58 protein-coding genes, 2 tRNA genes and 1 pseudogene (1 of these 61 running past the window's edge) are annotated in these 57,100 nt (G+C 58.0%); 20 read left to right on the top strand and 41 right to left on the bottom strand.

Features of this window, described 5'->3' with window-relative positions:
* The 13 genes from M7Q83_RS05790 to M7Q83_RS05730 all read right to left on the bottom strand — a co-directional run.
* Positions 1–220: the 5' portion of a dihydroneopterin aldolase gene (locus M7Q83_RS05790; RefSeq protein ID WP_298336304.1), read on the bottom strand. The gene continues 170 nt to the left of window position 1, outside the view; 220 of the gene's 390 nt are visible here — the first part of the coding sequence; the start codon lies at positions 218–220; the stop codon falls past the left edge of the window.
* Positions 213–1,037, bottom strand: coding sequence for a dihydropteroate synthase (gene folP / locus M7Q83_RS05785; protein WP_298336302.1), 825 nt, complete (start codon positions 1,035–1,037; stop codon positions 213–215). The genes M7Q83_RS05790 and folP overlap by 8 nt, the downstream gene beginning before the upstream one ends.
* A complete protein-coding gene (locus M7Q83_RS05780) occupies positions 1,034–1,567 on the bottom strand; it encodes a GTP cyclohydrolase I (protein ID WP_298336300.1) in 534 nt (177 codons plus the stop codon). Before M7Q83_RS05780 ends, folP begins: the two co-directional genes overlap by 4 nt.
* Positions 1,567–2,112 (bottom strand): hypoxanthine phosphoribosyltransferase, encoded by a 546-nt coding sequence (gene hpt, locus M7Q83_RS05775; RefSeq protein WP_298336297.1) that lies wholly within the window; start codon positions 2,110–2,112, stop codon positions 1,567–1,569. The genes M7Q83_RS05780 and hpt overlap by 1 nt, the downstream gene beginning before the upstream one ends.
* A gap of 297 nt (positions 2,113–2,409) precedes the next feature.
* Positions 2,410–3,342, bottom strand: a complete 933-nt coding sequence (gene tilS / locus M7Q83_RS05770; protein ID WP_298336295.1) for a tRNA lysidine(34) synthetase TilS — start codon at positions 3,340–3,342, stop codon at positions 2,410–2,412.
* Between the two features lie 40 nt (positions 3,343–3,382).
* The gene (locus tag M7Q83_RS05765) at positions 3,383–4,390 is read right to left on the bottom strand and encodes a zinc-dependent metalloprotease (protein WP_298336293.1); all 1,008 of its coding nucleotides are present in this window, start codon (positions 4,388–4,390) and stop codon (positions 3,383–3,385) included.
* A 250-nt stretch (positions 4,391–4,640) separates the two neighbouring features.
* The gene (gene rsrA / locus M7Q83_RS05760) at positions 4,641–4,931 is read right to left on the bottom strand and encodes a mycothiol system anti-sigma-R factor (RefSeq protein WP_298336291.1); all 291 of its coding nucleotides are present in this window, start codon (positions 4,929–4,931) and stop codon (positions 4,641–4,643) included.
* 14 nt (positions 4,932–4,945) lie between these two features.
* Positions 4,946–5,533, bottom strand: a complete 588-nt coding sequence (locus tag M7Q83_RS05755; protein ID WP_298336289.1) for a sigma-70 family RNA polymerase sigma factor — start codon at positions 5,531–5,533, stop codon at positions 4,946–4,948.
* Positions 5,534–5,636: 103 nt separating this feature from the next.
* Positions 5,637–5,712 (bottom strand) — tRNA-Thr (locus tag M7Q83_RS05750).
* 26 nt (positions 5,713–5,738) lie between these two features.
* Positions 5,739–6,617, bottom strand: a complete 879-nt coding sequence (locus M7Q83_RS05745; RefSeq protein ID WP_298336287.1) for a hypothetical protein — start codon at positions 6,615–6,617, stop codon at positions 5,739–5,741.
* Positions 6,614–7,210: a dTMP kinase gene (tmk, locus tag M7Q83_RS05740; protein WP_298336285.1), complete on the bottom strand. Its 597-nt coding sequence runs from the start codon at positions 7,208–7,210 to the stop codon at positions 6,614–6,616. Before tmk ends, M7Q83_RS05745 begins: the two co-directional genes overlap by 4 nt.
* A complete protein-coding gene (gene topA, locus M7Q83_RS05735) occupies positions 7,203–9,791 on the bottom strand; it encodes a type I DNA topoisomerase (protein ID WP_298336283.1) in 2,589 nt (862 codons plus the stop codon). Before topA ends, tmk begins: the two co-directional genes overlap by 8 nt.
* 32 nt (positions 9,792–9,823) lie before the next feature.
* On the bottom strand, positions 9,824–12,190 hold the full coding sequence (locus M7Q83_RS05730; protein ID WP_298336281.1) for an amino acid permease: 2,367 nt from the start codon (positions 12,188–12,190) through the stop codon (positions 9,824–9,826).
* A gap of 112 nt (positions 12,191–12,302) precedes the next feature.
* Here M7Q83_RS05730 and M7Q83_RS05725 point away from each other — a divergent pair, with 112 nt between their 5' ends.
* The 3 genes from M7Q83_RS05725 to M7Q83_RS05715 are packed head-to-tail and all read left to right on the top strand — an operon-like array spanning position 12,303 to position 14,458.
* Positions 12,303–12,968 carry a TrkA family potassium uptake protein gene (locus M7Q83_RS05725; RefSeq protein WP_298336278.1) on the top strand — a complete coding sequence of 222 codons (666 nt, stop codon included), beginning with the start codon at positions 12,303–12,305 and terminating at the stop codon, positions 12,966–12,968.
* Positions 12,965–13,648 (top strand): TrkA family potassium uptake protein, encoded by a 684-nt coding sequence (locus M7Q83_RS05720; RefSeq protein ID WP_298336276.1) that lies wholly within the window; start codon positions 12,965–12,967, stop codon positions 13,646–13,648. Before M7Q83_RS05725 ends, M7Q83_RS05720 begins: the two co-directional genes overlap by 4 nt.
* 12 nt (positions 13,649–13,660) lie before the next feature.
* Positions 13,661–14,458 carry an HAD-IB family hydrolase gene (locus M7Q83_RS05715; protein ID WP_298336274.1) on the top strand — a complete coding sequence of 266 codons (798 nt, stop codon included), beginning with the start codon at positions 13,661–13,663 and terminating at the stop codon, positions 14,456–14,458.
* A gap of 555 nt (positions 14,459–15,013) precedes the next feature.
* Here M7Q83_RS05715 and M7Q83_RS05710 read toward each other — a convergent pair.
* The 3 genes from M7Q83_RS05710 to M7Q83_RS05700 all read right to left on the bottom strand — a co-directional run bounded on the left by M7Q83_RS05710 (position 15,014) and on the right by M7Q83_RS05700 (position 18,233).
* The gene (locus tag M7Q83_RS05710) at positions 15,014–15,946 is read right to left on the bottom strand and encodes a sigma-70 family RNA polymerase sigma factor (protein WP_298336273.1); all 933 of its coding nucleotides are present in this window, start codon (positions 15,944–15,946) and stop codon (positions 15,014–15,016) included.
* 133 nt (positions 15,947–16,079) lie between these two features.
* Positions 16,080–16,502, bottom strand: coding sequence for a hypothetical protein (locus tag M7Q83_RS05705; protein ID WP_298336271.1), 423 nt, complete (start codon positions 16,500–16,502; stop codon positions 16,080–16,082).
* 3 nt (positions 16,503–16,505) lie between these two features.
* The gene (locus tag M7Q83_RS05700; RefSeq protein WP_298336269.1) at positions 16,506–18,233 is read right to left on the bottom strand and encodes an NAD+ synthase; all 1,728 of its coding nucleotides are present in this window, start codon (positions 18,231–18,233) and stop codon (positions 16,506–16,508) included.
* Positions 18,234–18,239: 6 nt separating this feature from the next.
* On the opposite strand from M7Q83_RS05700, the gene M7Q83_RS05695 reads away from it, so the two are divergent.
* From M7Q83_RS05695 to M7Q83_RS05680, 4 genes are all read left to right on the top strand, one after another.
* Positions 18,240–19,205 carry an ABC transporter ATP-binding protein gene (locus M7Q83_RS05695; RefSeq protein WP_298336267.1) on the top strand — a complete coding sequence of 322 codons (966 nt, stop codon included), beginning with the start codon at positions 18,240–18,242 and terminating at the stop codon, positions 19,203–19,205.
* Positions 19,205–20,020: an ABC transporter permease gene (locus tag M7Q83_RS05690; RefSeq protein WP_298336265.1), complete on the top strand. Its 816-nt coding sequence runs from the start codon at positions 19,205–19,207 to the stop codon at positions 20,018–20,020. Before M7Q83_RS05695 ends, M7Q83_RS05690 begins: the two co-directional genes overlap by 1 nt.
* A gap of 111 nt (positions 20,021–20,131) precedes the next feature.
* Positions 20,132–21,064: an ATP-binding cassette domain-containing protein gene (locus tag M7Q83_RS05685; protein ID WP_298336262.1), complete on the top strand. Its 933-nt coding sequence runs from the start codon at positions 20,132–20,134 to the stop codon at positions 21,062–21,064.
* On the top strand, positions 21,061–21,864 hold the full coding sequence (locus M7Q83_RS05680) for an ABC transporter permease (RefSeq protein WP_298336259.1): 804 nt from the start codon (positions 21,061–21,063) through the stop codon (positions 21,862–21,864). Before M7Q83_RS05685 ends, M7Q83_RS05680 begins: the two co-directional genes overlap by 4 nt.
* A 126-nt stretch (positions 21,865–21,990) precedes the next feature.
* Here M7Q83_RS05680 and M7Q83_RS05675 read toward each other — a convergent pair whose 3' ends face one another.
* Complete coding sequence (locus M7Q83_RS05675) at positions 21,991–22,836, bottom strand: hypothetical protein (RefSeq protein WP_298336257.1); 846 nt, start codon at positions 22,834–22,836, stop codon at positions 21,991–21,993.
* A 65-nt stretch (positions 22,837–22,901) separates the two neighbouring features.
* On the opposite strand from M7Q83_RS05675, the gene M7Q83_RS05670 reads away from it, so the two are divergent.
* The 3 genes from M7Q83_RS05670 (at position 22,902) to M7Q83_RS05660 (ending at position 25,623) form a co-directional block, all read left to right on the top strand.
* Positions 22,902–23,342 carry an NUDIX hydrolase gene (locus M7Q83_RS05670; RefSeq protein WP_298336255.1) on the top strand — a complete coding sequence of 147 codons (441 nt, stop codon included), beginning with the start codon at positions 22,902–22,904 and terminating at the stop codon, positions 23,340–23,342.
* Between the two features lie 268 nt (positions 23,343–23,610).
* Entirely contained in the window at positions 23,611–24,942 is a 1,332-nt protein-coding gene (locus M7Q83_RS05665; RefSeq protein WP_298336252.1) for a glutamine synthetase family protein, read from the top strand.
* On the top strand, positions 24,943–25,623 hold the full coding sequence (locus M7Q83_RS05660) for a response regulator transcription factor (RefSeq protein ID WP_298336250.1): 681 nt from the start codon (positions 24,943–24,945) through the stop codon (positions 25,621–25,623). It abuts the gene before it with no gap.
* A gap of 56 nt (positions 25,624–25,679) precedes the next feature.
* Here M7Q83_RS05660 and M7Q83_RS05655 read toward each other — a convergent pair whose 3' ends face one another.
* Positions 25,680–26,042, bottom strand: coding sequence for an iron-sulfur cluster assembly accessory protein (locus tag M7Q83_RS05655; protein WP_298336248.1), 363 nt, complete (start codon positions 26,040–26,042; stop codon positions 25,680–25,682).
* Between the two features lie 173 nt (positions 26,043–26,215).
* Here M7Q83_RS05655 and M7Q83_RS05650 point away from each other — a divergent pair, with 173 nt between their 5' ends.
* Positions 26,216–27,355, top strand: coding sequence for a P-loop NTPase (locus tag M7Q83_RS05650; RefSeq protein WP_298336246.1), 1,140 nt, complete (start codon positions 26,216–26,218; stop codon positions 27,353–27,355).
* A gap of 99 nt (positions 27,356–27,454) precedes the next feature.
* Here M7Q83_RS05650 and M7Q83_RS05645 read toward each other — a convergent pair whose 3' ends face one another.
* From M7Q83_RS05645 to M7Q83_RS05605, 9 genes are all read right to left on the bottom strand, one after another.
* Positions 27,455–28,627: an ABC transporter ATP-binding protein gene (locus tag M7Q83_RS05645; protein ID WP_298336244.1), complete on the bottom strand. Its 1,173-nt coding sequence runs from the start codon at positions 28,625–28,627 to the stop codon at positions 27,455–27,457.
* Between the two features lie 10 nt (positions 28,628–28,637).
* On the bottom strand, positions 28,638–30,422 hold the full coding sequence (locus M7Q83_RS05640) for an ABC transporter permease subunit (protein ID WP_298336242.1): 1,785 nt from the start codon (positions 30,420–30,422) through the stop codon (positions 28,638–28,640).
* A gap of 3 nt (positions 30,423–30,425) precedes the next feature.
* Positions 30,426–31,505: an extracellular solute-binding protein gene (locus M7Q83_RS05635; RefSeq protein ID WP_298336240.1), complete on the bottom strand. Its 1,080-nt coding sequence runs from the start codon at positions 31,503–31,505 to the stop codon at positions 30,426–30,428.
* Between the two features lie 141 nt (positions 31,506–31,646).
* Positions 31,647–33,290 (bottom strand): DUF2079 domain-containing protein, encoded by a 1,644-nt coding sequence (locus M7Q83_RS05630; RefSeq protein WP_298336238.1) that lies wholly within the window; start codon positions 33,288–33,290, stop codon positions 31,647–31,649.
* Positions 33,291–33,296: 6 nt separating this feature from the next.
* Entirely contained in the window at positions 33,297–34,136 is an 840-nt protein-coding gene (locus tag M7Q83_RS05625; protein ID WP_298336236.1) for a hypothetical protein, read from the bottom strand.
* A 1-nt stretch (position 34,137) separates the two neighbouring features.
* Positions 34,138–34,214: transfer RNA gene (locus M7Q83_RS05620), tRNA-Pro, on the bottom strand.
* Positions 34,205–34,657 carry a response regulator gene (locus M7Q83_RS05615; RefSeq protein WP_298336234.1) on the bottom strand — a complete coding sequence of 151 codons (453 nt, stop codon included), beginning with the start codon at positions 34,655–34,657 and terminating at the stop codon, positions 34,205–34,207. Before M7Q83_RS05615 ends, M7Q83_RS05620 begins: the two co-directional genes overlap by 10 nt.
* Positions 34,658–34,668: 11 nt before the next feature.
* Positions 34,669–35,742 (bottom strand): ArsA-related P-loop ATPase, encoded by a 1,074-nt coding sequence (locus tag M7Q83_RS05610; RefSeq protein WP_298336232.1) that lies wholly within the window; start codon positions 35,740–35,742, stop codon positions 34,669–34,671.
* Positions 35,739–36,599, bottom strand: coding sequence for an ArsA-related P-loop ATPase (locus M7Q83_RS05605; protein ID WP_298336230.1), 861 nt, complete (start codon positions 36,597–36,599; stop codon positions 35,739–35,741). Before M7Q83_RS05605 ends, M7Q83_RS05610 begins: the two co-directional genes overlap by 4 nt.
* A gap of 126 nt (positions 36,600–36,725) precedes the next feature.
* Here M7Q83_RS05605 and M7Q83_RS05600 point away from each other — a divergent pair, with 126 nt between their 5' ends.
* Both M7Q83_RS05600 and M7Q83_RS05595 read left to right on the top strand, forming a co-directional pair.
* Positions 36,726–36,998, top strand: a complete 273-nt coding sequence (locus M7Q83_RS05600; RefSeq protein WP_298336228.1) for a WhiB family transcriptional regulator — start codon at positions 36,726–36,728, stop codon at positions 36,996–36,998.
* A gap of 182 nt (positions 36,999–37,180) precedes the next feature.
* Positions 37,181–37,399, top strand: coding sequence for a hypothetical protein (locus M7Q83_RS05595; RefSeq protein WP_298336227.1), 219 nt, complete (start codon positions 37,181–37,183; stop codon positions 37,397–37,399).
* A gap of 235 nt (positions 37,400–37,634) precedes the next feature.
* Here M7Q83_RS05595 and M7Q83_RS05590 read toward each other — a convergent pair whose 3' ends face one another.
* The 11 genes from M7Q83_RS05590 to M7Q83_RS05540 form a co-directional block, all read right to left on the bottom strand.
* On the bottom strand, positions 37,635–37,868 hold the full coding sequence (locus M7Q83_RS05590) for a type II toxin-antitoxin system MqsA family antitoxin (RefSeq protein ID WP_298336225.1): 234 nt from the start codon (positions 37,866–37,868) through the stop codon (positions 37,635–37,637).
* The gene (locus M7Q83_RS05585) at positions 37,865–38,143 is read right to left on the bottom strand and encodes a DUF4258 domain-containing protein (protein ID WP_298336223.1); all 279 of its coding nucleotides are present in this window, start codon (positions 38,141–38,143) and stop codon (positions 37,865–37,867) included. The genes M7Q83_RS05590 and M7Q83_RS05585 overlap by 4 nt, the downstream gene beginning before the upstream one ends.
* Positions 38,144–38,613: 470 nt before the next feature.
* Positions 38,614–39,135, bottom strand: a complete 522-nt coding sequence (locus tag M7Q83_RS05580; protein WP_298336221.1) for a vitamin K epoxide reductase family protein — start codon at positions 39,133–39,135, stop codon at positions 38,614–38,616.
* Positions 39,093–39,935, bottom strand: a complete 843-nt coding sequence (locus M7Q83_RS05575; protein ID WP_298336218.1) for a DUF929 family protein — start codon at positions 39,933–39,935, stop codon at positions 39,093–39,095. The genes M7Q83_RS05580 and M7Q83_RS05575 overlap by 43 nt, the downstream gene beginning before the upstream one ends.
* 161 nt (positions 39,936–40,096) lie before the next feature.
* A complete protein-coding gene (gene hutI / locus M7Q83_RS05570) occupies positions 40,097–41,305 on the bottom strand; it encodes an imidazolonepropionase (protein ID WP_298336215.1) in 1,209 nt (402 codons plus the stop codon).
* Complete coding sequence (gene hutU / locus M7Q83_RS05565) at positions 41,306–42,973, bottom strand: urocanate hydratase (RefSeq protein ID WP_366526376.1); 1,668 nt, start codon at positions 42,971–42,973, stop codon at positions 41,306–41,308.
* Positions 42,970–44,283: a formimidoylglutamate deiminase gene (locus M7Q83_RS05560; protein WP_298336212.1), complete on the bottom strand. Its 1,314-nt coding sequence runs from the start codon at positions 44,281–44,283 to the stop codon at positions 42,970–42,972. Before M7Q83_RS05560 ends, hutU begins: the two co-directional genes overlap by 4 nt.
* Positions 44,280–45,482, bottom strand: a complete 1,203-nt coding sequence (locus tag M7Q83_RS05555) for an allantoate amidohydrolase (protein WP_298336210.1) — start codon at positions 45,480–45,482, stop codon at positions 44,280–44,282. The genes M7Q83_RS05560 and M7Q83_RS05555 overlap by 4 nt, the downstream gene beginning before the upstream one ends.
* 9 nt (positions 45,483–45,491) lie before the next feature.
* Complete coding sequence (locus tag M7Q83_RS05550; RefSeq protein WP_298336208.1) at positions 45,492–46,340, bottom strand: MurR/RpiR family transcriptional regulator; 849 nt, start codon at positions 46,338–46,340, stop codon at positions 45,492–45,494.
* Between the two features lie 8 nt (positions 46,341–46,348).
* On the bottom strand, positions 46,349–47,716 hold the full coding sequence (locus tag M7Q83_RS05545; RefSeq protein WP_298336206.1) for a cytosine permease: 1,368 nt from the start codon (positions 47,714–47,716) through the stop codon (positions 46,349–46,351).
* A gap of 312 nt (positions 47,717–48,028) precedes the next feature.
* Positions 48,029–49,267, bottom strand: a complete 1,239-nt coding sequence (locus M7Q83_RS05540; RefSeq protein WP_298336205.1) for an MFS transporter — start codon at positions 49,265–49,267, stop codon at positions 48,029–48,031.
* Positions 49,268–49,822: 555 nt separating this feature from the next.
* On the opposite strand from M7Q83_RS05540, the gene M7Q83_RS05535 reads away from it, so the two are divergent.
* From M7Q83_RS05535 to M7Q83_RS05520, 4 genes are read left to right on the top strand one after another with little or no spacing between them, the layout of a single operon-like run.
* On the top strand, positions 49,823–50,254 hold the full coding sequence (locus tag M7Q83_RS05535) for a GntR family transcriptional regulator (RefSeq protein WP_298336203.1): 432 nt from the start codon (positions 49,823–49,825) through the stop codon (positions 50,252–50,254).
* Entirely contained in the window at positions 50,244–51,140 is an 897-nt protein-coding gene (locus tag M7Q83_RS05530) for an ATP-binding cassette domain-containing protein (protein WP_298336200.1), read from the top strand. The genes M7Q83_RS05535 and M7Q83_RS05530 overlap by 11 nt, the downstream gene beginning before the upstream one ends.
* Positions 51,137–52,186: a hypothetical protein gene (locus tag M7Q83_RS05525; protein WP_298336198.1), complete on the top strand. Its 1,050-nt coding sequence runs from the start codon at positions 51,137–51,139 to the stop codon at positions 52,184–52,186. Before M7Q83_RS05530 ends, M7Q83_RS05525 begins: the two co-directional genes overlap by 4 nt.
* A 41-nt stretch (positions 52,187–52,227) precedes the next feature.
* Entirely contained in the window at positions 52,228–52,689 is a 462-nt protein-coding gene (locus M7Q83_RS05520; RefSeq protein ID WP_298336196.1) for a RidA family protein, read from the top strand.
* Here M7Q83_RS05520 and M7Q83_RS05515 read toward each other — a convergent pair.
* Positions 52,615–53,517: a DMT family transporter gene (locus M7Q83_RS05515; RefSeq protein WP_298336194.1), complete on the bottom strand. Its 903-nt coding sequence runs from the start codon at positions 53,515–53,517 to the stop codon at positions 52,615–52,617. The two genes, M7Q83_RS05520 and M7Q83_RS05515, sit on opposite strands and share 75 nt — an antisense overlap.
* 78 nt (positions 53,518–53,595) lie before the next feature.
* On the opposite strand from M7Q83_RS05515, the gene M7Q83_RS05510 reads away from it, so the two are divergent.
* Positions 53,596–54,210: a biotin transporter BioY gene (locus M7Q83_RS05510; protein WP_298336192.1), complete on the top strand. Its 615-nt coding sequence runs from the start codon at positions 53,596–53,598 to the stop codon at positions 54,208–54,210.
* Here the strand turns inward: M7Q83_RS05510 and M7Q83_RS05505 are convergent.
* Positions 54,188–54,844 carry a leucyl/phenylalanyl-tRNA--protein transferase gene (locus tag M7Q83_RS05505; protein WP_298336191.1) on the bottom strand — a complete coding sequence of 219 codons (657 nt, stop codon included), beginning with the start codon at positions 54,842–54,844 and terminating at the stop codon, positions 54,188–54,190. The genes M7Q83_RS05510 and M7Q83_RS05505 overlap by 23 nt on opposite strands.
* 47 nt (positions 54,845–54,891) lie before the next feature.
* Between M7Q83_RS05505 and M7Q83_RS05500 the strand changes: the two genes are divergently transcribed.
* Together M7Q83_RS05500 and M7Q83_RS05495 are read left to right on the top strand one after the other, a co-directional pair.
* Positions 54,892–56,451 carry an acyl-CoA carboxylase subunit beta gene (locus M7Q83_RS05500; RefSeq protein WP_298336190.1) on the top strand — a complete coding sequence of 520 codons (1,560 nt, stop codon included), beginning with the start codon at positions 54,892–54,894 and terminating at the stop codon, positions 56,449–56,451.
* On the top strand, positions 56,448–56,627 hold the full coding sequence (locus M7Q83_RS05495; protein ID WP_298336189.1) for a hypothetical protein: 180 nt from the start codon (positions 56,448–56,450) through the stop codon (positions 56,625–56,627). Before M7Q83_RS05500 ends, M7Q83_RS05495 begins: the two co-directional genes overlap by 4 nt.
* Before the next feature lie 184 nt (positions 56,628–56,811).
* Here the strand turns inward: M7Q83_RS05495 and M7Q83_RS05490 are convergent.
* Positions 56,812–57,100, bottom strand: a pseudogene (locus tag M7Q83_RS05490) (IS1634 family transposase); the annotation flags it as partial.

Raw genomic sequence — 57,100 nt, 5'->3', positions numbered from 1 at the left:
CCGTCTCGAGGAGCTTCGGGGCGGGCTCAAGCGCCGCTGGGATCACCTGATCCAACAACGAGTAATCGAAGGTGCCCATGAGATCGTCATGGAGACCACGATCCACCTTGAGGTGCAGGCGGACACCGATCCTGATTGGCTGAGGAGCGGCCCGTTCGGCCTCTGACAGACCCACATGGGCCATAAGCTCAATGTGGGGAATGTCGATGACATCACTCATTGTCTTGCCTCGCGAACTCCATTGCATCCATCAGCTTGAGATACTCCATCACCGGAGTGACCTCATGCACGCGCACCGCCGAGGCGCCGTGCGTCAGCGCCCATATATTTGCCGCCAGACTCTCCTCTTCGCGTTGTCCTGGATCTTCGATCCGGTTGAGCCTCGAAAGACCGGCCAAAAAGGACTTACGCGAGATCCCGACGAGCACGGGAGCACCAAGGTCGCCAAAGCGCACGAGATGCCGCAACAGCTCCAGGTTATGGTCTATCGATTTGCCAAAACCGATGCCCGGATCGAGATAGAGTTCGCGGACACCAAAGGTTTGCGCATCTTCACGACACGCCTCGAGGAAACGATACACCTCATCGACGACATCGGTGTAATGGGGAGCCCGTTGCATGGTCGTTGGATCACCCTGTGCGTGCATCGCAACCCAACCCGCCCCGAACTCTGCCGCCACCCGGCCAAGTGAAGCACTGACGTCATTGACGATGGTGGCTCCATGCGCAAGCGCCGACCGCGCAACTGCTTCCTTGCGGGTGTCAATCGAGACCACACCGACCTCGGCGAGCGCCTCAACTACCGGTAAGACTCGACGTTCTTCCTCATCATCAGGGACCGTTCGCGCTCCTGGGCGGGTTGACTCACCGCCAACATCGACGATCGCAGCCCCCTGGGCGAAGAGTTCCCTGCCGTGGTCAATGGCATCCTGAGTATCGACATACCTACCTCCATCGGAGAACGAGTCAGGTGTGACGTTGACGATCCCCATGACCGCCGGTCGTGGTCGATAAGACGGCGCTAGGGCCCCATTCATCGCGCACCATCCAACGTCGTGGCCGACACTACGAACTCAGTGCTCACCCGAACCCCTGGCTTGTTCACTCCACGCATCGACATGCATAGGTGTTCAGCTACCACGCTCACCTTGACCTCACGAGATCCGGTCACTTTCGCGATATCCTCGGCGATGTCCCGAGTCATGCGTTCTTGGAGTTGGAGGCGATGTGCATGCCGTTCGACGACATGAACCAGCGCCGAGATCCCGACGACCGCGTCTACGGGCAGATATTCAATGGTTACGTTTCCAAAGAACGGCAACAGGTGATGTTCACACAACGAGTAGAAGCTGACCTCATCCAAATGGACCGAACCACTGTCGTTGAGTTCAAAACGTACCGCCGAGGGCTCTGGCTCCCCCAACCCGTCAGTTGCGGACTCCAGAAAGGTGATCCAGCGATCCGGCGTATGGTCGTAGACCTCTCGATCGAACCGTACTCCGCTACGGCCACCAAGGTAAGCAAGAATCTCCCCAACGGCGGCGACCGCGTCATCGCGTGTGGTCACTAGAGCTTCTCACGATACTTCGCGATGTACGAGAGGTTTCGATACCTTTCCGCCACATCAAGACCATACCCGACGACGAACTCTCGTGGGATCGAGAAGCCGACGTAGTCAGGTGCGACTAATTCGCGCTGCTCACCCTCCTTGAGCAGTAGGGTGCACACCCTCAGTGACTGCGGATTTCTGGAACGTAAGTTGTGCAGCAGATACCGCAGCGTGAGTCCACTCTCAATAATATCCTCGACCAACAAGACATCGCGATCGACAAGATCGATGTCGAGATCCTTGATAATCCTTACGACACCAGAGGTCTTCGTTGCATCGCCATAGGACGAAACCGCCATGAAATCGACACTCACCGGGAGATCAATCGCTCTTGCTAGGTCAGTCATAAAGACAAAGGCACCCTTGAGAACGCCGATCAGGAGCGGAGAGCGACCCTGATAGTCCTGGGTGATCGTCGCGCCAAGCTCCTGCACCCGCTGTGCAATCTTTTCAGCACTAACCACCACCTCGCCGAGATGTTTGTCCTCATCACGCCAACCCATACCTTCAACCTCTCTCCGCGAGCCCAGCAACCCAATCCATCTTAGGACCGTGACATCGTCATCACTCTCAAGGGCGGCTCCTTGTCGACGTGACGCCCCAGCCCATCAGATGCCATCGAAGAAGCCGTCTTCACCGCAGCGACCACCGGTGTGTTCTCGACTGACGACGACCAGCGCGCGGTGGTCAGCGACATCTCCGATGCGAGGGACGCCGACCCACCGCCGTACGACCATGCAACAACTGCGCAGTAGCGGAACGACTGGACAATCGGCCCTGCGTAGCGCCTCAACACCTACTCATAGTGACAGCTGTAGAAGACAACTCCCATCATTGTCATAAAACATCAGTTCATCACCCTGCTTTCGAACAGTGATGGCACCAACGATCTGGTGTGCCCGTCGCTGGCCGATCACGACCTCACGGATCGATTCGAGGTGGGCACCATCGAGCCTGAGCCCTAAGCCTTTCGAGATCAACCCATTGAGTTGGTGGCGCGCCAGGACCGGAGGGAGCTCCCCCAAGCGCCGTGGCACCTCGTCCAAGAGCACCTCCAAACCCGCCGCGTACTCCTGCGAACGTAGGGCCGTGCGCGCGAGTATAGGAATCACATCACGCTGGACGATAGCCGATGCCAATGGTAGAAGTTCGCCCCGCACGCGATTGCGAACAAAGCGCGGATCCATGTTACTGGGATCATCAAAGGACCATACGCCAGCCGCCTCACAGAGAAGATGCAGCTCGGCACGGCGTAGGCGAAGGATAGGGTGTCTGCGTCCTGGCTGCATGCCGCCAACTCCTATCAGACCTGCTCCTCGAAGCAGATTGGCGAGCACCGTCTCCGCTTGATCATCCATGGTGTGGGCGGTCGCGGCATCTCCGAGTTTCATGAGTCGCGCCTGCCGTGCTCGATCCTCGAGGTTGCCGCCAGCCTCGAGGACGACACGGTACTCAAGAACTCCAATGCCATAGGGTCCCAAGGCGTCCGCAATCTTAGCTCCCTCGACGCTTGACTCGGTACGGAGTCCATGGTCGACGTGAATCCCAATGACCTGTTGATAGTTTGCCCACGCGAGGAGTGCAAGACCCATCGAGTCACGCCCACCAGAAATCCCAACCCGTACCGGTTCCTGCCCCCATCGATCGAGATCTGAACGCGCGATCAGTTCCCGAAGCGAGACACCACGACGACTGAGTTCTCCCGCTATGGTCTCTCGCCGCGCACTCGACATGGGAGTCAATTTATCCTGGATCGCCGCCGCTGGGTAGCGCCTAGGCCCCTCGGACGGATGGTGTCCTTTTTGCCATGCGACGAAGCCAACGAGCTGGATCCGTCAGCTCATCAGCGGTTGGAAGGCCATCTGGCGTAGCAAAGACGCGCTGAGGTGCGCGCTCATCCGCCTCGGCGATCGATTGGAAAAACTGCAACCCCACGGAGTACTGGCGGCGCTTCGACGCGATCCCGGAGAACTGGGCTATGATTTTTCCTAGACCGGCGGCCTGCCTTCGTTCGTCGATCACCTTCTCAAACGCATCCCGATGAGGGATTACTTCCGTTGACACCTGGCGCATCACCCACTCGGCATGTCCTTCGGCGACCGTCATCATGGTGGTCGCCTCCTTCGCCACTGACCGAAGTCGTTCCGGCAAAAAGAGGGTAGCGACGTCAATCGGCTCGCCCGAGCCAAGACCGCGCAACCTCGCCAAAACCTCACCGACCAGATCGATCGGAGAGATCGTCGAGGCCCTGAACAGCTGGCCCATCAATTCGAGAAGGCGTTCGCGGAACCAAGGAACTCCATGGAACTGCGCCCGATGGGTGAGTTCGTGCACGAGGACCCACAACGCCACCTCTTCGGCATCTAACTGCGCGTGCGCGGCAAAGCGGTTGATGTTCTCGTCAACCATCCACACGGCAGGTGAGCCAACAGCGAAGGCTGGATCATACTGTCCGAGCACCTTAGAAGCGAAGCCCCCCAACAAAGCACCGAGTGCCACCGCGTTGAGTTCAGCCATGCCGATAGAGCTCAAACGCGATGGTGGAGTTAACCGCTCGATCAGTCCGGCATAGGAGTTGATGTTACGTTCTGCCCAACCCTCACGGTCAACTCCCTCAATAGCGAGCGTGCCAAGATCAAGTTCGAGACCTGTCAGCTCATGGACGACGCGACTCGCCGTGGCTGCGAGCCTCTGATAATCACGATCAGTGGGCCCGGCTGACTGTTGAATGAGGAGTTTTGCCGTCGTAATTGCAATACGACGGGCGACGACTTCAGCCACACCACACCTCCTAGCGTTAGCCTAGGCGATCTTTTTGCGCCCACGTGTTCGTGGGACAACAAGAGGTTCGTGGAGGTAACAGTACTTACCCTTGTTGTAGATTGAGAGCGCGGTCCCGCACCCAGGTTCCTTGCACACTCGACCCTTATCAAAAGTCCGAGCGGGCCGACCTGTTCCAGATGTGTCTGGAACATTCACGATTTGATCCCCTCCGTAAGGCATACAACCTATAACGGATCAAAGATTGGAACTATTCCGAACTTCCATTCGGAGCGAGGCGATCCTCCTCCTCGATCAGCAACGCGAGCTTATGCATAAGGCTCGGGGGCACCTGCTCCTTGGAGTGCGAGACGATCACTGCCCGCAGCTCAGCCTCGAACTCGAAGGCCTCCAGACAGGATCCACAGTGATCAAGGTGCTCACGCACCCGCTCGCGACGATCGTCAGTGAGCTCGCTATCGAGAAACTCATAGAGCTGCGCAATCACCTTCCGGCACTCTTCCGGCTCGTCATCACTATCGACTGTTCTCAAAGCATCCATATCCTCGATGATCCTTATGACCGGCTACCCTCTTCGAGATTACCACTTACCGCGGCTTTCCGAAGTTCCAACTCCAATAACGCTCTTTGCATCGCTCTTCTTCCCCGATGCAACCGACTCATCACCGTTCCCAGCGGTACCTCCATGATCTCAGCGATCTCCTTATAGGAGAACCCTTCAATATCGGAGAGCACAACGGCCAGTCGAAACTGATCAGGCAACGAGTCGATCGCCGCCTTCACGTCGGTGTCGGTAATCCGGTCAAGCACCTCTTCCTCTGCGCTGCGACCAGCCTGCACCGCCTCGAGACCGCCGAGACGACGGTAGAGATAGAGGTCTTCGACATCCTCAAGGTTGCTCTCATCCGGGCGACGCTTCTTGGCACGATAGATATTGATGTACGTGTTGGTAAGGATGCGATAGAGCCAGGCCTTCAAGTTCGTACCCTCTTGGAAGGATCCATAACCCCGATAGGCCTTCAGGAAGGTCTCCTGCACCAAGTCTTCGGCGTCGGCCGCGTTATGGGTCATTCGGAAGGCGGCCGAGTAGAGATTTTCAGCGTACTGCATCGCATCGGAGGAGAAGTTCTTTTTATCCGCCACTCATTGTCCAATCATTCGAAGAAATCTGCTGCGCCTGAGCGCAACGCCAGCACCGGTGACCCATCCTCGTTGGTCAGATCATTCAATGACCGGCCCCCTGACGTGGAGCCCGAGAGGGGATTCGAACCCCTGACCTGCTCATTACGAGTGAGCTGCTCTACCGACTGAGCTACCCGGGCCTAACCTTTGTCTGGGAGTAGCTTAGCTAACCGGAACGCATAATCAGCTCAGCCAAGACGACCTGGATGGGAAGATGCAGTTTCAACGACGTTGAGGCGCGGGCCGCACGGCGAAGCCAATCACCGCTGCCGGTGTGGGAGGCGACAAGGATTTCAAGGCCACATTGAATGATCTCCTCTGACGCCGAGACACTACCGAGATCCTCTGGTGTCAACCGATGGACCAGCTCCATGCACCACCGAGCGTCGTCTCGGATCAGACTAGGGAGTTCCTCATACGTAGACAGATATCGCTCAGCATCAGTGAGCCGCGCAAAGAGTTCCACCCTGTCGAGACGGCGCCGTGTCCATCTGATCAACAACTCACTGGGCTCGAGCTTGTACTCTCGAAAACGGTCCCATATCTCACTATCGCTTGGTGCTTCGAGTTCGACAGTGAGACAGCGCGACGCCACTGGGGCAAGCTCCGCACCGATCAATGCCGCTGAGAGCAACCATTTCGTGGCGGTAGGAGGCTCCTCAAGCGCCTTCAAGATCACCGGGAACGTCAAACGCAGCGTATCGATATCAGGGATAACAACCACGCGGTATCGTGCTTGTGTGGGAGCGAGGCTCGCAAATCGAACGATCCGCCGTAACTCCTCAACAGGAACCGACTTATGCTGCTCACCTTGCGCCCAGAGGACGTCGGGATGTTCTCCGTCCGCGACCGCACGACACGACGAGCATTGGCCACATCCCCCACAGCTGCCAACCAGCGCCTGAGCAATGGCACCCAACAGCTCATCAGCGCCACTACCTCGGGGTCCCTTCAAGAGATAACTTGAGGAGTCAGCCGCCAGAGCCTGGATGATGCGGTCGATCGTCATGGGCCGATACGCACGAAAGGCAGCAAGCGTCCTCACCCAATACCCTCCCGTGCAAGCACCCCGACAAGACGCTCGGTGACCGACTCGGGCGGACCATCACCGCTGAGGAGCACCCACCCAAAGCGACGAGCAAGGCTCTGATAGCGCGCACGGCGCTCGTGCCAGCCGGCAAGTCCAGAGAGCTCAAAACGGTCGAGGGAGTCGAGTGCCTCCAGTGGCGCGGCGCAGTCGAGAATGATCGTGATCTCCGGTCTTCGGAAGACCGGCAGACTCGCAAGCTGGAGGACGACCTCCTCACCCAGCACAGCGCCTTGGTAGACAAGCGTCGAGGGGGTATAACGGTCAAGGATGACGAGTTCACCGCGGCGTAGGGCGGGTTCGATCACTTCGTTGAGATGGCGCGCGCGCCCCGCAAGAAAGAGAAAGAGCTCGGTCCACCCATCAACTGACTCCCCGAGGAGCATGGTTCGGATCGTCTCCCCCAACGCATCCCCTCCCGGTTCACGCGAGACACAAACCGACCGCTTGCGCTGTCGGAACCATTGAGCAAGCCGCTCAACCTGGGTTGACTTGCCGACGTGATCGGGTCCCTCCAACACCACCAGGACACCACTTTGACGATCATCCACGATCGTTATTGAGCTTAGCCTTGCGTTCATTGAGCAGATCGAGCGCCTGTTCGAGCGTTACCTCAGTCGGCTCCATTCCTCGCGGAAGCGAAGCATTGACCTTCCCATCGGTGACGTAGGGGCCAAAGCGGCCAGAGCGTAGCACCACCTTTGCCTCTCCCTCGGGGTCGACACCAAGCTCAACTGAACTGGCACGACGAGCGCCACGTCGCTTCGGTTCCTTGAACTTGGCCAGTGCCTCGTCAAGATCAATGGTGAAGATCTCCTCCGGTTTATCCAGCGAGCGCGTCTCGCGCCCACGCGTCAGATACGGACCAAACCGGCCGTTTTGGGCAAAGATCTCCTGGCCTGCCTCTGGATCGATGCCAACCATTCGAGGAAGCGATAGCAGTGAACGTGCCTCATCAAGGGTGACCGACTCCACGGTCATCGACGGGAACAAGGACGCACGTTTTAGCTCCTTACTATCGCCTTCGCCAAGTTGGACATAGCCTCCATAGCGCCCAAGCCGGGCGAAGACTGGAGTTCCATCGACCTCGCCGAGCGGGCGCTCCTTGACCTGCGAGGAGGACAACAGCGCCAGGGCGCTCTCCATGGTCAGCTCATCGGGCGTCACCGTATCGGGCAGACTCGCCGTCTGATCATCAAGCTGCACGTAGGGGCCATAGCGCCCAACTCGCACCACAACCTCACGTCCATCGTCAGTGAGGCCGATCGGGATCGTATTGACCATGCGCGCATCGATCTCGCCGAGGCGGACCAACACCTCCTCCTTCAACCCATCGTTGTCATCGCCAAAATAGAAGTGACGAAGGTAAGGAATGGCTTCGCGCTCCCCAGAGGCGATGGCATCCAACTCGTCCTCGAGCTGAGCAGTGAAATCATAGTTGACGAGGTCGGCGAAGTAACGCTCCATGAGTTGGACAACTGCAAAGGCGACGAAGCTAGGAACGAGTGCCTGACCCTTCTTCCAGGCGTAGCCACGATCAAGCAGCGTTGAGATGATACTGGCATAGGTTGATGGACGACCGATGCCACGCTCCTCCAGCGCCTTGACAAGGGTGGCCTCAGTGTAGCGGGCAGGCGGATTGGTCACATGATCGACGACCTCAATACCGTGCTCAATGAGCCGCTGCCCACTGATGACCTCCGGCAACTCTTGGGCATCCTCATTCTCTTCAGCGTGCTCTTGATAGATGCGGAAGAAGCCAGGTGCGTTAATGACTCGGCCAGACGAAGCAAAGGTAATAGGAGCCCCCAACGCAAGGGGCTGAACGGCGAGGTTGACGTTGGCTGTCACTGGGGCATCGATCGTCACCGAGACGACCACCCCGATCGCATCGTTCATCTGCGAAGCGAGCGTTCTTCTCCAGATAAGTTCATAGAGTCGCAACTCATCACCGCTGAGCTGCCCATCGAGATCCTCAGGGGCGCGCCACTCATCCCCTGCTGGTCGAATCGCCTCATGGGCTTCCTGGGCATTTTTAATCTTCGATCGATACACTCGAGGCTTGGCCGGGAGTTCACCCGCCCCGAATCGAACACCGATCACCCGACGCGCCTCGGCAAGTGCGTCTGCTGACAAGATAACTGAATCGGTTCTCATATAGGTGATAAAACCACGCTCATAGAGACGCTGGGCGACACTCATCGTCCTCGACGAGGAGAACCGCAGACGTCGACCTGCCTCTTGCTGCAAGGTCGAGGTCATGAAAGGGGCGCTGGGCGATCGACGATACGGCTTCTCCTCCACCCGTGTCACCTTGAACGCAGCCCCATCGAGGCCGGCCGCCAAGAGGGTGGCATCACCATGGCTGAGTGCAGCGACTCCCTGCTCCAACGCCGTGGGACTGAGGCCACCGGTGGGAAGAAAATCCCGGCCCTGGGCTACCCGCCGACCGTCGACATGGGTCAAGCGGGCCCGAAACTCGCGTGCCTCGTCAGCACCAGCCAGTGTCGCTTCAAGATCGGCATAGCTTGAGGAGCGGAACTGCATCCGCTCGCGTTCTCGCTCGACCAACAGACGAGCCGCAGGCGATTGTACGCGTCCCGCTGAAAGCTTTGGCATCACCTTTTTCCAGAGCACCGGAGAGACCTCGTACCCGTAGAGTCGATCGAGGATACGCCGCGCCTCTTGTGCATTGACGAGATGCTGATCGAGCGCCCGCGGCGACGCGAGGGCCTCGGCGATCGCGTGGTCGGTGATCTCGTGAAAAACCATCCGGTGGATCGGGACCGATGGTTTGAGCACCTCAAGAAGATGCCAAGCGATCGACTCCCCCTCACGGTCCTCGTCGGTAGCGAGATAGAGCTCATTCGCATCCTTCAAGAGCGCTTTGAGTTTCTTCACCTGTTCCTTTTTTTCGGCGGGGATGATGTAGAGGGGAGTGAAGTTCTCCTCCACGTTGACACCGAGTCGCGACCAAGGTTGCGCCTTCGCAGCGGCTGGGATGTCCTTGGCCGAGCGGGGAAGGTCGCGGATGTGTCCTACTGAGGATTCCACGACATAGCCATCGCCAAGGAACCGGGCGATGGTGCGCGCCTTGGTCGGAGATTCAACAATGACTAAGGGTTTTGGCATACATCACGCTCTCTCTACTGCAGCTGTTCACGCTATTTCGTAGTCAACGGTAAGAATTCGTACAAGGGATTGATCATAGCGAGATGACCCTCCACCTCTACCACAGTTCCCTCGGCGCTCACATTCATACCTGAGTTGAGGCCCGGTATAGCACTTCGACCAGGGAATACCAACATCAATCCACCACTGGCGTCCTCAAGTCGGGCCGCCGTCGATGGAGTGCCATGGTAGGAACTCATGCGGATGGAGGATACACGACCGATCACACGGGTTCGTTCTCGTAGTTTGAGTCCAGCGATTTGGGTCACACCTTCAGCAACCTCGTCCTGGGTGACCGAAGGATCTAAGGACGGTTCATCGGTACGAAGTGCCGTCCTGCCCGGCGTACCTGTCGGTGTTGACGCTGGCTGGCGAGCTGGCTTTACACGATGGGGTATCAGGATCGGTGTCGCATGAGGAAGCTGCGCGATCACCTCAGCGAGCGATGCTGAGGTTTGATCATGGAGCAGCGAACCAGAGAACCGTGGGTAGATTCGATGCGGGATGAGTACCGACACCTGCGAATCTCCATCGCTCAACGCATCGAGTACCACCTGGCCCGCCGCTCTGCGCAACCTGCGATCCTGACAGTCCAGCAACTCGAGTGGGGTTCGCCCAAGCCCTCCCGACTCCCAGCTGGCGGCCAATGCCTGAGCATGTTTTTCGTCGGTCACAAAGTGAAGCGCCGTCACCGAGTCCGCTGCGAGGATCCTTGCATAGTTGAGCGCCGTCACCGTCGCCACATCGACCTGGTCAACGAGGATCAACACCTTGTGTTTGCGCGGCAACACCTCATGTTCGATCGCCGCGAGTCCAGCGGTTAGGGCTGCTTGCTCGGTGTCATGGGAATGCTTGAATCGCGTGAAGATCAGAACCAGCACCGGCACGATAATGACGATGGTCCAGGCACCAGCGGTGAACTTGGTCACGATGAAGGTGATGTCGACTGCCCCTGAAAGGACGGCCGCTGCTCCGTTGATCGCCGCGCGACGCCTCCAACTCTTCTCGCGCGTCATAAAGTGGTGTTTGACCATACCAGCCCCGGCGATCGTGAAGCCAGTGAAGACACCGATCGCATAGAGCGAGATCAACGTATAGACGTTGGAGTTGGTGGCAACCAGCAAGATGACGGAGACCACCGCGAGAGCGACAATCGCTGTCGAGTACACCAATCGATGCCCTCGAACGGTAAAGCTCTTGGGCAGAAATCCATCGGAGGCGGCGAACGAGGCCAGAAAAGGCAGGCCAGCGAAACTCGTATTGGCGGCCAACGTCAAGATACCCATCGTGAAGATATCGAGAGCGACGTACAGAATGCGACCGATCAACGAGGTGCCAAAGACCGCCTTGGCGATCTGGGAGAGCACCGTCGGGTCACCAGAGAGGTACGGCGTCGCATGGGTGACCGCCGCGAGTCCTGAGACACCGAGAAGAAGCGTGCCAAGGATCACGCTCATCACCACAAGCGTGATGCGGGCGTTACGAGGTTGTGGGTCTCGGAAGATGGAGACGCCGTTAGAGATCGCCTCGGTTCCCGTGAGTGCCGTGCCACCGCTGGCAAAAGCCTTCAAGAAGATGAAGACAGATGCTCCAAGTAAGAGGCCAGCACCGGCGGTGCCGGCTGGATAGACCCCCGCCCCAAAGTGGGTATAGACCGGAAGATGGCCAAAAATTCCACGAAAAATGCCGACACCGATCATCAAGAACATCGAACCGATAAAGAGATAAGTTGGTACCGCAAACGTCTTGCCAGCCTCCCGGATACCGCGCAGGTTACCGTAGGCGATCCCGATTACGAAGATCACGGTGATCACGGTCACATACGGCGTCAGTGACGGGACTGCAGAGGCAAGCGCATCTGCACCGGCTGAGATCGACACCGCCACGGTCAGGGTGTAATCCACAAAGAGCGAGGCGGCCGCCACCCTTGCGAGACCGGTACCAAAGGTGTCACGTGCCACCACGTACGCCCCCCCTGCCTTGGGGTAGGCCTTGATCACCTCAAGATAGGAGGCGGTCACAAAGATGAGAACCACCAGAACCAAAAAAGAAACCGGCACCACCAGTGCGAAGGCGGCGAGTCCCACCGCTGGAACCAGCACACCGAGCATCGCTTCGGTAGCATACGCCGACGATGACATCACATCGGAGGAGAGGATTGCAAGGGCGGTTGGCTTGCCAATCCGCTGTTCATCGAGGTCCTCGGTCACCAAAGGTGGGCCAAGTAGCCGATTCTTAATCCGGTAGCTTAGCTTCTCAGGTACATTGAACGACTCAAGTCGAGGCAGCACACGCGGAGGACGGACCTCAAAACCTCGTTGGAATCGACCATGCGCCGAACCGGAATCTTCATCGGGCATCGTAACTCTCCTCAACGCTCGCTTATGGACGACGATAGTACAGCCTATGCTGAACTTAACCGGTGGGACAAGGCTAAGTTAATCTGGTCTTTTTCGGCGTAATGGAGGTAAGGTGACATCCGACCGTATTCTGGTCGTTGGCTGTGGGCGAGTGGGCGCAGAACTCGCTACCCAACTGGCGACACAAGGGCATCAAGTGACGATCCTCGATCGCACGGCGCGCTCCTTCCGAAGGCTGGCCGACCATCCAAATATCACCAAGCTCGAAGGTATGGGCTTTGACCCCGAGATTCTTAAGGAGGCCCATATCGAGGATGCCTATGGACTTGCCGCAGTGACATCTGGCGACAACACCAACATCCTGAGTGCTCGTATCGCACGCGAAGTCTTCGGTGTCCCTAACGTAGTCGCCAGGATTTACGACCCTCGTCGAGCCGTTGTCTACCAACGCCTCGGTATCGCTACCGTCGCCACCGTGACGTGGACAACCGGCCAGGCGATCCGGCGCCTCTTTCCTGAGAACACCCCGGTTGACTGGACCGACCAAAGTGGTACCGTCTCTCTCATGGAGGTTTCCTTGCCGTCCTCACTTGCTGGGGTTCCACTCGCCAGCCTCAATGTCGGCAATTCAGTGAAGTTTGCCGCCCTGCTACGGGGTTCTGCAACGAAGCTCGTCGAACGCGAGCTCATCGCCCAGGAGGGCGACCGGGCTCTTGTGCTGGTCACCGCTGAGGGTGCTACCCAGCTCAAAGAGATCCTCACGGGAGGGAGAGCATGAACGTCACCATCGTCGGTGCGGGCAAAGTAGGGACATTCTTGGCCAAGGATCTCCACGAGGCGGGCCATAACGTGCTGGTCATCGAGCGTGACGAGGCGCTGGTCGCCCATCTGTCCCATGAGATTGCCTGCCGTTGGCTCGTTGGTGACGGATGTGAGTTGTCGACACTGGCCACCTGTGGACTCTCAGAGTGTGATGTCCTCGTCGCTTCAACCGGTGATGACGAAGACAATCTCGTCACCTCACTCCTCGCCAAGCAAGAGTACGCAATTCCACGGGTCATTGCTCGGGTGAACCACCCAAAGAACCACTGGCTCTTCACGCCTGCTTGGGGGGTTGACGTCGCCGTCTCGACTCCCCACCTCATCTCGTCGCTCGTCGAAGAGGCGGTCTCAGTGGGATCCATCGTCCGCCTCTTGCAGTTCTCGCGCTCGGGTGCTCGACTAGTAGAGGTCACACTTGCCCCAGGGTCGCCAGCAATCGACCGCACCATTGAGGAACTCGCCCTCCCCCGCTCGGCCTCTGTCGTAGCCGTCGTGCGAGACGGCGACTTAGCGGTTCCTCGGGGCGACACGCTCCTGCGTGAAGCGGATGAAGTGATCTGTTTGACGACTGACGAGACCGACGATGCCATCCGTATCGCCCTCATCGCTCAACCGCTCGTCACCAATCCAGAATAAGAGGCACCAACGATGGAAGGCGTGTTCTTTGACCTGGACAAAACGGTTATTGCACGTGCATCAATGCTGGCGCTCGGTACGAGATTCTTCCAGGAGGGCCTCATCACCCGCAGAACGGTCGCGCGGAGCCTCTATGCCCAGACGGTCTACAAATACTTAGGTGCCAACGAACGCAGGCTCAAGCGACTCGAAAACGCAGTGCTCTCCCTGACTCAGGGTTGGGAGCAATCGATGGTGCTTCGGGTCGTCACCGAGGCCCTTGGCGAGATTATCACACCCTTGATCTATCGGGAGGCGATGGACCTCATTGACCTGCACCATCTCGCAGGGCGTAAGGTCTTTCTCGTCTCCGCCTCCCCGGAGGAGGTGGTCGGACCGATGGCCTCCTTCCTTGGCGTCGACGGCTTCATCGGATCACGCTCACGGGTCGACGAGGCTGGCAAGTACACCGGTGAACTGGTGTTCTACGCCTATGGACCCTACAAAGTTGAGGCAATCGCAACTTTGGCGGCAGACCAAGACATTGACCTCGCACGTTCGTGGGCGTACTCTGACTCTTACACCGACCTTCCCATGCTTGAGATGGTTGGGCATCCGGTCGCGGTGAACCCAGATCGTGTACTCACCAAAGTAGCCAAGGAGCGTGACTGGGAGATCTTGGAGTTCAAGGAGACAACCAAGGTCTCTCGACCCTACCTCATTCGGACCCTCCGAAACGCCGCTCTCGTAGCGGTCGTCTTGCTTGGTGGTTCAGCCCCATTCCTTGGGCGCTCCCTCGTGCGGCGCCACCGTACACATCAATTGTCCTAAGAACCAATCGTCTTAAGAATATCTCCGCGAGACACCAACCGCTCTTTGGCGTGTGTCGAACCATGGAACTCGTGGCGCACGTACGCCCCCGCCCCTATAGGGCTAGAGGCGATCAGTCCATCCTCAACACGCAGCTGGGACGCCTCTGGCGAACCTTCGATGCCAGCGAACAACCCTGCTGAACCAACCCTACTGTGGTGGCCTGCTCAAGAACGGCTTGCCCAGCTCGGTGGCGCACTCTCTGGCGACAAACCGCCGCTGCTAGTTTCACCAGCAATGTGGAGGAGTCAACGAACGCAGTTACCGACCGACAGGAAACACCAGCTGTCGATTGTTGGCCAACGACACAATGACCGCGGGCCAGCGCTCCAACACATCGCAGAACCACACCGGCCTACCGAAGCCAGCCTACCAACATGGCTCGCAGGCCAATATTAGGCGAGCGTCTCTCGCACCTTCTTGGCAGCAACAGCCACGAGAGCACCGACGATAGCGAGAAAAATGAGTTTCTTCATCCCTTCACTATAAAGCTTGCACCTAGCAAATACGATCAGCTCACCCTGTCAAGAGGTCACGCGCCCCAATATCTGCAGAGGGATGACGCAACTTCGACATGGCTCGAGACTCAATCTGGCGAATCCGCTCACGTGTAAGGTGGAAATACTCTCCTACCTCCTCAAGCGTACGGGGCTCTCCCCGATCGAGCCCATAGCGCAACTTCAGAATATCGCGCTCCCGCTGGTCGAGCGGAGAGAGCAGGCGGGCAATCTCAGAGGGTAACATCGCTTCCGCCACCGCCTCGAAGGGTGAGGAGGCAGAACGATCTTCCACAACGTCACCAAGCTCGGCATCGCCATCGTCCCGAAGTGGCTCCGACAATGATACCGGATCGCCACGAAACTTCAGCGACTCGATGAGCTTATCATAGGGGAGATCGACCTCTTTGGCGAGTTCATTTACGGTGGGGCTTCGACCAAGCTTGAGTTCGAGTCGCATTTGGGCACGCTGGACGCGAGCGAGCGAATCCCCCGCGTGAACCGGCAATCGAATGGTTCGGCCCGTATTAGCGATACCCCGATTGATCGCCTGACGGATCCACCAAGTGGCATACGTGGAAAACTTAAAACCTTTACGCCAGTCAAACTTCTCGACTGCATGGATCAAACCCATATTACCCTCTTGGATTAGATCCAGGAGCGGCAATCCCGAGGCCTGATAGCGCTTGGCGATCGATACAACCAATCGCAGGTTGCCCTGAATGAACGCCTGCTTAGCGGACTCACCTCGCCGAACGATGATCAGCAGCTCACGACGACGCTCAGTCGTCAGACCCTCGCTGTTGAGCTCCTCACGAGCCTCATTCGCATCCTCCATCTCACGACCAAGACGACTTTCATCATCCTTTGAGAGAAGCGAATGGGTACCGATATCGCCAAGGTACAGCCGAATGAGATCCTCTTCGTCGCGCTCCTGTCGTTCCCTGCTCACAGCCGGTACGTCTCCCTCTGCCCGCTCGATATCAGGGCTTCACGCGTGCTTCGAACGACCAAACCTGGATTCGATTCCACTTTAAAAACTCTACCGAATAGCGCCATAATCCAAGCCATTACGGCAAAACTGCCTATAAATTTGCTAGCGTTCTCCACCAACTGAGATCTCCGTGCAACTGCCGAGCAATAAAGGCAAGGTTCCGATTGCCCCAGCCACTGTCACCAGCCAAGAGAGCGAGGACCTCATGGAGTGCCGCAACCTCCGTGTCAGGCGACGAAGAGAGATAGGATTCGAGCGGCTGAACCGCTGGCGTGAGGTTACGGAGGAGTTCAGGGGTTGGATGAGGAGCAACGGCGATAAGGTCTCCAACAGCAACACCGAGCCAACGGGAGAACTCGATGTGAACGAGACGGCGCTGTGGGGCAGTCGCCACGATTAGCTGTGCCAACGTCATACAACGCTGTGCAACTCTGTCGATCACGACCCGGACCTCGTCAAGCGCGAGTGGCTGTTCAAAACCGCCAACCCAATCGGGTACTCGTTGGCGTTCCATGGCTCACTCGTATCCGGAGCTAATCGGCATGCGTCGATCCTTCCCGAATGCCTTTGAAGAGAGGCGGACTCCGACCGGACTCTGTCTTCGCTTGTATTCGTTCCGACGAATGAGAGCATCGACCCGCGCCACCATCTCGGAGTCGAAGCCTCGCACAACCAATTGCGCTACCGATTGGTCCCGATCAATGAGCGAGACCAGCACCTCATCGAGCACGGAGTAGTCGGGAAGTGTATCGGTATCGAGTTGATCCGGACGCAGCTCAGCACTTGGGGGCTTGGTGAGAATCTCAGTGGGGATAACAATCCGCTGCCGGTTCAGATGCGCCGCGATCGCGTACACCTGGGTCTTGTAGAGGTCCTTGATCACCGCGAACCCACCAGCCGTGTCGCCATAGAGGGTCGAATACCCCACTGCCAGCTCAGATTTATTACCAGTCGTGAGGACTAATCGGCCGCTCGAATTAGAGAGCGCCATCATCAGCATCCCACGAATGCGACTCTGCAGGTTTTCATCGACAAGACCCTCCACAGGTATCTCGCGCGCCAGGATCTCTGACAGGGTGCGATGGGCTGCCTCAATTGGCAGGGTCACGAGTTCGCAGCCGAGGTTCTTGGCAAGCGCAGTCGCATCGGTCAGGGAGCCTGGTGAGGAGTAACGAGATGGCAAGGCAACCAGCTGCACGACTGAGGGGCCGAGTGCCTCTACCGCAAGAGCGGCGACAAGCGCCGAGTCGATGCCCCCCGAAACCGCAACAAGAACACCAGGGGAATGATTCTTCCTCACATAGTCACGCGTCCCAAGCACCATGGCCCGCGTCACCTCCTCCGGGTCGAAACCCTCGATGGGCACCTCCATGGGCCTGGACAGGCCAATCGATCTCACTGGACCCGCATGGGCAGGTCGAGTCGTGATTGTTCTCCGTCCAGCCGGCTTGACATCGGTCCTCAAGCCACCTCGGGGATCGAGAAGACGCTTGCGGTAACGGGCCTCCTCCCCCAAAAAATCAACGACCAAGAGGTCCTCAGCGAAGCGAGCCGCTCTCGTCTGGACACTGCCAAGCGCATCGACAAAGAAGGAACCGCCATCAAAGACCAGCTCATCTTGACCACCGACCAGGTTGCAGTAGAGAATCGCCACCGATGCATCGGAAGCTCGGACCTCCATGAGTCGTTCTCGAGCTGCTTGTCGACCCATCTCGTACGGAGAGGCGTTGGCCACGAGCACCACCTCAGCACCCATCGCCGAGGCCTGCGCGATCGCACCCTGTGGAGACCATGCATCCTCGCAGATAGCAAGACCAACCGGGACGCCGTTGACCTCGAGGAGCTGTGGCTGGGGCTCACCGGGCCGGAAATACCGACATTCATCAAAGACGGTATAGTTAGGCAGGATCTGCTTATCATAGGTCATCTGCACCCGGTGATCGAAAAGTACCGCGACGGAGTTATGCAAGTCATCCCCGCGTCGAACACAACCGATCACCACCACGATGTCGTCACCAACGTACTGGGCGACCTTGGTCAGTGCGGCGTCGTTCGCATCGACAAACTGCGGTTGGAGGAGAAGATCCTCCGGCGGGTAGCCAGTGAGCGTCAGTTCTGGGAAGAGCAGCACATCGACCCCATGCGATCGCGCCTCCTCGATGGCGGAATAACAGCGATCGACGTTCTGTTCGATAGCACCGACGGCAACATTAACCTGTGCGCAGGCAAGTTTGAGAGGACTCACATAGTCATGGTAGCCACCGACCTCGGTACCCAGAACCCTGCGATCGAAGTCAAGGATCTTGTGAAGACTTACCCTGGGGCGATCGCCGCAGTTCGTGGCGTCAGTTTCTCCATCCCTCGCGGCAGCATCTATGGGCTTCTCGGTCCCAACGGTGCAGGGAAAACAACCACCTTTGGCATGATCACTACTCGGGTTATTCCGACCTCCGGGGCGGTGATGATCAACGGCATCGACGTGGTCGCCAAACCAGCCCAGGCCAAGGGCTATCTCGGCGTCGTTCCCCAGTCCAATACCCTTGATCGATCGCTGAGCGTCCGCGAAAACCTCACCTTCCACGGCAGATACTTCGGAATGACTGCCAAAGATGCCCGTGTCAAGGCCGATCAGCTGCTGGTCCAGTTCCGCCTCCAAGAACGTGCGGCTGCACCAGTCGGGGCGCTCTCGGGAGGAATGGCACAACGGCTCATGGTCGCACGGGCCGTCATGCACAACCCAACCATTTTGGTACTCGATGAACCCACCACCGGGCTCGACCCGCAGAGCAGGCTGGCGCTTTGGGAGATTCTGCGCGAGCTCAACGCCGCCGGGCAGACCATCCTCCTCTCCACCCACTACATGGATGAGGCCGACGAGCTGTGCGAGAAGATCGCCATTATGGATCATGGCCAGGTGCTTGCCCTGGACACCCCCGCTGCTCTCAAGCGGTCCTATGCAAAGCAAGCACAAATCTCACTCGATCTCCAGGGGGCCGACCCGGAGGTGGCGACGATGTTGGCACAAGCGCTGCCAAACACCACCGTTGGTTTTGCCGGCACACAGCTCACCATCTCCACCGATGACCCAACCGATCTGCTGCCAATGCTGGTCAAGGAGCTCGTTGCCATGGAGATCACCTACCGCAATCTTTCAGTCCGACAGGGATCGCTCGAGAGCGTGTTTCTCGCGCTTACAGGAAGGGACCTACGAGAATAATGAGTCTGACCACAGCGACACGTTCGCACTACGCCCAGACCATCTGGTCACTCGTCGTCCGAGACATCCGGGTGTTGATCTCCCGTTGGGTCATGTTCTTGGTACGAGTGATCTCACAACCCATCCTCATCGTCTTCGTACTGGCCTACGTGTTCCCAAAGATCGGACAGGGGATCGGGGGAAACGCAGCCGCTGAGGCAAAGTTCTCCACACTCCTCGTTGCCGGCGTCGTGGGGATCTCCATCATCACCCAAGGCATTCAAGCCGTTGCTCTCCCACTCGTCCAGGAGTTTTCTTTCACGCGTGAGATCGAGGACCGGGTGTTAGCGCCAGTTCCCATCTGGGGCGTTGCGACTGCCAAGATCATCTCCGGTGCCCTTCAGGCCCTCATTGCAGCGCTCGTCGTCTTTATCGTCTCGATCTTCATACCGGCCACCACGGTGCATCTTTCCGTCAATTGGCCACTTGTGCTCACCATCATCCCCATCGCCGCAGTGCTCTCGGGGGCGCTTGGGCTCGCCATCGGTACGATCGTTCCTCCTACACAGGTCGCTTTTATATTCGCAATCATTCTGTTGCCAATGACTTTTCTCGGTGCCGTCTACTACCCCTGGACCAGCCTTGGTACCATTCCTTGGCTCAAATGGGCGGTCCTGATCAATCCGTTGATCTACATCAACGAAGGCCTGCGCGCAGCGCTCACCACCGGCATCCCCCATATGAATCTCTATGGCGTCTATGCGGGGTTGATCGGCTTCTTCCTCCTCCTGCTCTTCATCGGCATCAGAGGTTTCAAGAACCGGGTGATCAGTTAAGACAGCTTGCTGCAAGATACTTGAACACAGCAACTATTCAGCTCGCTATCAGTATCTTGCTGCATAATTTCTCTAGGCTGAACCGCGACGAGCCTAAGGAGAAGACAAGCAATGATAGAAGCGCATGGTCTCACCAAGACCTACGAAGGGACCTTGGCGGTCGATCACCTCGACTTCCAAGTGGTCGAGGGACGGGTCACCGGCTTTCTCGGGCCGAACGGAGCGGGTAAATCGACGACGATGCGGATGATCATGGGTCTTGACCACCCAAGCGAAGGCTCTGTACTCATCAACGGTCAACACTTCTCCGAACTGAAAAATCCGCTACGGACCATCGGAGCCCTGCTCGAAGCCAAAGCCTATCATCCGGGTCGCACCGCTCGCAACCATCTCTTGGCACTCGCCGCCACGAACCATATCTCCAAACAGCGCGTTGACGAGGTGCTCGACCTCGTAGGGCTCACCTCAGTCGCAGATCGGCGAGCGGGCACCTTCTCGCTCGGCATGGGCCAACGACTCGGCATCGCCGCAGCCCTGCTCGGTGATGCCCCGCTCCTCCTCTTCGATGAGCCAGTCAACGGACTCGATCCTGAGGGGATTCTTTGGATTCGCCATCTCCTGCGCGGTTTGGCAGCAGAGGGCCGTGGCATCTTCGTCTCCAGCCACCTCATGAGCGAGATGGCGCTCACGGCTGATCATGTAGTGGTCATCGGTCGGGGCAAGCTTGTCGCCGACACCGACATGGCCAACTTCATTGACGCCAACTCAGGCAAGACGACGCTGGTACGAACGCCACGTCGAGACGAACTCCAAGCCCTGCTCGCCCAACGGGGCGCGACCATGACCAACGTGGACCCAGACGGCCTACAAGTAACCGGCCTTGAGACCGCAGCTATCGGCGAGGTCGCCTTTTCAGCAGGCATCGTACTCCATGAACTCGCGAGCGTCTCCGCTAGCCTTGAGGACGCCTTCATGAGCCTCATGCAAGATGACGTCGAGTTCCAATCCCATACCACAGTCCAGCTAGAAGGGGAACGCGCATGAGTGTGACCACCACAACCCAACATCGCCAGAGCTTTGGCGATCTACTCGCTTCGGAATGGGTGAAGATCCGCTCGGTGCGCTCCACCATTCTCACCCTCCTTATCACCGCGATCCTCACCATTGGTATCTCATCGCTTGGGGCTTGGGCGATCGCGGCGAACTGGAATCACGTCGGTCCAGCACACCGCTTGGCCTTCGACCCCACCTCGCGAAGCCTCTCGGGTGTTCTCCTCGGCCAGCTCGCCCTTGGCGTGCTCGGGATTTTGGTCTTCACCGCTGAAGTCGCGACTGGCACTATCAGTGCGACCTTCACAGCGGCCGCCTCTCGGTCTAAGGTCCTCCTGGCGAAAATCGTCATGTTCGCCATCGTGGCCGTCATCGTTGGCGAGATCGTGAGCTTTGCCAGCTTCTTTGCAGGCCAAGCTCTGCTCTCGGGCACGACACCGACCGCATCGCTCGGTGGCACGAATGTTTTGCGTGCGGTCGCGGGTACCGGCCTGTACATGGCGCTTCTCGCGCTCTTTGCATTAGGTCTTGGCGTCATCGTTCGCCATACCGCTGGCGCGATCACCACCTTTGTCGCGTTAGTCTTGGTGCTTCCACTGTTGGTGACAGCGCTGCCAACCTCACTCGCAAACGATATCAACAAGTTCCTGCCCTTCACGATCGGACAGACAATGATGAGCGTGCACTCCCAGCCAGACACCTTCAGTGCATGGCTCGGTCTTGGCCTCCTCGCCATCTACACCATTCTTGTCCTACTGATCGCCAACTGGAGGCTGACCAGCCGAGACGCCTAGCGGCAGCCAACATCGCCAAAGAACAACAGAGCACCAAGACCCGTGAAGAGGGTCCTTCACCTCTCTCTGGTTCTGATCAACATCGGTCAATATTGACCCCAGCGCGGCACTGGAGATCGCTGTCGATCAGAGCGGCAGAAGCCCCCCACTAGGAGCTGTCCCTGGTAAGACTGAGGCAGCGAGCGGTGGGCGAATCTTTAACGGCGTCCCCCAGCCCGGGAACGTGACCGTCCACTGGGTGTGATAGGTGAGTCGGTCATGCGTGAGGACGGCCGTCACCGCAAGACTGCGGACGAAACCGGCACCCACATAGATCGAGTAATGTAGCTGGCGGACGCCCACAAACGCCTGTTGCAACGTGCCGCGTCCATGTTCCAGGGCGTCGACGATCTGGTCCTTCGTGAGGTTCCCACGATAACCAAGGCAGGTAATTCCGGCGATGACTTGCGAAGCGCTCGGGTGCAGGCGCCCGGTCAGGCGCATCATCTCTACCACCGCGAGGATCTGGCCGATCTCCTGTTGGCCGAAACCCACGCTGTACCAATGCCCACTGATCAGGCTCCAGGATTGACCCGCGACGACTCGCGAAGCGCCATAGGCTGACTCGACCCCACCGTTCGCTGCAATGATCGCTACCTCACCATCTCGATCACTCGGATCCCAGGCACCATACACTGTCGGCTGATGCATCACACCAGGCGCCTGCTCACGCACGGCGATCTCAAAGCGCATTGGCGTTGAGGAGAACGCTGTCATCGCCGCAGCGAGTGGAGCCGGGAGCCGAGGGGTGCTCGGATGACGACCGTGATCGACCTTGGCCGCTACCGATGCTTTCGAGGCTGACGATGGCGCCTCATGGCTGCTGGTTCCACACGACGCCAGGAGGAGCGCGCCAAGGCCGATGACACCGGATTGCAGTCCCCACCGCGTGTGATACCAAGCCGCCATCGTGTCAAAATCACCTCGTTCCACGTGTATCGCCTACGGCCGCCGAATAGCTACGGCCATAGCTAGTAGTGTAACCGGAGGAGGTGATCATGATGGTGGTGCTCGCAGCAGGAGGTGCAATCTATCGTCCCACTGAGGCAGGTGGTTACGAAGTTCTCTTGGTTCACCGACCTCGTTATGATGACTGGTCGTGGCCCAAAGGGAAGTGCGAACCAGAAGAAAGCCTTCCCGAATGCGCCGTTCGAGAGGTCGAGGAGGAGACGGCGATCCGTACCACCGTTGGCCCCATGCTCTGCGTCATCTCCTACCCAGACCAGCTCCAGAGGACCAAGCGGGTCACCTACTACGCACTCGACATCGTGACGATCGGCGACCACGAACCCGACCACGAGATCGACCAACTTGCATGGATTGACATCGAGGAGGTCGATCAGCGGCTGAGCGCCGCCAGCGACACCCAAGTCACCGAAGCGCTTCGAGCCCTCCTCGGTGCTCGTACAGAGGGACCGCACCAGCAGCCTCATCGCTAGCAGTGGTTCCCCCATGTTGCTTGTTCGAGGCAACGGAGCACCCCACCCCATACCGCTAGCTGGGTCGCGTTGCTCACCAACCTGGATCAGGGCAGCGCAGCAACCAATGCATACCTCCTGCGATCGGGCCTGTCAGTTGCCACCCATGTCTCTCTGCGGCCAGGCATAGGCGCAGCAGGCAGGGGCGCAGCAGGCAGAGTGTGAACGCGGCATTAACTGTCGAGGGAACACTGGTCTGACAACGCGTGAATCGCCATAGAGTGACGATGTGGATCCAAGTAAAATGCATGAGGACAAACGCCGGTTCGTGCTCCATGTCGTCGAAGAACGTCGAATCAAATTTATTCAACTCTGGTTCACCGACGTCCTCGGTATTCCAAAGTCCTTCCAGATCACGCCGGCCGAGCTCGCCAACGCTCTTGACGAGGGAATGATCATCGACGGTTCTGCGATCGATGGCTTCTCACGCATTCAAGAGAGCGACGTCATCGCCAGGCCTGACCCTGATAGTTTCACGATCCTCCCCAACCAGCCCCAGGTAGCGAGGATGTTCTGCGATATCATCAACTTGGATGGCACACCATTCGAAGGATGCCCGCGTAATGTACTCAAACGTGCGCTTGATCGGACCCATGCGCTGGGCCTCACCTTCTTTGTCTCGCCGGAGATCGAGTATTTCTACCTCGACCCCACCACCACCAAGCCACTCGATGAGGGTTCCTACTTCGACCTCTCCTTGAGCGACAAAGGATCAGAGATTCGCAAGGAGACCGTCTTCGCGCTCGAGGAGGCTGGCATCGCCGTCAAGTACTCCCACCACGAGGATGGCCCCTCACAACATGAGATCGATCTACGCGCGACCGACGCGTTGGCCATGGCCGACAACGTCATCACCACGCGACTCATCATCTCGCGCATCGCAGCGAATGCCGGTGTGCTCGCCACTTTTATGCCAAAGCCACTCGCCGGCGTACAGGGTTCGGGCATGCATCTGCACATGGCGCTCTTCGATGCCGATGATAACCTCTTCGCTGACTCAGCAACCGCGGACGGCCTCAGTGCACAGGCTCGTCATTTTATCGCTGGGTTGCTCGCCCACGCAGCCGAGATGACCGCTGTCACGAATCAGTGGGTGAACTCCTACAAACGCCTCGTTCCCGGGTATGAGGCACCAGCTGACATCGCGTGGGCACACCACAATCGTTCAGCGCTCGTGCGCGTCCCGGTCGCCCCCTCGACACGCGAAGAAAACTACCAAGTCGAATACCGCGCGCCTGATCCGGCCTGCAACCCGTACCTCGCCTTCGCAGTGATCTTGGCCGCCGGCCTCGATGGCCTCACCAACAAACTTGAGCTTCCCCGTGAGACGACAGAGAACCTGTTTACCCTGCCTGAAACGAAACGCGATGCCCTCGACATCACGCCCCTGCCGAGCACACTGGAGGAGGCGCTGCTTCGCATGGAGGAGTCCACTCTCGTCCGTGAGACTCTTGGAGACCACGTCACCGAGTGGTTTATTCGTAATAAGCACTCGGAGTGGGATCGGTATAACACCCGAATCTCGCAGTATGAACTGGCCCGTTACTTGAGGGTGCTGTAGTTGACCACCGTCGCCGTCTTCTCCCCCAAAAATGTGGAGAGAGTGATCGATTTCTACGACGATACCAGTTATGAGTTCGTGGTGATCGGGCCAGAGGAGACGGCCCTTCCCGATCAGATCGGGGGGGTGATCATCGATGCGACCACCGATTTCGATCAGGCTGTCATCCTCTGCCGAGCGATCAGAAGGCATCGAGAGAGTGACGTAGTCCTCCTGCTCCTGATCGAGCGACATCAGGTGAAAGAACTCGCCCTTCGGGAGGGGATGATCGACGACTTTGCAGTCTCACCCTTTGACCGCACCGAACTCGCCGTACGTCTTCAACACCTGCTGGTGCGCCACGGCCAACCAGAGGAGCATTCCAAGATCACCATCGGTCCGCTCGTGCTCGACACCGACACCTATCAGGCGTCTCTTGCGGGGGCCCCCATGGACCTGACCTACATGGAATACGAACTCCTGAAGTTCCTGGCGAGCCATCCCGGTAAGGTTTTTTCGCGAGAGACCCTACTGTCGAGAGTTTGGGGTTACGAATACTACGGCGGGGCACGGACCGTCGACGTCCATATCCGACGGTTACGGGCGAAGCTGGGAGAAGGCTACGAAGCGCTCATCCAAACTGTTCGCTCTGTCGGCTACAAGTTTGGACTCCCGACGGAATCTGCAGACGACTCCGCGTAGGCTTACGACTCCATATGGACACTCTTCCCCCTATAGCGGGAGGCGTGACAGCGTGGTTACGAGAAGGAGGAGCCGCAACCGCAGGTTCGGGTCGCGTTAGGGTTAGTGATATGGAATCCGGCTTCACTCAAGGAATCGCTGTAATCGAGCGAGGCGCCCTTGATCAACTCAGCCGATGCCGCATCAACGACAACTCGAACATCCCCAAAGGTAGCAGCGATGTCATCTTCAGCGAGTTCGCTATCGAAGAACATGTCATAGCTATACCCTGAACATCCTCCCGGAGCGACCGCCACCCGGAGGAAGAGACCTTCCGCCCCCTCTTCTTCGGCGAGCAGCGCAGCAACTTTTGCCACGGCACGATCCGTCAGGGTAATCACTGAGGGGCGCTTGCCGATTTTTACCGATGTCATTGCCATGATCACTCCTTCAAGACACTGTTATGGTTCCAGTATAGCGCAGATCGGCGTCATGCTAGAAGGACCTCTTAGCGAACATCGTGCAAGCCACTGATTGCGCCATGAGGAACCTCCTTAGCCAACACCCTGCCGAGAGCCTCATGCGTCAGCGAACCTTTATTAGGCTGGGTACCATGACTACGAACACGACGGCATCCACCCAAGAGACTCGGATTCGAGCCGTCGTCGATGCAGTGATGGACCCAGAACTCGGCCTGACCCTTGGGGAACTCGGCATGGTCAAAGCGGTAACGGTGACTGAGCACCAGATCTCGATACTGGTCGCCTTAACAACACCAGGCTGCCCTCTCAAGAACCAAATTCAGAGAAGTCTCTCCGATGCCATCGATGACCAAGACCGTGAAGGACGCCAGCTCAAAGTCACTTTTACGGAGTTAACCCGCGAGGAGAAGGAGCGAGCCATGCAGCTCGCTCGTAAAGGGGCACAAGCCACCGATCTTCCACCAGCCCTACAGGGGACCCAACTGCTCGCTTTTTCCTCGGGGAAGGGAGGCGTTGGCAAATCGTCACTCGCCATCGCGGTGGCACAGAACATCGCCGAGCGTGGCTATCATGTCGGCGTTCTTGACGCCGACATTTGGGGTTTCTCGCAACCCCAACTGCTTTCAGCCCAGACAGAACGTCTGAGCGCTGAAGGGGATGCAGTCGATTTCCACATCAATCCGTACCTTGCACCGACAGGGGCGGGAACACTCGCCGTGGTATCGATGGGCATGATGGTGGAACAAGCAGGATCGGCCATCATGTGGCGAGGTCTCATGCTATCGCGAGCGCTCCAACACTTCATCGAGGATGTCAATTGGGCCAACCCCGACTATCTCATCATCGACCTACCACCGGGGACTGGGGATGTTCCGATGACCCTGGCCCGTCTCCTGCCAACGACGAAGGTCGCCCTCGTGACGACCCCTTCGGCACTCGCTAGTCATGTCGCAGAGCGTGCGGCCTCCTTTGCCATCAAAGCGAACCTGGCGCTACTCGGTGTCATCGAGAACATGAGCTGGATCGACTGTCCCCATGGAGAACGCTTGGCGCCATTTGGAGAAGGCGGTGGAGCGGCGATCGCCGCACAGTATCAACTTCCGCTTCTCGCCCACATTCCCCTTGGGGAGTCTCTCCACGACATGCCGGCCGTCATCGATCTCACCTCAGCGATCCTTGAGCAGATGGGTCGGCAAGAGGATGCGTTGGGAGCCTGTACCGCTCACCTTTGGGATGCATTGACAGTGGACGATCCGAGCCCTATGCGATAGCCTACCGCCGAGCGGCCCGCAACGATCACCGCCCTCAACGACACCTCCCAAACCTGATCGGCGTTGGCATTTTGTCAGCAGTTCACTTAACGGACCACCTCAAGCGAGTGCCGCGAACATCTTGTCGTCCTGGGCGTCGGAGGCTACAGGAGCCGCAACCGAGCTCGCCCCAAAAGCGAAACAACCCGCCGGATCGACCGCCAAACACACCTCAGCTCCGCGCTCAAAACGTTCTCGCGCGAAGACGCCAACGAGTTGATGCCCGCCTCCGACTTCGACGACGTGATCGTAGCCTCTACCCCGGAACGCCACATCACAGATCCGGCCACGGAACTGATTGGCGGCGCTGTCTACTGTATCGATATCCCTCAGCGTCGCCGCCGCTGTTCTAATAAAGACACCCACGGGATCCTTGCCCGTACCCGGTGAAAGCCCACCTACCTGCGCTGTCACGAGGGCATCTTCGACACGAACCACCATCGTCCCGCTCGAACCCCAAGACTCCACGACGCCCGGCAATTCTCCGGCAAGGCCGGTAAAGCGTGCGACAAAAGGCGTCTGCGGCGACGAATAGAGTGCCTCAGGAGTTGAGTATTGAACGAGCTTACCGGCTTGGAGCACTCCGATTTTATCCGCCAGAGCAAACGCCTCTGATTGGTCATGGGTGATGTAGACCGCAGTGGAGCCGCATTCTCTCGTCAGACTCGCAATCTCCACCCTCAACCGTTCTCGCAGATCGGCATCCAGATTCGAGAGTGGCTCATCAAAGAGAAGGAGCCCCGGTTTGGCGACCAACGCTCGCGCAAGCGCCACACGCTGTTGCTCACCTCCAGAGAGATCATTTGGATACTGATCGGCATGGGTGGCCAAGCCGACACGGTCGAGCATCTCGAGCGAGGCTCGCCTTCGTTCATCTGCGCTCATTTTGAGCCTCCGTAGCGCAAAGGCCACATTCTCAATAGCCTTCATGTGTGGCCACAGTGCATAATCTTGAAAGACCATGGCGAGGTCTCGCCCCTCAGGCGGGTGGTGCTTCCCCGGCCCCGCAACCGTCTTGCCATCAAAGGCAATCTGTCCACTATCGACGGTCTCGATACCAGCGATAAGCCGGATCAATGTTGATTTACCACTACCCGATGGCCCCAAGAGGACGACGAACTCGCCGGAGCGCGCCTGGAATCTCACCTCATCGAGGGCGAGCTTCGTTGGCGTATAGCGCTTCGATACTCCGTCGATCCGAAGACTCGGAGCCAATGATCCTGTGATACCCATAGTGCACTCCTTAGAGAACATTCGCTCCTAGCCGTCGCCAGCCCTTTGGGGCTAGAAAGCGGAAGAGTAGCGAGATGATGATAATCATGCCGAGATCGATGAGCAGTGCAACGATCGACAACGCCGTACCCTGCGAAAGGTTGGACTTGCCGAGCACCGAAATGATTGCAACGGCGACCGGCTGGGTACCAGGGGGTGCCAACAGTTCAGAGGCTGGCAACTCGAGAAAAGTAGCCGCGAAAGTGAGCAACCACGCCCACAGCAAACTCGGCCCAAGAAGAGGTATGGCACATCGCCACCACGATTGGGTCAAACCAGCCCCATGCACTCGCCCGGCGTCAAGCAGTGATCCCTTCACTTGGGCCAATGGTCCCGCAAGGACACGGGTCGTCGACGGCAAGGCTCCCGCGAGGTACGCCATGATGAGTATCAGAACTGTACCGTAGATATCGATACCAAGACTTGATAGTATCGGTAAGTTATAGGCGAAAATATAGCCTGCAGCCAGCACCAATCCAGGCAAAGCGATCGCAGCAAGTACCGTCACATCGAGCAACTTGTCGATCAGTTTTGTACCTCGCCTGGAGAGTCGCCGTGCGATAACGGTACCGAGAATGAGAGCAAGAAACCCATTGAGTACGGCCAGTTTGAAGGAGAATCCAAGAGAGCTCCCGAGTCCCGAGATCCCAAAGAGACCACGATAGGCGCTCAAGGTCATATTGCGCAGGGACAGGGTCGCGAAGGGCTTGAGCATCGAGGAGACAAGGGCACCGAGAATCGGCACACCGAGCGCAACGAAAAAGACTACCACCAACACCCCAAGCGCGATAAGTTGTCCGCGCAGAGTCAGACGCGTTTGCTTCGCCGATCTCGTTCTTCCACCGAGGACCGCATAGGAGCGACTCTTAAGAAACCGTTTTTGCAGCGTCAGGGCAACAGCCACCGCCGCAACCAGCATCAAACCGATGACGGCGGCCACACCAAAGTTGGCTGGATAGGAAGAGAGCGCAACATAGAGGTTGTACGTCGCTATCGGGAAGTGTGCATTGGGAGCGATCACGGCAGCTGTGCCAAAGTCAGCGATCGATTCGGCAAAGACGACGATAAGCCCGGCAAAAATCGAAGGTAGGATCATCGGCACCATCACCCGCAGGGTAGTCAGCCTCCCTCCGCCGTGCACTCGGGCCGCATCCTCAAAACTCGATCCCAGTGCCGCGATTGACCCGGCGACGGCGAAGTAGGCAAATGGCAACCCTTTGATAGCCAATACCAAGGTATAGCCGACAGGGCCGAAGAAGATCTTGGTGTAGATCGGGCTATACAGACCGACCGCCGCCAACACCCCTCCCTGTCCAAGCACCACCTGCCAACCCACAGCGATGATATAACTCGGCACTAAGAGGACCGCCCAGATCGAGATGGACCATAATCTCCGGCCACCCACATTGGTACGCTGGAGCAACCAAGCCAACAAGATTGCAAACGCGACCGCCAAGAGTGCCGCGAGGATCCCAACCACCAGCGAGTCCGCCATCCCTTGCAACGTGACACCGGTAAGGGCTTCGCGGAAGGCGTTGACCGTAAACCATGCACTTCCTTGGTCAAAGAGACGGGGTGAGACGGCCAGGATCAAGAAACAGGCGGTCGGGACGAGCAGTACAACAACGAGCACCACCCAAAAGATTGGCCACCCCAAGAACTCAGCAAGGCGGCCCAGCCACCTTGAAAGGACCGAGCCCGAGCGCTCGTAGCGCTCGGGCTGTTCGATCGGTCGCTCAATAAGTGCTACCACCACTACCTACTGAACGATGTTGTTGGTGAACCAAGCGTTAATCGTGGCCTCGCGAGAACCCCACACGATCGGATTCGGATAGTCCGTAGGAATATTCTTCAAGTTCGGAACCTCTGAATGCGCTTTTGTCCCCTCGATAATGGGGTAAAAGAGCGAATCGCCGTGAGGATCACCGCTGAGCATCAGCGCTTGACCCTTGGGGCTGTAGACAAAGTCGGCAAATTTTTTCGCCTCAGCAATCTCCGCCTTTGGAGCCTTACCGTCGATGCCGATCACGCCAGGAAGTAGCGCTGACTTGTCGGGATAAGCGACCTTCAGATCTGGGGAGGTGAATGCAAACCCAATACCAGCGGAGTTCTGCACCAACGCCACTTTGATCGCTCCGGCCAGCAGCGCATGGAGCGTTACCTTATTGGTCGAGTAGATGTGAAGTCCGTTGGCCGCGAGCTTCTTGAAATAGGCTTCACCTTGCGTGACGCCACCCTGTTGTTGCATGATGGAGGCGACCGCCGTATAGGTTGGACCCGAAATCGCTGGGTTGTTCATCCCGATAGCACCCTTCCAGGCGGGCGTCAGCAGACTGCTCCACGAGGTTGGCGGATTCTTGGTGACCTTGGAGTTATAGACATAGGCAGCGGCGATCGTAATCCCGGTCGGGATATAACTCCCGTCAGCAGGAACCAACGATTTGCCTAGGGACGTCAGCGTCCCAGTCGTCGGTTCGAAACCACGCAACAAATAGTGCTGTTGATCGAGGGCCGCATAGGCGTCCGAGCCATCAGACCAGAAGACGCCCCACTGAGGGTTCTCTGCCTCTGCCGATATTTTCGCCAAAAGGGTACCGGTTGAATGGTTGACCATCTCCGTCGGAATCCCCGTCGCTTGCTGAAACCCCTTGGCCACCGCCGGTGCGTAGCCTTCAGCCCCGTAGACCACCAACGGCACCACGGGGGTCTTGGCAGCGGTCTTGGTCGTCGATGAGGTGGACGCCGTCGAACTTGAGCCGCACGCTGCGAGCACACTCGCCGCTCCTGCTAGTGCTAAACCAACCTTGAGAACTCGGGAGAACCGATTACGTTGCATCATTGTCTCGAAGCTACCGAGCGACCGTGAACCGCTCCCCAAGGCTCAGTAAACAACGAGCAAACGATCGGTGAATAGTTTGCACACCGGCGCTGAGTCAATCTGGATCCCGCGGCCGCCGGGTCCCAAGGCATCCTGGGATCCCTACGAGAGCGCCGCCCCATCTTCATCGGTGCAGCGCTCATCACCAAAGGCGGGCACCCGACTCACCTTGACACCTCTCGCCGACGAGAAGGAGAGAAAAGCACCCACGGGTTGCCGCTGGAGTTCGTAGACATGGACCTGCGGGTCGCGGAGCCGCATAATAGCGTCATGGTCGTTATCGAGGTCACGCACGATACCGGCACTCCGTATCGGTGGGTCAATCTCGAATCCGTTGCGCGCCGCTACCACCACAAAGATCGTGGAACTGCAGGCCTGAAAATGTTGATCACGAGCAAAGATCGCAAAGACATCGGCTCGATCGGCGAATCTACCGACGATGCCCTCCGATACGACTACCTCATCATCGGCTGGGATCGCGACCGTCTGTAGCTGCGCCGCAACACGTGGAGGAACGGTCAACCACTGTGGGGGAATTCCTCGATCGACGTCGATGCCGAGAGCTGCAATCATCACGACCACAACACCCATCGCCCCGCCAAGGGGCCATCGAACCCACCGTGGCGAGGACCGTAAGCGGGCCAATAACCACGTGCCCATCAGCACCGTACCCATCTCAAGCAGCACGACCTCTGGAAAGTTCTGAAAACCTCCGGATTGCAAGGAGAGAAAGGCAGCGGAATGTTGCAGGCCATTCGCCCCAATCGCTAGCAGGGTGACCATGGTGGCCGGTCCAAAGAGCACACCGAGCACCCCTGAATACCCGAGAATCTCACCGATGGCACTGTGTCGCGAAGCGAGGACATGAAGAGGGAGACCAGGATGCGCCAGCACCCCTTCGATAATTGCCATCAACGAAGGGTTCTGGCGGTGGACCTGACTGAGATAGCCATAACTGAGCGCAAAGGTCGTCGATTGATGGGCTCCGAGGATGAGATCGACGGCGAGCCACCCCAACCCCACCGCAACGACTAGAAGACCCTGGACACGCCGTTGTGCAAGGAGGAGAAGGCCTAACCCCAATCCAATGACCAGCAATATCTCACTCGTACCCGCCAACAACGTCAACCCGATCATGATCCACGCCAACCATGGTCGTTGCCTGAGAAAGCCAATCACTGCGAGGAGTAGGGTGAGGGCAGCGATCGACTGGAAGTGAAAGTCAAAGGACGCTGTCTCATAGAGCCAAGGGTCGGTGAGGATCAGCAAGCCAAATCCTGCCAGCATGACCAGCCGCCACGCAAGGGAGAAGTGCTGCCGGAGTAGCACTCGAATAGCGACGAGTAGCAGTACGAACGTCGTTGCCGCCAACGACAGCGATTGAATGACCAACAGCGTGATGCCAGACCGGGCCACGAGTCGCAGCGCTCCGAGTGGCCAAGCCAACAAGGAAAACTGATCACGCCAGAACTGATCCTGGTAGATAGTGTCGAAGGGGTTGAGGTGGCCGCGAGCGATGAGGTACGTTGCTTGATTGACGATCCCATAGTCCTCTGACAGGTCAAAGTGATGGAACTTGTTGAGCGAATAGATCAGTAGTACCGCGAACTGCACAAGAGCACCGAGCCCAGCCAAGACCCAAAGCACCCGAGTGGTGGTCGTGACTGACCCCTCCCGCAAGGGGCGCATCAGCTCGATCAGTCGTGGGTAATCGGGGTCTACAGACTCCTCTGTTCCTAAAGGCATCGTCGCCTACGGGCCAGTAGTTGGGTGCGTAGGCAGTGCCTCTCCTGCGCCTAAAACGGTCGTTGAGGCTTGACGATACTCTGGGGTATCGGGAAGCGCGACCGCGACCGAGCCATCAGGTCGTCGGTAAAAGCGTGGCTGAATGGGTGGGACACTCGTCAGTGCGCGCGCAGCGGTGAGCAACGTCTCGACATCACCAAAGGAAGCGAGGAACTCAAGGTTCTTGACGGTTGGAAGAACCAGCTCAAACTGTCCTTGATGGTACGCATCAAGGGCGCGCTCTGGCGTGATCCACACCTCTCCTACGATCTCGGAGCGGTCCGGCGTCGCCAGCTGTCGGCGTGGGACGCGCGCGAGAAAAAAGCGGGTGTCGAAACGCCTTGGCGCGCCCTCTGGGGTGATCCAATGCGCGACATAGATAAGCGCACCCACATCAAGCACAAGATCGAGTTGTTGCACGATCTCACCAAAAGAACGTTCTCCCTCAACGAGTGCACGCCGTGCCACCCGGAGCTGCTGTTCAACGTCAGTGGCAGCGCGATGGAGATCATCCGCCACGAGGAGAATGCCCGCCTCCTCATAGGCCTCTCGAAGGGCGGCCACGTAAAAGCGAAGTGCGTCTGTGATGCCAAGTCGGGCATCAGCCTCGTCGGGATCTAATCCAGCGCATCGAGCAACAAGCGTCGGATCACCATCACCCGCATCCACCGATCCGCCCGGGAAAACATGAGCACCTCCGGCGAACGCGAGATCTTTGTTCCTCCGCAGGAGAAGGACCTCAAAACCTGCAGGAGCATCGCGCACCAACATCACCGTGGAGGCCAAGCGCAACGGAGCAGTACTCATATGGTCGGGAAGGCGGGATTTGAACCCGCGACCTCAGCGTCCCGAACGCTGCGCGCTGCCAAGCTGCGCTACTTCCCGTCAGCTACCAGTGTAGAGGCTTCTTCAACCTCGCGACTACTGTCCAGTGGTTGATATGAGTTGTCGAGGAAAAGGTTCCCATCGAGCACCGCCTCCACGGCATCTACCACCATGAGCGGATTCAAGGGTTTCACGAGATAACCATCCGCCCCGGAACGCTTAGCGGTAAAAACATCAGCTCTCCGATCGAGGAGCAAAATGATTCGCGTCGGCTCCAAACGGCCCGCATCCGCCTCTAGACGAAGATCAATACAGACGGCGATCCCACCCATCGAACCGATCTGTGAATCCAGGACCACGACGTCGGGTTGGATCTCCGTAGCGGCATCTCGGACTGCTCTGCCCGCTGACACAGCGTAGAGCGTATGTTCATCAGCGTCAAGGGTCGATGCGAGCTCCTCTTCGAGCTCAGGTGAATCAGTGACAAGAAGAATGGTTGCCATGGCTCACTAGCCTACTCGGGGACTGCGAAGGGTACCAAAGCACAGTGTTGCATTGCATCGGCCACCTCTGCTAACGCCGCAAGGTTCGAGACATCACTCGCGAGATCCTCAAGAAAATAGAATCCACCGAGCGCGAGATCGAGCCCCCATGACTTGATCGCCAAGCCCTCGTGTGCGCGCATACGCACCAGCCGTTCTAGGTCTGCACGGGCCTGTGCTGGCGCGTTCGGATCGGACGGATCCGACGCATAGGTTGGCGTCATGCGGTTGATCAGCACGCTGTTGACCTCATGCCCTATCCCCTGCAGAAGCTCCACCATTCGGCTTCCTGCAGCCAGCGAGTCAGGTGCCGGCGAGGAGACCAACAGATAACTCGTCGCCTCCGATGCGAGCAACTCACTCGTCCTCAGCGCTCGCTCACGGAATCCCTCTTCGATCCCGGAAAAGGCCTGGAAGAAGCTCATGGTGTCGTTGACGACATCGGCCCCTACCACACTTGCGATCTGTTTGACGAGGCCACGCGTCGCCATCGCAATCGGCCGCAAGTAAAGAGGTGGAGGCTTCAGCATGAATTTGAAGACGCGGTTATCCAAAAATCCCGCGAGCCGACTCGGAGCGTGCAAGAAATCGATCGCCGCTTGGGCGGGTGGGGTATCGACAATGATCGTGTCGAAACGCTGACTCTCCCTGAGTTCCCAAAGCCGCTCAAAGGCCATGTACTCCTGCGTGCCCGACAACCGTGTTACAAGATTACGGTACACAGGATTCTCGACAATCTCCTTCTCCTGGGCCTCCGAAGAGGAGTAACGAGCGATCATCGCGTCAAAGGTCTGCTTTGGGTCAAGCATCGCCACCCAGTAGTTGGGGATATCCTCGCTGGCAAGCACCGGCTCGTTGCCGACCCGGTCAAGACCAAGCGCGGAGGCGAGGCGCCGTGCCGGGTCGATCGTTAACACACAGACGTTGCGACCCGTCCTTGCCAGCAAGAGTCCGACCGCCGCCGCACTGGTGGTCTTGCCGACACCGCCTGGACCAATACAGACCAGCGTCTCTTTGGAGTCGATGGCGTCGAGAAGATCCGTCACTGTATCTCCCATCGATCTGCCTGATCAAAAAGATACTTCGCTGCTTTCGTTGGTTGCGTGGCGTCCTCCACAAAGGGAAACTCAAAGACAGGGACGGGGAGCAGACCACGAACCACTTGGACCTGAGCCTGCGCAAAGTCCGAACGCGAAGTCAAATACTGATTCGCACGGTCTTCGGCCGAACCTGGCATCAGATCGTCAAGTCGATGCACCATCGCGGGCATCCTGTTGACGACACAAGAGAGTACGTGGGTAGCTAGCAACGTTGTCAAGTTGGTGTAGACCTCACTCGTCTCCTGCACTGGGGTCTCCTCCGGCAACGTCACCAGTACAACCCCGGTCAACTCCTGATCCCGCAACAGAGCGATGACGTCGGCACTCTGCGAAGCGATCGGCCCATCGGTCGCTATCGCACCGAGTCCATCAGGCGATGACAACAATGAAAGCAGATGGCCAGACGCGGGCGCGTCCACGAGAACAAGATCATAGATGCCAGAGTTCACCAACTGCTTGATCTTCGCCAACACCAACAAGTCCCGGATGCCGGGGATCGCCGTCGAGACGGCATCGATGACACCGGACTTCAACAGGCGCTGGGCTAAGGGACCAAAGCCATGGGTCTCAAGATACTCCAACATCACGGCATCCGGGAGGAGGATGACCTGTTCAATGCCGTCTGATTCACCACCAAATTCGTCGAAGAGCACCAGCAAGGGTTTCAGACCCGCCGTCTGGGCGACAAGAGCGATGAGACGAGCCACACTTGACTTACCCACCCCACCCTTGCCGGTCACGAGTACCAAGCGGGGATCGCCAATAAGCTCTGAGAGTATGATGCGCGCCTTCGCTGTCTGCACCCCTCTCACCTTAGGCGCGATCACCTCGATTAATGAACACTCCTCCAGCTTGACTTTTCGTGCAAAAAGCTTCTATGCTGATCAGAATGGCCGAGAGGCGGCGATTCGCTAACCATGGGGGGAAACATGACAGGCGAAAACTGGAGGGATCAGGCTTCATGTCGAGGTTGGGGATTAAACCTCTTTTTCCCGCCTGATGAGCCAAGGGGTGAGGCACCAGGAGAACGTCGCCTGCGAGAGAACCAAGCAAAACGCGTCTGCCATGGCTGCCCGGTCCAGCAGGACTGTCTTGAGTGGGCGTTGGCAAAGGGTGAATCCAGGGGCATCTGGGGTGGGCGCAACGAGTTGGAGCGCAAGGCGATGATCCGCGCACGACGACATATCCGGGTGGTCGTCTAGCCAGCGAGCGTGCTACTAGATGCTGGCCGACACCGTCGCGGGTAACGATGCAAATTTCCTACCCCACTAGAGTCTGGCTATGCCAGAGAGTTTGCCGCCCTTCGTCCCTCCGGTGAAAACTGGGCAAAGCCGCATCGCCAGCAAAGCATACAGGCTCATCATTGGGAGACCCTTTCGCTCCAATGAGATGCAATTGGAAGAGATTTTCGACGTTTTCGGGCCTTCCTGCACTCTCGCTTGATGCCCTCACTTCGGTCGCCTATGGTCCCGAAGCGATCATGGTGGTACTCGCTACCGCTAGCGTCGGCGCGCTCCGTCATGGGCCCGTCATCATTGAGTACCGGCTCTATATGTGTCGCAAAGTTCAAAAGAGTGAAAGCTCACCAACGCTCCGCCAGTAGCGCCCCATCGCTGTGACCACCTGAGCGACGCAGTCGTGCATTCCCATCGCTGATAGACCCCGGCTTCTGCATGATGTTCGACCCAAATCGCTAGCGACCAGGAGGCGGTCATCAACCACGGAGACGAAGTCAACATCGTAAGGGGCCTTCCACGCTCTCTCGCTGAAGAAAAGCTCCTTGTCAGGGGATAGCGGCGGTTCGTAGACCAGTCAGGAGCCGAGAACGACGAATCCTCCTATGCCGAGACGTGATGGAACTCACGCACATCGACCTCTACTCCAGCACTGGCGGCCTCATCTCCAGCCTGGCATACCGCGTCCACCACTGCTGCTTCGAGGTAGCTCTCGCCGCAGTTTGGGCAAATTCTTGCAGGGACTCGACGAAACACGACAAGAGTGCCGCCCCGTTCGACGGTTACGGCAGTCACACCTTCTTCTAACTTACCACTCTTACAGATAGCACATTTCATTGCAGCCTCCTTGAGGAGCTAGCGTTCCATCGCATTGGGTCCGGCAGATAGACAGTGGTGACTACGGTCTCATCATCCTCCAGATCGTCTGCGACCACTACGTGCATAGGGCGACCGCGATCCCAACCCAACACCAAGCGGCTTGGGTATGGCGTATCCTCTGGATAGCTCTCGATCGTTGTCCCCGAATCAACGACAGCCTCAACCACAGATCGCTGGATTTGGCGCTCAAACATCCGCTGAATCGCGTGAATACGATAGACGAACTGACCCATCGAAGACCCTCCTGCGTCCCGTTATTTCCTCTCCGATTTTTCCTTAAGACCTCAGTGAGACCTCCCTGCCGGCAGTGACAACAAGTGCTCACCAGCGCGTCGAGTCTTCCTCTTGCGACAGGAGCTGCGGGTTCAGCAATCAGTCAGTGCTTCGACCAACACATATCGCAACTGCGAACAGCAAATTCCACATCACACCCATCCTGTCGCCATAGCCACATCATCCTCGCTGACGCCGACACTGATCACAACCCACACCATTCATTCGTGCGTAACCAGCTCAATCTAGTGCTCAAAGCGGTCTTCACTTTCGAACCAAGCGTCGTAGTTGTGCAAACTGTTTTGATCATCGACGACGTAGACACAAACGTCCATCAACCGCCAGACTGTCCGGGATGACCGACAAGAGGCGCAACCCCCCCGTCTCTAGGCAGAGAGGTTCGGCTCTCTTTGCCGGTGATCAGTCCTCGTCAGATGCCTACATCACGTTTGGCGGTAGCCAGTCCACCGCTCAGCCGATCACGATAGGTCATCCAGGCATAGAGCAGTAACAAGAAGATAAGAATCGTGATGAGGTGGACACTCGTGCACCAGAGGCAAATCGCTCCGATCTCCACAATCTCGGCATAGACCAGATAGAGGATGAACCCTACTCCCCCTAGGGCGACGATCAGACGGATCAACTCAAAGGTCGTAGTCGCCTTTGCTCTTGGCCACCAAGCAAGGACAGAGACGATGACGTAGTAAGCAAGACCTAACACGGCAACGGGGATGCCAACGATCATCGACTGTGGGGAGGTGGTGACCTCCTGACAGTTGATGGTGGCGTTGTCTGGACACAGCAGGGAGACCTTGGTGTCATAGTGGGCAATGGTTAGATATATGGCGACGCCAAGCGCCCCGAGGGCGAGAATGCGCACCAGCCAGATGACCCACAGGGGGTAATCGGTCAGAGCTTCTTTTGGAGACTGTGAATGAGTGAGGTTTTGCATACCGATCCTGGTTGGTTATGGGTCATCACGCAGACCGCCGCGGTGATCTCGTTCACCGTCCCTCCAATGGACTTCGCAACGGGGGAACTCGGGTCCGACAGCGTCGCCGCGATGGTCTGCCAATTCAAGCCAGCGAGTACCTGGGGAGAGTAGCTCGCCCCATCGATCACAAACTTGTTGGCAAAATCGACGAAGGGGATGGACCCATCGTATTGGGTCGAAGGGACATACGGTGGCACATCATAGATCTGGAGGAGGTCGTTCTCCTTAGTGGTGAGTGTCTGCAGTGGCGCATGGGTCCGTGTCTCTATCTCCCGAGTGACCAGTGATAGATACGGAGAACTATAGCTCGCATGCACAAACGTAAAGGTATTCGTGTCAGGATAGACATCGGTACCGCTCGACTCCATGAGTTCTAGCCCCTTAAAGGTCCCAAACTTCGAGAGTGCCCCAACGATGGCCCAGCGCTCAGCCGCGCAGTACGGGCAAAAGTCCGCCCCTACATAGAGCAGTTCAGGCTTGCCATTGAGCGTGAGCGGCTTACCCCCTTTGATCACCTGTGGAGGGGAGACCAACGCCGGGTTGACACCTACCTTAGTGAGCACACTCTCGGGGATGTCGGTGACGCGTGCTAACACATCCTGGGGCACTGCAGAGCCCAGCACCGCAGAAGTCGGTGACGAACTCGATTGATTGGATTTACGAGTGAAGAGAAAAGCCACCACGATGGCGGCGATGACGACCACCACGAGCCCGACCGCTAGCGGTCCCCGGCTTCGCTTGGTAGTGGTAGTTGGCATAGACTGCTCCTGTTGGTCAACAATACGACTGACTTGCCAGCCTACTTGCCCTACCGATACGCCACTCCGTCCGTCATATTCGACGCGTTCAGCGAGCTTGTCAACCTCTCATGATCATCAGTCGCAAAGGCGTATCACAAAGAGGTGGGACCACGACGCAATTAGTGAGTGCCACGGCGTGATGATCCAAGGCGCTGAGGACGTTGATCAAAGACACTCGTCACGAGCTCATAGGGATGAGCCACCTCCCAAGCTACGAGGTCCGCACGGCTACCGTGTTCGAGGGAGCCGCGGTCGCTGAGCCCCAGCGCTTGGGCACCATGGCGAGTCACGCCAGCGAAGGCCTCGACCGGCCGCAGCCCATAGAGCGTCACGGCAAGGTAGGCGGCCAGCAAGAGACTGCTCGTCGGCGAAGTGCCAGGGTTGAGATCGGTCGCTACCGCCATCACAACGCCTTGAGCTCGCAACTCCGTCACAGGAGGGTTTGTGGGGAACCGCTTATGGAGCGAGGCGAATGGCAGCAACACCGCCACCGTGCCAGCCGACCGAGCAGCGACAATCGCAGCTTGCGAGAGGTGCTCGAGATGATCGATGGAACGCGCACCAAAGCGTGTGGCGAGCTCTCCTCCCCCGACCGCACCAAACTGGTCAACGTGGGCCCGCAGGGGCAACCCAAGCTCCTTGGCACGCATGAGGTACGGAACGATGACAGCCGGCGAGAAGCCCTCAGGATCAATAAAGCAGTCGACCATGTCGATCAACCCCTCGCCAGCCAGAATCGGCATCACCTCCTCGACAAGGAACGCGATGTAGTCGCTAGGGGCATCTGCGAAGGCGGCTGGCACCGTGTGTGCACCCAGGAAGGAGGTCACGACTTCGATGTCACGGTAGCCCGAGAGTTCTCTGGCAATCGCAAGGAGTCGACGCTCACCCTCCAGAGAAAGCCCATAACCCGACTTAATCTCGACGCTGGTGACGCCATGATCGGCCATCTGATCGAGGCGCCTTCGCGCCAATGTGACCAACGACTCTCGAGGGGCACTATTGGTGGCCGCCACCGTGGCCAGGATCCCACCCGACTGGAATCGGTGCTGATCCAAAGCAACGGGATCACGTTCAGCTAAAAAATCCCCAAGCCGATCACCGGCGTAGATCAGATGCGTGTGACAATCGACGAGGCCCGGGGTGACGAGTCGTGATCCAAGATCGAGAAGCTCAAGTCGCCGGGGAAGATCTCCTCGCTCGCCGCGTGGGCCCGCAAAGGCGATCCTCCCATTTTGGATATGGATGAGCCCGTCTTGGACAAATCGAAGGGAGCCACTGACATCCACATCGGCAAGTGAGCAGTTCCCAAAGAGTAGCTCCTCCATCTAGGCACCAACAGAGGGGAGTTTGAGTCCCCGTGCTCGGGCCTCCTCGATCGCCTCGTCGTAGCCCGCATCAGCGTGTCGCATCACACCCGTACCTGGATCGTTAAAGAGAACCCGAGCCAGGCGACGATCCGCTTCGGCGGAGCCGTCGCAGACGATGACTTGACCGGCGTGCTGGGAGTACCCCATCCCAACCCCTCCACCGTGGTGCAGCGATACCCAGGTCGCACCGCCCGCAACGTTGAGCATCGCATTCAGGAGTGGCCAATCAGAGACCGCATCGGAGCCGTCACGCATCGCCTCGGTCTCACGATGAGGACTCGCTACCGAGCCGGTGTCGAGGTGATCTCGTCCAATCACGATCGGCGCTCGCAGTTCGCCACTGGCCACCATCGCATTAAAGGCTCGTCCTACCCGTGCTCGGTCTCGCAGGCCTAGCCAACAGATCCTTGCCGGCAATCCTTGAAACTTGATCTGTTCTCTGGCCATATCAAGCCAGTGGTGGAGATGCGGGTCGTCATCGACCAGCTCCTTGACCTTGGCGTCGGTCGCATAGATATCCTCGGGATCACCCGAGAGCGCCACCCATCGAAATGGACCATACCCTCGGCAAAACAGTGGTCGGATATAGGCGGGGACAAAACCAGGGATCTCGAAGGCACGTTCCACGCCAGCCTCATAGGCACCTTGGCGGATGTTGTTTCCGTAGTCAAAGGCGATCGCGCCCCGATCGACCATTCCAAGGATGGCCCGGATATGCCGTCCCATCGAGTGCTTGGCATCGGTCACGAGCCGAGTGGGATCACTCGCACGGCGCCACTCATCGAGGCTATAACCCACTGGGAGGTAACCTCGAAGGGGGTCATGAGCGCTCGTCTGGTCGGTCACCAGGTCAGGTACGATGTTGTGCTCGACCATCTCCTCGATCACTTCGGCCGCATTGCCCAAAAGACCGACCGAGGTGGGATGGCCCGACCGTTTCGCCTGCTCGAGGAGGCCCATCGCCTCCTCGAGCGAGAGCGCACGATGTTGGAGGTAACCCGTCTGTATGCGCAGTTCGATACGACTTGGATCACACTCAATCGCCAGCATCGAGAAGCCGGCCATCGTCGCCGCCAACGGCTGGGCACCTCCCATACCACCAAGACCGGCCGTAAGAATCCAACGACCAAAGGGGTCGCCACCAAAGTGGGTCTGTGCTGCTGCGACAAAGGTCTCGTATGTTCCCTGAACAATGCCTTGCGATCCGATATAGATCCAGCTTCCCGCCGTCATCTGACCGAACATCATCAAACCCTTGGCATCAAGTTCATCGAAGTGCTCCCAGTTCGCCCAGTGCGGGACCAGATTCGAGTTCGCAATCAAAACCCTTGGCGCATCCGGATGGGTAGGGAACACTCCCACCGGCTTACCACTCTGTACAAGAAGCGTCTCGTCATCACCCAATGTACGCAAGGTGGCGAGGATCCGATCGAAGGATTCCCAGTCCCTCGCCGCTCGTCCGATACCGCCATAGACAACAAGATCCTCCGGATGTTCCGCTACCTCAATATCAAGGTTGTTTTGGATCATTCGGTACGGTGCCTCAGTGAGCCAACTCCGACAGGTCAGCTCTGTTCCTCTCGGTGCCTTGATCGATCGGTCTGGATCGTGTCGATTTCCCATCAGTACTTCCCTTCTATCCTGGCGAGCGTAGCCCGAAGCTGCATGCCAAGCTCACGCCGCTCCTCGTCGATGTCGGTAGTCGTTTCTCGTCCATCGACCCAGACCTTGGTGATTGCAGCCCGGGTTCCAAGGCGAACAAGCTCAACCGGATCAACACCCGCGATCCCAGGCTCGCTAAGGTCGAGGGCTACCAGATCGGCGAGTGCACCGGGGGCTATCCGCCCCGCCTCGCCAAAGCCGATGGTGTCATGCGCCCACAGTGTTGACCAAAGCGCATCAGTATGGACCGAGGAACGCTGATGGGTGCGAAGCCGCTCGTGTGCGTCGATACGGGAGGCTTCCAAGAGTGCATCGATATGAACGTGTTGATCGGTTCCGATACTCACTCGAGCTCCAGCCCGTAGCATGCGACCCGCCGGTGAAAGACCATCCCCAAGGTCCTCCTCAGTGCTGGGGCAAGCGCAGGTCACAGCGCCTGTCCGTACCAGACAGGCGAGTTCAGACTCGATGACTTGATTGAGGTGCACGAGCGTCGTCGATGGGCCGATTAGTCCTCGGTCCTCAAGCAACCGGAGCGGGCGTTCTCCGTAGTAGTCGACAATCGCATCGACTTCCCTTGCCTGTTCCATCAGGTGTAGATGCCAAGGGGCCCCATCAACCTCCTCGACGATCACCGCCAGCTCCGAGAGCGAGACCGCCCGCAACGAATGAGCTCCACGTACAATGCGAACCATTGCAGAGTCATCGAGTTCCCCGACCCGGTCCAGGTAGGTCTCGACATCGACGTCCCCAAAGCGACGCTGCACCCCTTGGAGCGGAAGATATCCCGCATCGCCAAGCCCACCGTGGAGGTAGGCCACGTCGACAAGGCCGAGACGCACCTGGGCCTGTCGAGCTGCCTCGATCAAAGCTCGACCCATCGCATTCCGATCCGCATAGGTCTGAGCATTCGCGCCACGATGCAGGTAATGGAACTCCCCTACTGAGGTGAAACCTGCGAGACGCATCTCACGAAACACCAACGTCGCAAGTTCCAGGTAGGCATCGGGTTCCAATCGCTCGGCAAGACGATACATAGCCTCGCGCCATCGCCAAAAATCATCCGCGCCTTGAATCGCGCGGCCCCGGAGTCCTCGATGAAAGGCATGACTATGACCGTTGCAGGCACCAGGCATCAAGAACCCGACCACCGAGTCACTCCCCTCAGGGGTGCCTTCCTCAAGTCCAACGATGCGGCCTCCCTCAACCGTTACCACCATCTTCGACCGTAGGTCACCTGGCGCAACAAGGGCGAGATCTGCGAAAATCCTCATCCGCTCAGACCCTGGATCACCTGTATCAAGGCGTCGACCCCGGCATCCATGTCCTCCTCGTCGGCCTCTTCCAGCGGAGAGTGCGATACGCCGGTGGGGTTCCTGACAAAGAGCATCGTCGCAGGAATCCCATGCAACGCCAGGATGCCCGCATCGTGCCCTGCTCCAGTACTGATGACCGGGGGGTGACCAAGAATCGAGCCAATCGCTGCCGTCAATGCTGTGTCAAAGACGGTCGCAGGCGTCAGAGATTCATTGACGAGGACGCCCCCGTATCCATGAGCGAGTTCCCCAATCTCCGCCGCGAGACGCTCGAGTCGATCAGCGTTCTCGGCCCGAACGTCGACCCAAAGGTGCACCTTAGAGGCGATCGCATTGACCGCGTTGGGTTCGACGACGATCTTGCCACAGGTCGCTACCGCCTTGTGTCGCTCCGCACACGCGGTGAGGTCAAGGACAAAATTCGCTGCCCTGATGACCGGATCATCACGTTCCGCTAGGGGTGTGGTCCCCGCATGATTAGGCACACCCGCCAGTGTCGTTGACCAGCGACCATGGGGCCAGATGAAACTCGCCAGCCCGATGGGTGCGTCGAGGTTGATGAGTTGATGTCCCTGTTCGATATGGAGTTCCACAAAGCGCCCGATACGCGAGAGTACTTGTTCATCCCGTCTCAGCTGGGTGGGGTCGACCCCCGTCGCCCTCACCACCTCTCCGAAAGATCTCCCGTTATAATCGCGCAGTTGGGAAAGACGGGTCGAGGTGGTCTCTCCGGTAAGGACGCGTGACCCCAGGCAAGCCACCCCAAAGCGAGCTCCCTCCTCGTCGATGAAGTTGACGACTCCCACCGCAGCACGAGGACGAAAGCCATCACGGAGGAGTTGTTCGACCGCGCAGATTGCAGACAGGACACCGAGCGGACCATCGTAGGCACCACCAGCAGGAACCGAATCAAGATGCGATCCAAGCACGAGGTTGTGCCGAGGATCGAGGTCTGGGTTGCCCCACCAGGCCCACTGGTTGTTAGCAGTATCGACACTGACAGTAAGTCCCAGCTCGCTAACTGTCTCGGCAAAGAATGTCCGGAGTTCACGGTCCTCATCAGAGTAGGCGAAACGGCGATACCCACTACCCGCTGCGTCACGGCCAATAGCCGCGATCTGGGCAAAGAGTTGGGAGAGACGGGTCGGTGAATGCATCGCTACCTTTCAGGATTTGAGGAAATACTGGTACGTGCTCGCTCTTGATTCAAAGGCCTCCATCAGCACTTCAGCGGCCGACGGATCCGCATCTGCAGTTGCCTCGACGAGCAGCGAAAGGGCAAGCAGGGCGGCAGCGTGGGTGTCGTAGAGAAGTGTCGTCCCAACAGGAACCAACAACGAATAATCCATATAGTCGAGCGTCGGAGAGCCTGACTGATCAGTGAGGCCAACCATGCAGTAGCCCAATCTCCGTCCCGTCTCCAAGAGAGGGATCAGGTCGCGTGGCCAGCGTGGCATCGCCACGGCCAACATGGCAGATGCTCCGGCCTGGCGAGCCTCGTGCAGCTGATCAACTGCCGAAGAACCAGCTTCCTCCACTACGAGTACATACGGATGGACCTTCCGAGCGTAGAACGCAGCATAACGCGCGAGTGCCTGCGAAGCCCGAACACCAACGATGACAAGCGGTTTGCTCGCTGCTAAAATCGACCCGATTCGCTCAAGCTGAGACCCATCGGCCAACAGGGCACTCAGTCGGCTCAGGTTGGCAATCTCCTCCGAGATCGCCAACTGGTACTTGTTCAGCGCACCAGGATCCTGCTGGTGCCGTTCACCCGATCCGAGATCGCGTAGCGCTCTGCGGAGCTCAGCGTAACCCGAGTAGCCGAGTGCCGTTGCAAAACGCACAACCGAGGGCTGTGATACCCCGGCGAGCTCGGCCAGTTCAGAGGTCGTGAGATAGTCGGCACGGGCTAGGTGCGCCGCCAGCGTCTGCGCAATCCTGCGCTGCACCGGGGTCAGCCTGTGTCCTTCGAGTATCGACTTGAACGTCAACAGCTGCGTTGAGATTGGCATTGAGCTTGTCAGCTTTGCACCTCCTCGACTTCACCTTCCGATTGATCGGAAATGCCTTGCCACTTAGCGTAGAGGTAATAAGCGACCGTAGCAAAGACAAGCCCGACGATCCAGGAGATATCTGCACCGCCGAGATGTTTGGCAATCGGGCCCTCGTACAGGCTTGAGTTCACGAAGGGGACCTCCAACAGGATCGTTACGCCGTAGATCAGCAAGGTTCCGACATTCCATTGCCCATAGGGGCCATGGTGTCGAAGGAGTCCAGCGACATCATAGTGGCCGTGCCGGACCAGGTAATAATCGGTGAGGTTAATCGCCGTCCATGGGACGAGGAGGTAGAGGAGAAAGAGAATCACGTTTTCAAAGTTGTTGAGAATGTTGTTGGGGAACAAGATGGTGACCAACAATGACAGTACCGTAAAGCTCACCACAAAGATCGCACGCGCTCGCTTCGTCGAGCGCAACTTCCCGTTCGCCGATATCGCACTCAAAGCGGTAAGAAATGCGCCATAGGGACTTTCTGCACTCGCGGGCAGCAGGCTGAGGAGCAGAAGAACGATAAGCAACCCCGCTACCGCTGGTACCCGATGTCCGAGGAATCCAATGGGATCGGCGTTCAATGCGTTATAGTTAATAGCCGCTCCAAGCGCCCCAACCCCCATGATCAAGATCGCTCCCGCTGCAGAACCGACAAAGGTATAGGCGAAGGTCACCGAGCCCTTCGTCTTCCTCGGGAGGTAACGCGAATAGTCCGACACGTAGGGCGCCCAGGTGATCTGCCATGAGACAAAGATCGATACTGCCAGCATGAAAGTGGCGAGGTTGTTCGCCGTGCCATGATAGTTCGAGGGCACATGCTGGATGAGTTCAATAAAGATAATGACAAATCCAACGGCACTCAGTACTGAGATGACACGCGAGACCGCATGAATGAGACGATAGCCAAACAGCGCCACAACCAGCACTACAACGTTATAGATAACGACACCCAGGTCCCGAGAGATCCCGATCCAGTTGGCAAGCGCCGGTCCAGCAACAAGGCCCCCCGCTACCGCAAAGCCCAAATACATCACCACAACAACCGCGAACGGGAGAATCGCACCTCGATACCCGAACTGCGCTCGTGACTGAATCATTTGCGGCAATCCGAGCCTTGGACCCTGGACCGAGTGATAGGCCATAAATAGCGCACCGATCAGGTTACCAACCACGATCGCCAGCAATGCGAGGCCAAAATTGAGACCGAGAGCCACTGCTACCGCACCTGTCACCAATGCATTGATCTGAAAATTCGATGCAAACCAGAGTGTGAAGAGCGAAAAGGGACGACCATGGCGCTCTTGCGTCGGTATCTGCTCAATTGAGCGTGTCTCCATCATGCTCGCTTCAGTCGACATAGAACCCCCCGTTCTCTTAGTGAATGAATTGATTCACTATCCTACATGTATCAATACAATCATGCAGGCAAAAATCTAATTTATTTATTCAACAGGTACCGTATGAAGGGTGCAAGAGTGCGGAGGCGCGCTGACGATTCACTGACAACTCTGGATCCAGTCGTGTTGCGGAGCCTTCCTGCCCCAAACGCGGTGTTGGGTGGCTGGCTATTGTTACACCACAGAGCAACAGCCGTGTTGTTTGTCCGCACGAGCACCTACAGTGCCCAGTATGCACGCTTTCGCCATGGTTCAGATGGGATCATCTTCACCGAGAACGATCTCCGGATTCGATCGGGGTAACGCCGCGAACGAGACGATCGCTCCGAGCAGACAAGCGACCCCAAAGAGGAGAAGCCCCGCTCCTGGACCAGCAATAGCGACGAGAATGGCGTAACCGGTCACACCAATGATGCCTCCGAGTCGTCCTGACGCTTGCGATAGCCCCTGGCTAGAGGCACGTATCTCTGGCGCAGCGTACTGCGATGGCGAGATGACGGTCGTCTTGTCAGGGCCCGCGGCACCAAAGAAGTAGCTGCTGGCTAGCAGTAGCCCAATGATGAGTGGGGAGATGTGAAGACCGTCGATCAGTGCGAGACCGAGCAAACAGAGAGGGACCGCACGACCCAGAAACCCAGTGATCTGGAGTCTTCGTCGACTCACGCGATCGATAAGCAGCACCGCCACCAGGGATGCGGGAATCGTGACCACCTTGACTATTGCCGCGTCAAACGCCCCTGAGCTCGCTGATGTCTGAAGCACCGTGACTAACAGTAATGGCAAGACCAGTCCGATACCCTGATCAGTGACCTGGTAGAGGAGGGTTGCGAGCGCCTGTGCACCGAGACGCTCATGTCGCAGAGCGAGCGCCGCGCGTTGCCTGAGTTGGCGAAATGTCAACGGGGTAAGCAGCGACCAACTCGGAGCCTCAATGAGTCGCCGCCGGAAGAGAAGAAGCGGTAGCGCCAGTAAGGCCGCTGAGCCCAAAAGGACTCGCCAGCCAAGGGGACCCAGATGGGCGAGCATAAACCCTCCGAGCGCATAGGCAGCGAGTGTTCCAAAGTTCGCCCCAAAGAGGATCCAAGCCATCGAGCGACCCTTTTTGTGCGAAGTGGCCATATCAGCCACAAACGGGAAGACCACCGCAAAATCCACTCCGACCGCCACGCCGGTAGCGAGTCGCGCCACCGTTAGCACCGCAAAATCAGGAGCAAAGGCTGCCAATAGAGCAGAGATGGCAAAGAGAAGGAGATCGCCCACGATCACGGCACGACGGCCAATCCGATCCGCCAGGAAACCAGCAGCAAGCGACCCGACAAGCATGCCGACCAACGTCGCTGTTCCAAGCGAGGTGACAACCCCAGCGGATAGGTGCCACTGATCACGAATCGGTGCAAAAGCGACCGAGATGGCAGCCAAGTCATAGCTGCCAAGGACGATACCGGCCCCTGCAATGGGGATAGCCCGCGATGCCTGGGTCGAAGCACTCATATTGTTAAGGTTAGCCTAAGCAAAATCAATGATCAGCTCTGAAGATTGGCTAGCGACAACTGGTCCTCAACAACACTGATCAACAAGTGTCAGCGAGAATCGAGCCCAAACCGCTAAACCACCAAGATCGGCTCGACCTCGTGAGGTGCAAAGTCTCTCACCCACGCAAGCAGGCTTCGCTCATCCTCGTCTCATCCACATTCACACCGTATCGGGTGATCACGCCCTGGGAACTGCGAGGGCAGGACGAGGGTCCGCGATGGAGGCGTGGGGCGATGTCACTGCCGAGCATCATGGGCGACCACTGTTGTCTCTCCAACGTCAAGACTCCGCTAAGGACCAGTTCCCATTCATCGTTTGACAAGCTAGGGAGCACCGAATTGACTGCGCTATAGCAGCGATGTTGGCCGCGATCACCGTCGCAACAGGCCACCCGTCACCTAGCGTTTGGAACCCAAGCCCAGCAAGAACGCAATGCAACCACGTTGCCCCATCACGCAATAATTCCTACCGAATATTGACATAGTTTATCTATAGTATTAGTATATTAAAGGTATGGGGCAAGAGCGGGAAGACATGCATGGGATCGTCTTCTTGATCGACCGATCGACCGGAGTTCCTGCGTACCGCCAGATCGTCAACCAAGTGTTGGCGGCATTACGCCTCGGCAGACTCGTTATCGGTGATCAACTCCCCCCCGTCACTGAGGTGGTCCGCCAGGCGAGCATCAACGTCAACACCGCCCTCAAAGCCTACAAAACCCTTGAGGCACAGGGGATCACGCTCGCCAAACAGGGAATTGGCACGCTCATTGTCCACAATCCATTCCTCGGCAACGAAACGGTCCACCGCAAGCTGGCCGAGCGCCTCGACGCCGTGGTGGTCCAAGCGATCAACGATGGGCTCACTGACGACGATATCAAACTCGCACTTTCAATGGCACTAGAACGCCTGACATTAACGAAGGGGAGAAGCAGTGCAACATAGCGGTCTAGAAGTTCAGGAGCTCACGCATCTCGCACGCCGGGAGGAGTTCTTCCATCGCCTCCAGCGCAAGGAGATCCTACACGGCATGAGCTTTCACCTGGAAGCTTCGAGGGTTGCGGGTCTTGTTGGGCAAATCGGAGCTGGCAAGACGACTCTCCTCCACTGTCTCGCGGGTCTACGACCCATCCTCTCAGGCAAGGCTACCCTCGACGGCCAGCCTCTTCGCCGTGGTGATCTCGCGCTCGTCGACCAACGGGCATCCCTGCCCCGAGAACTGACTATCGCCGATCTTGGACACCTCTGCGAGGGCTATAACACCGGCTTCGACCGAGCGCTCTTCTTGAAGCTCATCGACCGGTTTGACCTCACCACGAACGTCCGTATCAAACGAGTCTCGGAGGGACAACGTAAAGTCATCGCTATCGCCACCGCTCTAGCGAGGCATGCTCGACTGCTGCTCCTGGACGAGCCGCTCGCATCGCTCGATCCGATGTCACGACGCGGCATTATGGGAGAGGTCCTTGCAACGGCCAGCGAAGATGGAACGACCATACTGCTCTCCTCGCACCTCGTCGCCGATATCGAGCGCGATTGTGACTGGTTGCTCATCCTCGATGGCGGCCAACTGCTCGTCTCTGAGGCGATCGACACACTGATTGAGCACCATGTCTACCTCGCGGACATGCGCGACACGGATGGTACCTTGGTCACCGCTGGCGGCGGACGATCCCTAGTGCGACGTAGTGGTCCAAGTGATGACGATCTCGCGCACCCTGGCCTCGAGGAGATCGTCATCGGCTATCTCGATGGCGCCAAGCGACAGCGTAACAACGAAGATGGATCACCAGCTTTCGTGTCCACCACCAGCGAAGGAGAGCACCCGTGAACCTGATCACCGACCCCGCGGCGAACACGAGGAGGCCTCCGCTCCTCCACTCAAGCCGCAGCAACCTTCTCTACGAGTCTCGAGTACTTACCCTTTTTCTTGTCACCCTCATCCTTGAGATCATCTGGTGGGCCCTTGCCTGGATTTTGCTTCACACGTACCCAACGTATCGACCTGGCATCAACCTTCCCAGCAACCGGACGATTTCGATCGTCACCGGAGTGTCCATCGCGCTGGCCTTCATCATTCCCGTGGTGATCCCGATTGGTTCGTTGGGGACCCGCATCGCGAATGCCTTCGATGATGGTTCAGGCTCATATCTCTTCACCCAAGGCATATCGCGGCGACGCTGGCTCGTCACCAACCTCCTCGCCGCATTCTTGATGACCGCCATCCTCTCAGCTGTCTCCGCAAGTGGCTTTCGATTTCTCGTCGCACCTCACCTCCTGAGCTCGATACCACCATATTGGAGCTATTTCTTCGAGCTCGGGCCAGCCACAATCGGCTACTCCCTGATACTGACCGCATTAACCTGCCTCGTGGGACTCGTCACCAAAGCACCGACGGTTACTACCCTCATCAGCATTCTCCTCGCCCTTCTCCTCCTCCCGATCGGGATCAATATCTCCTTACGTTTACTACCAACCGACTCCACCTCAGGCCCGTACCTGTTGACCGGAGTGGCAGCGCTCAAAGTCAATGGCGAACCCCCCGGCAGCAATAGATACAACGCGGTTGCATTCAACTCATTATCCCCACCCGCCAACAGTGTGTCGATCAGCACCACCTACCTCAACCACGGCCGCCGAATGGACTTTCTCCAGATGATCGCGATTCAGAACCACTGTGCGAGCCCTAATGGTGCGCTCAACGTCGCAAGCTCGAAACCCGCCTGTCAGGAACTTCGATCGATACGAGAAGTCATCACCTATCAGCCAGCCAGCCACTTCAACCCGCTCCAATGGCGGATGCTCACTCTCTCGATCATCGTCACCGCCTTCTTGGGACTCCTTGGTTATCTCCTGATCGACCGGCTTCGCATCTAGCCCGATGACAAGTCCGCTCATCATCGACTAGCGTCTGGGGTATGACCATCAAGGATCAACTGGCCACATTAGGCATCGAGCTGGCGGCGGCTCCAGGAGCCAAGGGTTCGTATCTACCCACCCTCGTTGTCGACTCGCTCGTCTACGTCTCGGGCACACTCCCGCTCATCGGCGATACGCTCCAGGTGACCGGCATCGTTGGTGATACCGTGACCATCGAGGAGGCACAAGCCGGAGCCCGTCAGTGCATGATCAACATGTTCTCTCGGTTGGCTACCGACCTCGGAGGGCTTGAGAGGATCGCGCAGTGGGTGAAGCTCACTGGTTTTGTCGCCAGCGCGCCTGGGTTTACCGCACAGCCAACGGTGATGAACGCCGCCTCAGATCTGGTGGTGGAGGTCTTTGGAGATCGCGGACGGCATACGAGATCAGCCGTTGGGGTCAGCTCCCTCCCCCTTGGGACCCCCATCGAGATCGAGGCGATTCTTCGCCTGGAGGCGTAGCCGGGTCGCGGTTCCAAGAAGGAGCCCGCCAAAGACCACGACCACACCGATCACCGCCTGCCAGGTGAGGGTTCTCGTCGCAAGGATCGCCTCACCGACGAGGGCGCCGATCGGAATCATGGCGACAAAGAGCCCCGCACGAGCAACCCCTAACGCAGCGAGTCCCTGATACCAGAGGACGAACGAAGCTGCCGAGACGGTGAGCCCAAGATAGATGATCGCCACCCACTCGGTGGTGGTTGGCATCGGCAGCCCTCCTCCAAAAGGGGGCGAGGCCACAAGCATCGCGACTCCTGCGATCAGTGTCGTCGCGAACGCCGTCGGTACTGCACCGAACTTTCTGACCAAGCCAACCGAGAGCAGTGAAAAGGTTGCGTCCGAGAGCATAGCGATCACCGCGAACACCAGCCCCTTGTCTCCAAGGCGGCCTACATCGTTGACGAGAAGCGAGCCAACAGTGACGATGATGGCAGCGGCAACCACACCACGATCTGGTCGTTGCCGTTCAGCCAGGGCTCCGACGACGGCCAGCACAATGGGTACACAACCGATGATCACCCCTACCCCTGCTACGGAGGCATCAGACAACGCCTCGACGGAGGCAACAGAAAAGAGAGCGAGCCCGACTCCGGAGAGGGTGACCAACGCGATGAGATCTCGCAGGTTTGGGCGAGCTAACGGTTTGACTCGCCCGCCAAACACGACGAGCAGGATCAGTGCACCCAACAGATACCGAGCTCCCTGACTAGCGAGTGCAGGATAGGCCACTAAGCGGCTTGTCGCGGCCACTCCCAGGCCCACAAGCGTCGGAGCGCTGATGGCCGCCATGTATCCTTGAACTGTCGTACGGTTAGCGATGATTGATACTCTAGCAATCGAGACCACACCATCGAAAGGAGGGGTTCCGTGCTGAACCAGGGCCTACAACAACAGGGATTACGCCAACGGAGTCTGAGTGATCTGCTCCCCGAAAGTCTTGTGACCGACCTCGCTTTGATCGGAGTCTTCGCCATAGCGATCGGTATCTTCGCCCAAATCAGCATCCCATTGCCGTTCACACCTGTTCCCATCACCGGTCAGACCTTCGCGGTCCTGATCGGAAGTGCCGCGCTCGGCCTACGACGCGGAACTCTTGGGAGCCTGCTCTACGTCGGGCTTGGACTGGTGGGGGTTCCTTGGTTTGCTGGAGCTACTGGTGGTCTCAAAATCGCGGCCGATCCAACTTTTGGCTACCTGCTTGGTTTCATCGCCGCAGGCGCCGTCGTCGGTTACCTCGCCGAAAAGGGTCTTGATCGTAAGTTCGGACGCACCGTATTGCTTATGACGATCGGTAACGTGATCATCTATGGTTTCGGCATGGGCTTCCTGATGCTCGACCTCCACCTCAGTATCGGTCGCGGACTCGCGCTGGGCGTCACTCCCTTCCTGTTGGGCGACCTGATCAAGCTGCTCTTGGCCACTGGCCTCCTTCCCGGCGCCTGGTACCTACACAACCGGATCACCCGGGGTCGCGAAGTCTGAGCTGGTCCCGGCTAAGCAATCCCGTTGGAAAGAGTGCTGGCTCCATTGGTGCACATCTGAGGAGGAGCTCCGCATACTGGGTGCTTGCCATCGTAGCGAAGCCAAGCGTTGCAAGATGGTCAGTCGGCCACTGCCCATCCACGATACGATACCCAAGGTTGCTCGCGACCCGTACCAGTGCAAAGAGCGCCAGCTTCGAGGCGTTCGGTACCAGATGAAACATTGATTCACCGACAAAGATCCCGCCGACGCCAACACCAAAAAGACCACCAACGAGTGCATCATCTGGACCTCGAACCTCAACCGAATGCAGAAGACCGCGATCCTTAAGACCACGATAGAACTCGATCATCGTCTGATCGATCCAGCCACCAGGGCGTGGCAGCTTTGCACAGGAGCTGACGACCGCCATCGGATCGATATCGATACCCACGCGATAGGTGCGAAGGAGTTGCTCAGTACTGCGGGGACAACGTAGTGACCATTCATCGATCACGATCACCGCTCGAGTCGCAGGATAGAACCAACCGTAACCGTCAGCGAGCGGCATCGGAAAGATCCCGAGCCGATAGAGGCGGCCGGCATCGTCAGGGTCAAGCGAAGCGCTAAAGGCCACCAATTCCTCGATCGTCACCGGGCTACCTCCGTGATCGGCAATGGTAGCTGATAGCCTAGAGCAACATGAGTACTCATCCAATGTCTGCACGGATTGACGAGCTTGAGAAGCGGCGCAACCAGGCTTACCACGCAGGTACAGAGACCGCAGTTGCCAAACAACATGGGCAAGGGAAGATGACAGCGCGAGAGCGCGTCGACTACCTCCTCGATGAGGGATCCTTCGAGGAACTCGACCTCCTCGCGCGCCACCGTGCGCACGGTATGGGCCTCGATGAACGCCGCCCCTACACCGACGGTGTCATCACCGGTTTTGGCACAATCCACGGCCGACGCGTCTGCCTCTTCGCCCAAGACTTTACCGTCTTTGGTGGAGCACTCGGCGAGGTTTTTGCCGAGAAGATCCACAAGGTCATGGATCTTGCCGCCTCAGTCGGTGTTCCCATGATCGGGCTCAACGATGGTGCTGGAGCCCGTATCCAAGAAGGCGTCGTCTCTCTCCACTCTTATGGCGGTATCTTTCGGCGCAACGTCGCCTCGTCAGGGGTAATCCCACAGATCAGTGTGATACTTGGTCCCTGCGCCGGAGGTGCGGTCTACTCACCGGCCATGACCGACTTCATCTTCATGGTTGAACAAACCTCGCACATGTTCATCACCGGTCCAGATGTCGTCAAGACAGTTACCGGCGAAGAGGTCTCGCTAGAGGAACTCGGCGGTGCGATGAGTCATGCGACCAAGTCAGGTGTTGCCTCCTTTGTGGTCAGTGATGAGAAGGCGTGCCTTGATGAGGTCAAGTATCTCCTCGATTTTCTACCCTCAAATAATCTGGAGTCGCCGCCGGCCATTGAGGCCACTGACGACCCGGGTCGTCTGAATGAAGAGTTGCGTTCCCTAATTCCAGAGAACTCGAATCAGCCATACGAGATGCGCGACGTCATTCGTGAAGTACTCGACCATGGTGAATATTTGGAGTACTTCGCCCACTGGGCTCGTAACATCACCTGCGGCTTTGGTCGCATGGATGGTAAGGTGGTCGGTGTTGTTGGGAACCAACCCGCGGTCCTCGCCGGTGTCCTCGACATCGATTCATCGGAGAAGGCAGCGCGCTTTGTGCGAACCTGCGATGCCTTCAACATCCCCATTCTGACCTTCGTGGACGTCCCAGGTTTCCTCCCTGGTGTGGACCAGGAGTACGGTGGCATTATTCGCCACGGAGCCAAGCTACTCTACGCCTACTCCGAGGCCACGGTTCCACGCATACAGGTCATCACCCGCAAAGCCTATGGCGGCGCCTATGTGGTGATGAACTCCAAATCCATCGGTTCCGACCTCGCCTATGCATGGCCAACCGCCGAACTGGCCGTCATGGGTCCCCAGGGAGCCGTCGAGGTGATCCACCGGCGAGAGCTTGCCGCTGCAGCAGATCCGATCACAAAACGCCAAGAGCTGATCGACCAATACACCGAACGTTATGCTAACCCCTACATCGCAGCGGAGCGAGGTTACATCGACGATGTCATCGATCCAGCTGAGACGCGGCGAACCCTCATTCAAGCCTTGACCATGCTCGAGACCAAACGCGAAGAATTGCCTCGACGCAAGCACGGAAATATCCCGCTATGAGCGAGTTTACTGATGAAGAAGAGGTGGCACTGGTCAGTGCAGCCACTCTCGCCTTGCTCGCTGTCCACCGCGCACGAGCGTCGACGCCCTCACGACCACCACAGGACGATACTAACTGGCGCTTTCAAAACCGGTGGTGGAACACTGGCCCACTCGCCGCACGTCGGCGACCATAAGGGCCGTTCGGTCAATCTCCAACCTATCGAACGAACTCAGGAGCTCGCTGGTAGATCGCAAGGCAAATACACCAAAACATATCCCACCTGGCCTTGGACTCACCAACCGTCTAGTGATGAGGCTGAACTCCACCACCCCGACCAATACTGCCATCTACCAGGGTGTTTGTGTTTTTAGTCCTGCCTACACATAGCCAAGGTTGCTAGAGACCCCAAGGAGTTCAAAGGCACGGCTCTGAATGGGGGTAGGTGTCGCAATCATGACAAAGGAGTCAAGGTCTTGGTCTCTCGGGGTAATCCGGTTGGCTACCACGCTCGAGAGATCCTCCATGAGGGTTGCAAAGCTATGTACTGGCATCTGGTCAGAGCTGTGCTTGGTTCTAGCCTTGGCCTCTGCACTCGTTGATCGTTTCGCTGGTGCAACCGGTGAGTCCCGTAGTGAACGAGCGAGTTCTCGCTCATCATCTTTGAAT

It is taken from the genome of Ferrimicrobium sp., from assembly GCF_027364955.1.
In the GTDB taxonomy this organism is placed as follows: domain Bacteria; phylum Actinomycetota; class Acidimicrobiia; order Acidimicrobiales; family Acidimicrobiaceae; genus Ferrimicrobium.
The sequence above is the reverse complement of the archived record's forward strand: the minus strand, read 5'-3'. Positions and strand labels throughout refer to the sequence as shown.

Excerpts from the sequence above, each read along its gene's own strand:
- M7Q83_RS05550 (WP_298336208.1), bottom strand. The coding sequence starts at position 46,340 with ATGCCAATCTCAACGCAGCTGTTGACGTTCAAGTCGATACTCGAAGGA.
- M7Q83_RS05580 (WP_298336221.1), bottom strand. The coding sequence starts at position 39,135 with ATGCAAAACCTCACTCATTCACAGTCTCCAAAAGAAGCTCTGACCGAT.
- folP (WP_298336302.1), bottom strand. The coding sequence starts at position 1,037 with ATGAATGGGGCCCTAGCGCCGTCTTATCGACCACGACCGGCGGTCATG.
- M7Q83_RS05545 (WP_298336206.1), bottom strand. The coding sequence starts at position 47,716 with ATGGAGACACGCTCAATTGAGCAGATACCGACGCAAGAGCGCCATGGT.
- M7Q83_RS05585 (WP_298336223.1), bottom strand. The coding sequence starts at position 38,143 with ATGGGTCAGTTCGTCTATCGTATTCACGCGATTCAGCGGATGTTTGAG.
- M7Q83_RS05690 (WP_298336265.1), top strand. The coding sequence starts at position 19,205 with ATGAGTCTGACCACAGCGACACGTTCGCACTACGCCCAGACCATCTGG.
- M7Q83_RS05730 (WP_298336281.1), bottom strand. The coding sequence starts at position 12,190 with ATGCCCGATGAAGATTCCGGTTCGGCGCATGGTCGATTCCAACGAGGT.
- M7Q83_RS05515 (WP_298336194.1), bottom strand. The coding sequence starts at position 53,517 with ATGGCGGCCATCAGCGCTCCGACGCTTGTGGGCCTGGGAGTGGCCGCG.
- M7Q83_RS05685 (WP_298336262.1), top strand. The coding sequence starts at position 20,132 with ATGATAGAAGCGCATGGTCTCACCAAGACCTACGAAGGGACCTTGGCG.
- M7Q83_RS05670 (WP_298336255.1), top strand. The coding sequence starts at position 22,902 with ATGATGGTGGTGCTCGCAGCAGGAGGTGCAATCTATCGTCCCACTGAG.
- M7Q83_RS05495 (WP_298336189.1), top strand. The coding sequence starts at position 56,448 with ATGAGCGAGTTTACTGATGAAGAAGAGGTGGCACTGGTCAGTGCAGCC.
- M7Q83_RS05720 (WP_298336276.1), top strand. The coding sequence starts at position 12,965 with ATGAACGTCACCATCGTCGGTGCGGGCAAAGTAGGGACATTCTTGGCC.
- M7Q83_RS05500 (WP_298336190.1), top strand. The coding sequence starts at position 54,892 with ATGAGTACTCATCCAATGTCTGCACGGATTGACGAGCTTGAGAAGCGG.
- hpt (WP_298336297.1), bottom strand. The coding sequence starts at position 2,112 with ATGGGTTGGCGTGATGAGGACAAACATCTCGGCGAGGTGGTGGTTAGT.
- M7Q83_RS05650 (WP_298336246.1), top strand. The coding sequence starts at position 26,216 with ATGACTACGAACACGACGGCATCCACCCAAGAGACTCGGATTCGAGCC.
- M7Q83_RS05595 (WP_298336227.1), top strand. The coding sequence starts at position 37,181 with ATGAGATGCAATTGGAAGAGATTTTCGACGTTTTCGGGCCTTCCTGCA.
- M7Q83_RS05555 (WP_298336210.1), bottom strand. The coding sequence starts at position 45,482 with ATGCATTCACCGACCCGTCTCTCCCAACTCTTTGCCCAGATCGCGGCT.
- topA (WP_298336283.1), bottom strand. The coding sequence starts at position 9,791 with ATGCCAAAACCCTTAGTCATTGTTGAATCTCCGACCAAGGCGCGCACC.
- M7Q83_RS05625 (WP_298336236.1), bottom strand. The coding sequence starts at position 34,136 with ATGAGTACTGCTCCGTTGCGCTTGGCCTCCACGGTGATGTTGGTGCGC.
- M7Q83_RS05600 (WP_298336228.1), top strand. The coding sequence starts at position 36,726 with ATGACAGGCGAAAACTGGAGGGATCAGGCTTCATGTCGAGGTTGGGGA.
- M7Q83_RS05655 (WP_298336248.1), bottom strand. The coding sequence starts at position 26,042 with ATGGCAATGACATCGGTAAAAATCGGCAAGCGCCCCTCAGTGATTACC.
- M7Q83_RS05680 (WP_298336259.1), top strand. The coding sequence starts at position 21,061 with ATGAGTGTGACCACCACAACCCAACATCGCCAGAGCTTTGGCGATCTA.
- M7Q83_RS05715 (WP_298336274.1), top strand. The coding sequence starts at position 13,661 with ATGGAAGGCGTGTTCTTTGACCTGGACAAAACGGTTATTGCACGTGCA.
- M7Q83_RS05695 (WP_298336267.1), top strand. The coding sequence starts at position 18,240 with ATGGTAGCCACCGACCTCGGTACCCAGAACCCTGCGATCGAAGTCAAG.
- M7Q83_RS05535 (WP_298336203.1), top strand. The coding sequence starts at position 49,823 with ATGGGGCAAGAGCGGGAAGACATGCATGGGATCGTCTTCTTGATCGAC.
- M7Q83_RS05630 (WP_298336238.1), bottom strand. The coding sequence starts at position 33,290 with ATGCCTTTAGGAACAGAGGAGTCTGTAGACCCCGATTACCCACGACTG.
- hutI (WP_298336215.1), bottom strand. The coding sequence starts at position 41,305 with ATGGAGGAGCTACTCTTTGGGAACTGCTCACTTGCCGATGTGGATGTC.
- M7Q83_RS05540 (WP_298336205.1), bottom strand. The coding sequence starts at position 49,267 with ATGAGTGCTTCGACCCAGGCATCGCGGGCTATCCCCATTGCAGGGGCC.
- M7Q83_RS05575 (WP_298336218.1), bottom strand. The coding sequence starts at position 39,935 with ATGCCAACTACCACTACCAAGCGAAGCCGGGGACCGCTAGCGGTCGGG.
- rsrA (WP_298336291.1), bottom strand. The coding sequence starts at position 4,931 with ATGGATGCTTTGAGAACAGTCGATAGTGATGACGAGCCGGAAGAGTGC.
- M7Q83_RS05560 (WP_298336212.1), bottom strand. The coding sequence starts at position 44,283 with ATGAGGATTTTCGCAGATCTCGCCCTTGTTGCGCCAGGTGACCTACGG.
- M7Q83_RS05520 (WP_298336196.1), top strand. The coding sequence starts at position 52,228 with ATGACCATCAAGGATCAACTGGCCACATTAGGCATCGAGCTGGCGGCG.
- M7Q83_RS05615 (WP_298336234.1), bottom strand. The coding sequence starts at position 34,657 with ATGGCAACCATTCTTCTTGTCACTGATTCACCTGAGCTCGAAGAGGAG.
- tilS (WP_298336295.1), bottom strand. The coding sequence starts at position 3,342 with ATGTCGAGTGCGCGGCGAGAGACCATAGCGGGAGAACTCAGTCGTCGT.
- M7Q83_RS05635 (WP_298336240.1), bottom strand. The coding sequence starts at position 31,505 with ATGATGCAACGTAATCGGTTCTCCCGAGTTCTCAAGGTTGGTTTAGCA.
- M7Q83_RS05705 (WP_298336271.1), bottom strand. The coding sequence starts at position 16,502 with ATGGAACGCCAACGAGTACCCGATTGGGTTGGCGGTTTTGAACAGCCA.
- M7Q83_RS05645 (WP_298336244.1), bottom strand. The coding sequence starts at position 28,627 with ATGGGTATCACAGGATCATTGGCTCCGAGTCTTCGGATCGACGGAGTA.
- M7Q83_RS05590 (WP_298336225.1), bottom strand. The coding sequence starts at position 37,868 with ATGAAATGTGCTATCTGTAAGAGTGGTAAGTTAGAAGAAGGTGTGACT.